Below are 57671 nucleotides of genomic sequence, written 5' to 3' on the forward strand. Positions count from 1 at the left end.
ATTTCACCTTTTTCGTTAAATAAAAAAACCGAAAAAGCACGGTGTAGCAAACCATTGATATGAGCCTGCTGTTTTTCCATTAAGCCTAAGACTTTATCTTCGGGATTTACTAATATTACGAATTCTTCCATTCCTACAAATTTAAGTTTTAATCGTGATTTTGTAAAATAATTGTTTGAAATTTTTAATATTTATGAAATATTGGCTTTTTTTTAAATAAAATTCGCCAACTAATTTTGTGAAAAATGCAATAAAATGATTTGTTTTGATTATTTAAAATGTTTTTACTGTTAAAATTTTAACATAAACTAAGTTTAACATCACTCCTTAACCAATAATGATTAACTTTGCACTTTAAAAATTTAAATGATGGAATTAGATTATATTGAGCATATAAGCCCGATTTTGAAAGACGGAATAAAAAATTATCTTATTGATATCGATGGAACTATTACCGAAGATGTTCCCAACGAAGAACCAGAAAGAATGGTTACATGCGAGCCTTTTCCAGATGCATTAGCAACTGTAAATAAATGGTATGATGAAGGACACCAAATTTGTTTTTTTACTTCAAGAACAGAGAATTTAAAACAAATTACTATCGATTGGCTAGATAAACACGGTTTCAAATACCATAGCGTTTTGTGTGGTAAACCAAGAGGTGGGAATTATCACTGGATTGATAATCACTTGGTAAGAGCTACAAGATATAAAGGAAAATTTACAGATATGGTTGAAAAACAAGTAACCATTGAAGTTTTTAAAGATTAAAATCTAATTAAAGATTTAAAAGTTGAATAAATGAAGCTAAAATGACTTGCATTTTTTAATTTTTAAATCTTTCAATTTTTAAATAATAAATCATATTTATGAAAGTTTTAGCAAACGACGGTTTAGATCAATCTGGAATTGATGCATTAACAGAAAAAGGCTTCGAAGTAATTACAACAAAAATTCCTCAGGAATTTCTTTTAGATTACATCAACGAGCACAAGATCCGTACAGTTTTAGTAAGAAGTGCAACACAGATAAGAAAAGATATTATAGACAATTGCCCTTCATTGGAAATCATTGGTAGAGGTGGAGTAGGTATGGATAATATTGATGTAGAATATGCAAGAGAAAAAGGTATCCATGTGATCAATACTCCTTCCGCATCTTCAGAATCGGTAGCAGAATTGGTTTTTGCTCATTTGTTTTCGGGTGCAAGATTTTTGCAGGATTCCAATAGGAAAATGCCTTTGGTAGGAGATACAGAATTTGCTTCGCTAAAAAAAGCATACGCTGCAGGTATAGAATTAAAGGGAAAAACCATTGGTATCGTAGGGATGGGACGTATCGGCCAAGAAGTTGCCAAAATAGCATTAGGTCTTGGTATGAGAGTAATTGCGGCTGATAATATGATTGGGAAAGCAAGTATTAAAGTAACTTTCTACAACAAGCAGTTTATTAATGTTGATATTGAAACCGAACCATTGCAGGAAGTTTTGAAGCATTCAGATTTTATCACGCTTCACGTTCCAGCTCAAAAAGAGGGGTATATGATTGGAAAATCTGAGTTTGAAATGATGAAAGACGGTGTAGCTGTTGTGAACTGCTCAAGAGGTGGAGTAATTGATGAAACTGCCTTACTAGAAGCTTTGAATTCGGGAAAAGTGAGGTTTGCAGGTTTGGATGTTTTCGTCAATGAGCCAACGCCATCAAAAGAGATTATCACACATTCTAAAATATCCGTAACTCCGCATACTGGTGCTTCAACGCTGGAAGCTCAGGATAGAATTGGCCTTTCTTTGGCAGAGCAAATTACAAGTATTTTGCAAATTCAGTAAAATAGTAGATTATTATCATAAAAAAATCCGCCAGAAGACAATATTCTGGCGGATTTGTATTTATAAAAATACACTTATTTATTCTTCAACTCATCACGAATCTCAGCAAGTAATTGCTCTGTAGCAGTTGGCGCCGCAGGTGCTGCAGGAGCTTCTACTTCAGCTTTTCTCATTCTGTTGATGGTTTTTACAAGCATGAAAACAATCAATGCAAGAAGTGCGAAATTAATTGCAACTGTAATGAAGTTTCCATAAGCAAAAATTGCAGCATCCGGAGCAAGTTCTTTTGCTTTTGCTAGCGTAGATCCTGCAGGAATATTTTCTGCCCCTTTACCCATTGCAAAATAAATACTGCTAAAGTCTGGTTTTCCAACAATAGCTGCAACGATTGGCATCACTAAGTCATCAATCACGCTCGTTACAATTTTACCGAATGCACCACCAATGATTACACCCACCGCTAGATCAAAAGCATTGCCTTTAATAGCGAATTCCTTAAATTCTTTAATAAATCCCATAGTTTTATTTTTTTTTAATTGTTTTCCACAAAAGTATCATTTATAAATAATAAATCTTGAATGTTTTGTATGTTTTTTTGATGTAAATTATTAATAATTTGAAATAATTATAGTTATATTTATTAAAAATCAATGTTAATGAAAATTTTCACAACAGATGCTATAAAAAAAGCAGATGCAGTTACAATTGAAAAAGAACCTATTTCATCTGTTAATTTAATAGAAAGAGCTGCGGAAAGTAGTGCCTACTGGATCTATTTAAACTGTAAAAACTATACCCGATTTACAATTTTCTGCGGTCCCGGAAAAAATGGGAGCGAGGGTTTTGCCATTGCAAGAATGTTGTACCTTAAAGGTTTTGATGTTGATGTATTTATTGATAAATCAAAGTCTAAGCTTTCTGATGATGCTTTGCTTAATTTTAAAAGATTACAAGATTTTTCTGGAATTACAATTTATGATTTTGTAGAAATTGACCAATATAATTTTGAAAAAACAGTTTTAGTTGATGCGCTTTTCGGAGTCGGTTTATCGCAAAATTTAGAAGTAATTTATAAAGATGTAATTCAAAAATTAAATTTAAAAAAGAATCCTAAAATCTCTATTGATATTCCTTCCGGTTTGTTTGCAAACCACCTGAATGAAGAAAATGATATTATTTTTAAAACGGATTATACATTGACGTTCCAGTTTTGGAAAAAGAGTTTTCTTCATCCAGAAACCGGGATTTATTCTGGGGAAGTTGTGGTTTTAGATATAAAATTAAATCAGGAATTTATTGATAAAACCGAAACTTTTGATTTTGTGATTGATGATGATTTAATTTTAAAAATATTTAAACCAAGAGAAAATTTTGCACACAAAGGAATATATGGCAAAGCAATTATTGTCGGCGGAAGTTACGGTAAAATGGGTGCAGCGGTTTTGGCTACAAAATCTGCTATGAGAACGGGTTCGGGTTTAACTTTTGTACTTGCTCCAAATTGCGGTTATACAGTTCTTCAAACGACCTGTCCCGAAGCTATTTTTATTGAAGGTTGCGAAAAAAAGATTATTCAAATTGAGGAACAAGAAAATGCAGTGTATGGAATTGGTCCTGGCTTAGGAACAGAGAAAGAAACGGAAAAAGGTTTGTTTAAATTCCTTAAAAACCATCAAAAACCATTGGTTTTAGATGCCGATGCTTTAAATATGATTTCTAAAGATGAAAGTTATTTAAAAATTATTCCAAAACACTCAATCATAACACCACATCCCAAAGAATTTGAAAGACTTTTCGGTAAAACGGAGAACTCATTTGAAAGGTTAGATTTAGCCAAAAGAAAAGCAAAGGAATTAGAAATTATCATTGTTTTAAAAGATCATTATACGCAAGTAGTGACTTCTGAAGGTTTGGCTTTTTACAATGTTACTGGAAATTCTGGTTTAGCAAAAGGCGGAAGTGGAGATATTCTCACAGGAATTTTAACTTCACTTTTAGCTCAACAATATCCTTCCTTGGAAGCTGCACTATTGGGAGTTTGGCTTCATGGAAAAGCTGCAGATTTCGCTTTCGAAAAGTATTCAAGAGAAGCAATGCAACCCACAGATGTAATCAACGAAATCGGAAATGTTTTTCTTAGTTTAAACAAAAAAGCCACAACTAAATTGTGACTTTCTTAAAATTTATTTTATAGTAAACCTTATAGATAAACGTTTACTCTGGTTTTGCGTTTTCAGCTTCTGTAATTCTGAAATTTTTAGAATACAGCATAATTACAACTCCTGCAATCATAAACGGGATGGATAGCACTTGCCCTGTATTTAAGCTTCCTATTGAAATATATTCTTTGCCTTGTGGCTCTTTTAAAAACTCTACAAAAAATCTAATTGCCCAAAGAATGATGAAGAATAATCCGAATAACCAGCCTTGCTGATATTTTTTGTCTGTTTTTCTATATAAAATCCAAAGCAAAATAAATAATAAAACATAGCCAGCAGCTTCAAAAAGTTGCCCAGGATATCTTGGAACAGTAATACCGTATTCATCACTCATCTGAGGGAAAAGAACTGCAAAAGGAGAATTTGGATCAACTTGTTTACCGATAATTTCAGAATTAAAAAAATTTCCTAATCTTACAAATGCACCACCCAAAGAAACAACAATTCCCAATCTGTCATACACCCAGAAAGGATTTTTTTTGATGATTTTAAATGAATAATAAAGTGTTGTGAAAATTAAAGCAATCGTTGCACCATGGCTTGCTAAACCTGAAAAACCGGTGAATTCTAATTCAGGTTTGGTTTTTATAGGAAGAAATACACTCAGAAAATCTTCTGTAAAAAGCTCTCTCTGATAAAAAATAACGTGACCTAATCTAGCGCCCAAAATAGTACCTAATAATGTCCATGTGAAAAGTGGATCGAGATATTTTTGGTTAACATGATCAATATCAAATATTTTCTTCATTAAAATAAACCCGAAACCGAATGCGAAAACAAACATTAAACTGTAATAGTGCAGTGTAAAAGATCCTATTTTGAGTCCCACAGAAGGATCCCAGATTTTATATTCAGTACTCAAAGAAGTTTGATCGGCATCTGTAATTGGTTTCGAAGATTTTAAGATGTATTTAAAGTCTTCTCTATTCTGAGTAGGTTTGAAATCTTTATTTAAAAATTGATAACCATTTTTTTGAAGAATGGTAAAAGAATTATCATAAAATTGTTCCCATCCGTTTTTTGATTCCAGGTTGGCTTTGTTAACGATAATTAAGCTGTTTGAGGTGTTTTTTCCTGCAAAATCAGCAAAAGTTTTTGCATCAGTTGTTGAAAAAACCTTTACCGGAACAGATTGGTTGTTCACCACCAGATTGGCATCAGAAATTCCTTCCGAATAACTTTGTGCAAAGATATTCTGAACAAAAAAGGCGAAAATAAGAAGATAAACTCTAAAGAATATAGTATTCATTATAAAAATGTTTTTAGCATTAGTGATTGCATTTCGGGGGAACAGGATCGTGGCCACTTCCGCCCCAAGGATGGCATTTTAAAATTCTTTTTACACCAAGCCAAAATCCTTTAAAAATACCGTGAACCTGAAGAGATTCTACCATATAGTGCGAACAAGTAGGCTCATATCGGCAGTTTTTGGGAAGTAATGGCGAAATAAACCATTGGTAAAATCTTATTAAAATTACCAAAGGCGATGTAATGACTTTATTGAATGTAAGTTTCAAAACAATGCAAAAGTAGGGTAAAAAAATGAAAATTAGTTTATATTTGTTAGAAGTTTCAGATTCATAAATAGGTGTTTTATCTGATAATTTGAGGTATTTTTGGAGTTTGAATTTTATAAAATGAAATAATAAGATTGTACAAATGAAATTATTTTCACCACTTTTTGATGATTCTCATACAAAACTTTATTGTTCTGCAGAATGATTACATTGTAAATGCAAGACAAGACTTTATTTAGATTATAGAAATTTTTTGAAACAACTTTGGGATTCAGAAGATGAAAAATATTTCTACTTATATATACAGAAAAAATAAAATTTAAACTATAAATTTTGAGCCAAAATACTCCATTAGCCGAAAGAATGAGACCGAAAAACCTGGATGAAGTTTTGGGACAAGAGCATCTTACAGGCGAAAAAGGTACTATAAGAAAAATGCTGGAGAATGACACTTTAAATTCTCTTATACTTTGGGGACCACCCGGAACAGGAAAAACCACTTTGGCAGAAATTATCTCTGAAAAATCAGGACGTAAGTTTTTTAAACTTTCGGCGGTTTCGTCGGGCGTGAAAGATGTGCGAGATGTAATAGAAGAAGCCAAAAAGCAGAATCTTTTTTCAGGAAAATCTCCGATTCTTTTTATTGATGAAATTCACCGATTTAATAAATCTCAACAAGATTCTTTACTTCACGCTGTAGAAAAAGGCTGGATTGTTTTAATTGGAGCAACTACTGAAAACCCGAGTTTTGAGGTAGTTTCGGCTTTGCTTTCCAGAAGTCAGGTGTATGTTTTAAAAGCTTTAACTCATGAAAAGCTAGAAGAATTGATTGATATTGCACTTGAAAGATTTAATAGAGACGAAAAAACCGATTTCAAAATTAAAGAAAAACAGGCTTTCATTCAATATTCAGGTGGAGATGGAAGAAAACTGATCAATTCAGTGGAGTTGGTTCTCAGTCAGTTTATCAATTCGGACACGAAAGAAATTTCTAATGACGAAGTGATGGAAGTTCTTCAGGAAACCATGGCGTTGTACGATAAAAATGGGGAGCAACATTATGATATTATTTCGGCTTTCATCAAATCGATGCGTGGAGGCGATCCGAATGGCGCAGTTTATTGGTTGGCAAGAATGATTGCAGGAGGAGAAGATATTAAATTTATTGCCCGAAGAATGTTGATTTTAGCTTCTGAAGATATTGGTTTGGCAAATCCGAATGCTTTGGTAATTGCTAATAATTGTTTTCAGGCAATTAGTGTGATTGGAAATCCGGAAGCGAGAATTTTATTGAGTGAAACTGCGATTTATTTGGCGGTTTCTCCTAAAAGTAATTCGGCATATATGGCAATTAATGATGCTTTAGCTTTTGTTAAAAAAACAGGAAATCTACCAGTTCCTCTACATTTAAGAAATGCTCCCACGAAGCTCATGAAAGATTTAGATTATGGCAAAGAATATAAATATGCTCATTCTTATGAAGGGAACTTTGTTAATCAAGATTTTTTGCCGGAAGAAATAAAAGACTTAAGATTTTACGAACCGGGAAACAATGCAACCGAAAAGAAGATTTACGACGAGCTCAAGAAAAAATGGAAAGATAAATATTAGAAAAAAAAGGATATTCAAACCGAATATCCTTTTTTTTAATTTATAAAATGTCAATTATTATTTTTTTATACTGGTAATGAAAAGTGTTTTTTTACCGTTGTAATCTTTTATTTCAGATTTCGCCATCAGATCTGCAAAAATATTGATCTTGGTGTCTGTGAACTCATAGCCATCAATAAAAACGGGAGTCTCAGGAGAAATACCGCTTTGTTTATTAAGACTGTTAAGACTTATAAAATCTAATGTGCCATAACTTTTTTTAAATTTTACTGTCGCCAAACCATTTTCGGCAAGAAAGCTGTATTTTTTTAAATCCTCAGTAAGAGCTGCAGGATTTTTGAGAACGTTTATACTCTGTACCCAAGCTTTTCTTGCTTCAAACATAGCAACTGTACCAACGTTACCATCAGCAATAGCAAATTTTGTAGAAAGATCTTTTTGAGCAAAAACGCTTACCGATGCGAACAAAAATAAAGAATATAGAATTTTTTTCATAATCAAAAATCATTTTGGTTAAAAGCGTGATAAATGTACAAAAAAAATACAGAATAGCAATAAAAAATGCATTGTTTGAAAATTCCCGTATTATTAATAGACACTTTCTAGCGTGATTTTTATGTTGAATTTTAAGCAAATTCAATAATCTATTTATTCTATTTCTTTTTTTTAATCTATCATCGTTTCGCAAACTGAAAATAGTAAAAAAGTTAGTTAATTGAAGAAAAGATCCATGAAAAACACATTTGTTTACCTTTTTTTAAATACAATTGATTTAGAGTCTGTTAAAATTTCATCAAAAATAGTACAATCCTAAAGGGTGTAATTTTGATGAAATTTAAAGGTATTTTACCATCCTTTAGAGATGAAAAACAAAAAAAGACCTGGAAATTTAATTATTAAATCATTTAAAACAGACTCTTAATTCTTATCAAAAAATATTCTTAGTCAATCAATTATTTATAGAGATTATAATTAAATTAGACTTAACTTTCGGAAAAGTTTTTTGTATAAAATATTTAATCTTGAGGTTCCCAATTTTTTAGAATCATTTCCATTAAAAAATCCGGACATTTAATTATTTTTCTCGTTTGGGCATCCAAAAAAAAGAGAGTAGTTTTAGAATCGGTAATTTTTATGTTTTCAGAATTAAATATTTCATATCTAAACTCTATTTTTACACCAGGGATTTTTTCAATGAATGTATGAATGACTAATTCCTCATCGTAAAATGCAGGTTTTAGATACTTAATACTGTATTCGGAAACAGGTAACCAAATTCCTCTGTTTTCGATTTCGTTATAAGAAATTCCGATGCTTCGGAAAAGCTCAACCCTTGCAACTTCCAGATACTCTGCATAGTTGCCGTAATAGACATATTTCATAGGGTCTGTTTCTCCGTAACGTACTCTTAATGAGTGTGTTGTGTGTATCATGATGAGCGTTTATTTATACATACAAATATATTTTTTAATAATCAATAGGTGCAACATTTTTTTTTAAAAAGAAAAAACTTGACCTTTGCTGTCCACCTTTTTTTAACGACTAACAACGCGATATCGGGGCATAAATATGAATGAAAATTTGATGATGACATGGCAGAAATGCCTTCAGTTTATGAGAGACAATCTCAATGCGGCTGAAGACAATTCTGATCTGAAGAAGCTAGAAAAATCCTTCGACTTACTTTTTGACAAAGTGCAGCCAGTATCACTGGTTGACAACAATCTTACGTTAATGGTACCGAGTGATTTTTACAAAGAGTATATAGAAGATAACTACCTTTCTCTACTTTCTGCTGCCCTAAAGAAAAATATAGGTAAAGGCGTTAAACTTTGGTATTCTGTGATGGAAAATAAACCATCCGGACAGGAAAAACCTGTGGTGATGAATATGAAAGGCAAAACGGTAGCTACACCAAAAGTACAGGAAACGATGCCACAAGGTTTCTCTGGAAATATTGTAAATCCTTTTGTAGTTCCGGGAATTAAGAAAGTAAATATCGATTCAAATTTGAAGTCAGATTTTTCTTTTGATAATTATGTGGAAGGTGAAAGCAATAAATTTGCATCTACAGTTGCTAAATCTATCGCCAAAAGACCAGGTGCCACTGCTTTTAATCCATTGTTTTTATACGGTGGTTATGGTGTGGGAAAAACGCATCTTGGCCAAGCAGTCGGTTTGGAAGTAAAAAGCCAATTTCCGGATAAAGTAGTACTCTATCTTTCTTCTGAAAAATTTATCCAGCAATTTATTTCAGCGGCAAAAGCACATAAACAAACAGAATTTGCCAACTTCTATCAAATGGTAGATGTGTTGATTATTGATGATATTCAATTCCTTTCTGGTAAATCTGCAACACAAGACAGTTTCTTCCATATTTTTGATTATTTACATCAAAACGGAAAGCAAATTATCTTGACTTCAGATAAAGCTCCTGTTGATATTATGGATATTCAAGAAAGAATTGTTTCTCGTTTCAAATGGGGACTTTCTGCAGAAATAAAATCTCCGGATCTGGATACACGTAAAAAAATTATCATTGATAAATTAAGCCGAGACGGAATTGTTTTAACAGATGATATGCTAGATTTTCTGGCTTCTGAAGTGAAAACCAACGTAAGAGAATTAATTGGTGTTATTAACTCTGTTATTGCGTATTCTACCATCTATAAATCTGATTTAAGCCTTGAATTATTAAAAGATACCATTAATAAAATTGCAGCTAATCAAAAGAAAATTATCAATATTCCTTACATTCAGGAGGTTGTATGTGATTATTTCGGTATCAAAAGAGAGCAGCTTTTATCTAAAACAAGAAAACGAGAAATTGCACTTCCTAGACAGTTGGCGATGTATTTTGCGAAAGAATACACCAACTCTACATTTACCAAAATAGGTGAAGAAATGGGAGGGAAGGATCACTCAACAGTAATGTACGCCTGCGAAACTATAAAAGATGTTTCTAAAATAGACAAAGAGGTAAAGAAATATGTGAAAGATCTTACTGAGAGAATTAAACATTAAGTAAGTTTTTTTAATTAATATAAAAATGAAGGATAGATTTATTCTTCATTTTTTATTTTTGTAATCTAAAATAAAATTCATTGATGAAAATTTTAATGGTTTGCCTAGGAAATATTTGCAGAAGCCCTCTTGCAGAAGGTATTTTAAAGTCAAAACTTTCAGCTCATTTTCAAGTAGATTCTGCAGGAACAATTAATATGCATGAAGGAAAATCGCCCGATAAAAGATCTGTAGAAGTAGCTTCAAAACATGGTTTAGATATTTCTAAACAACGTTCAAGGCATTTCCAATCTCATGATTTAGATTATTATGATAAAATATTCTGTATGGATAAAAATAATCTACGAAACGTTCTTTCGCTCGCAAAATCTGATGAACAAAGACAAAAAGTTTCGTTATTAATGCAGGATTTAGATTTAAAACATTTTCATGATGAAGTACCAGATCCTTATTGGAGCGGTTCTGAAGGTTTTAATCAAGTCTATCAACAAATTGATGCGGCCTGCGAAATTATCGCAAAAAATATTCAAAATTCTACAACTAATTTTTAATCTTTACCTCAACCTTAATATCAACCTTAGAAATATGCTATTCTTACTTCCAGCTTATCTTTCAGAAAATACTTCCCTTACTCATTTTGCACCAGTGATAAAGGATTACATTATGCAAACTGATTATTTTTTTGTTGAAAACGAAAAAACAGCCAGAAAAGTAGTGAAATTTTTTGCACCCGAAAAAAAACAGGCTGATCTGAAATTATTTTTACTAGACAAATACACAGAAAACCGAGATATCAAAGAAGCGCAGGATTTAATGTTGAAAAATCAAGATTTTGGTTTACTTTCAGAAGCGGGTCTTCCGTGTATTGCTGATCCTGGAAATTTAATGGTGAAATGGTGTCACGAAAAAAACATTCAGGTTGTGCCAATTTCAGGACCATCATCCATTATTTTGGCTTTAATTTCTAGCGGATTTAACGGGCAAGAATTTAGTTTTAATGGATATCTTCCAATTGATAAATCTGAAAAAAAGAAACAAATTCTTCATTTAGAAAATCTGGTTCAGAAAACCGGATATTCTCAAATTTTTATGGAAACTCCGTATCGCAATAATCAACTTTTAGAAGATTTAATTAAATTTCTTCCTTCCAATACAAAGCTTTGTATCGCTTCCAATATTAATGATCCTGAAACAGAATTTATTAAAACAAAAACAATAAAAGACTGGCAAAAGCAAATACCAGAACTTCACAAGATTCCTACTGTTTTTGTTATAGGAAAATGATTTTAGCTTTTTGCATAAGGCAATTGAGAAGATATTTAGATAATATTTACTGTTGAATAAATCACTTCAATTGAAATTTAACAGCCATTAATAAATCTTTAGCATCATTCTTGCGAGTAAGATATATATAACATTAAAACAAATAATATTATGTCTGACAAAAAATTAGCAGGGCTTTGGATTGATACTCAAAAAGCGGTAGTAGTAAAAAATCATGATGCGCAAAATGCATTCAAATTTTTCTTATGCAGCCCTGTAAAAGCAATTATCCAGCACGGAAACTCAAATGAAAATGCAGGTAACAACGCCGAGCAAACCAATAAAATTAAATTCTTTAAAGATGTTGAGCATCTTCTTACAAATTCTGAGGAAGTTTTGATTACTGGTCCCGGCACAATTCAGGAAGAATTAAAAAAGTATTTGCATGAAACTGCGCAATTTAAAAATTTAAAAATAACTTTAGAAACATCCCAACAGATGTCTGATGAGCAGGTTTTAGATACTGTAAAAACGTATTTTAATGCTTAAAATCATAATTTAGCTACAATAAATCCGATTATCATTGATAGTCGGATTTTTTTTTATAAAACATCAACAATAGCAGTAAGAATTTTTCATTATTTTTATAGTATGAAAAAAGGTCTAGTGTTATTTGTATTTTTTCCGTTCCTACTATTTGGTCAGGAAATTCCAAAATTAACAGATGAAATGGCGGTAAAATTATCAGAAAAGCCATTGCATTGCATCAACCAGGAGTATCCTAATAAAACGGCTCATATCATCAATACTGCAAGTGAAGTTGCATTAAGCCCGAAAGATTTGCACCCAAGTTTTTATGGCTGTTTCGATTGGCACTCTTCTGTACACGGACATTGGATGCTGGTTCGGTTGCTGAAAACCAAACCTAACTTACCAGTTGCTAAAGAGATTGAAAATATTCTTGAAAATTCTTTTAGAAAAGAAAATCTACAAACGGAAGCCGATTATTTCACCAAGTATCAGTTGACAACCACTTTCGAACGAACTTACGGTTGGGCTTGGTTGCTGAAATTGGACGAAGAACTTATGACCTGGAATCATCCAAAAGCAAAAATATGGCATGAAAATTTGAAACCTTTAACCGATAAAATTCTCGCATCTTGGAAAACATATTTGCCCAAACAAACGTATCCAAACCGAACCGGAGTTCATCCAAATACTGCATTTGCAATGGTTTTTGCGCTCGATTGGGCGAGAGCGAATGGCGATAAAGATTTTGAAAATCAATTGACCGAAAAGGCAAAATATTTTTATTTAAAAAACACAAAAACGCCTGCTTATCTCGAACCTGATGGTTCCGATTTTTTCTCGCCAAGTCTTGAAATTGCCGATTTGATGAGAAGAGTTCTTCCACAAAAAGAATTTGTAAAATGGTTGAATAATTTTTACGAAAAAAGAAGTCTTGAAAATATCGAAAAAATTCCTGTTGTAAGTGATTTGAATGATTATCAAACTGTTCATTTGGTAGGTTTATCTTTCACAAAAGCATGGTGCATGAAGGGAATTGCGAAATCTCTTCCTGAAAATCATCCTTTAAAAAAATCGTTTCAAAATACGGCCGACAAATTTTTGTTGAATGGTTTACCTTTGCTTTTCCAAGGGAATTATGGTGGTGATCATTGGTTGGCGAGTTTTGCGGTGTATGCTTTAGAAGATTAATTTTAAGATCATTTTATGTCTGCTTTACAACAATTTGGAGTTGAGATTTTTACCCAAAACAATATTTTTGAAAGAATCTCTACAGACAAGCCTTTTCGTCCGGATAATCCTGCTTTTATCTTTATTAAAAGTGGGTCTATAAAACTTCGTCAACACTTCAGAGATCTGGAGCTTTCTGCAAATACATTTATGGTTACAGATCCTCAGACGGTATATGAATTGATTTCTGTAAGCGATGATTTTCAATCGAGAATGGTCTCATACAAACGAGAATTTATTTCGGCTTTGTCTCTGAAATTCAATCGGTTAATTACTTACAGGTATTTTCGTCAGCAGATGAATGTGGCTGTTCCTCTCTTTCAAGATGATTTGGATGTGGTTTGGAAAAGTGTGAATTTTTTAAAATATATTCTGGATTCTGAAACTGAAATGATTTACAAAAAAGAAATTGTAGAACATCTTTTCTCTGTTTTTTGTTATCAAATGGCAGGAATTATATCCAAAGAAGACAATAATTCTATGAATCAAATGTCTAGACAGGAGGAAATTGTTTTTGTTTTTCTTAATGATTTGGCAAATCACCATCTTAATAATCGCCAAGTAGATTTCTACGCCGCACGTCAGTCTATTACAACGAGACATCTTTCTTCGGTTGTTAAAATGATTACAGGAAAGTCGGCAAGCCACGTGATTGCTTCAATCGTTATTAATGAAGCAAAAGTCTATTTAAATTCATCTAAAATGCCAATTTCAGAGATTTCTACAAAACTTGGCTTCAGCGATCAATATTCTTTTTCTCACTTTTTTAAAAAACATTTAGGCATCAGTCCTAGTCAATACAGACAACAGTACCAATAAGATAATCGTACATTTGAACATCTTTTTCCAAAATTCAAACATTTGTTTGAATGTGCTCTTGCCATAACTTTGCATCTGTAAAACAAGGTAAAATGGTTAAGAACATAAAAACAGCAATATCACTATGGATAGGTCTTTTTCCTGCGCTGTTCTTTTCACAAGAAATAAAACAGATGACAGCGAATGAGGTGGCTGAATTGGCACTGCAAAATCACTATCAGTTGAAGGTTTCTGCGCAAAATATTAATATTACTAAACAGCAAACCAATATCACGAAACTTCAGAAACTTCCTTCCGTAGTTGCTTCTACCACTCAATTTTATTTGGGAAATGTGGTGGCAATTGATAAAGATTTTTCTAATTCTACCACCATTCCAATGCCTCATTATGGAAGCACTTATGGTGTGCAGGCAACACAATTAATTTTTAAAGGAGGATTGGTAAATAAGTCTATTGAAATGGCGGGTCTTCGGGAACAGCTTTCTGAATTGGATTTAGAGAAAAATAAGCAAGACGTAAAATTTTTAGTGATTTCTAATTATCTCGACGTTTATAAAATTATTAATCAACAGGCGGTTTTTAATAACAATAAAAAACTTGCTCTACAAAGATTAAAAAACATCAATGATTTTTATAAACAAGGAATGGTGACGAGAAATGAAGTTATTCGTGGAGAATTAGCTCTAAAAAATCTTGACCAAGGAATCTTGACTTTAGCGAACAATAAAAAAATTCTTAATTATAATTTGAATATCGCTTTGGGTTTGCCTGAGGATACGGAAATTATTCCTGTGGAAAATTTAGGAAATAAAGAGTCGGGAATTGGGATGGATTATTATCTAAATCTCGCTCACGACTCCAATCCGCAATTGAAATCTGCGCAAACCAACATTGGTGTTGCGGATAAAAATATAGAAATCATTAAAACCGATAGAATGCCTACACTTTCAGGTTTTGGTGGCTACAGTTTGCAAAGACCTATTACGACTAGAAATCCTGTTTTAGATATGTATTCAAGCGGTTGGCAAGGTGGAATTTCTTTGAGCTACAACATCGATAATCTCTATAAAACCAAAGAAAAAGTAAAACTTGGTGAGATGCAGAAAAATCAAGCGAATGATGCTTTAACATTAACCCAGCAGAATATTGATATGAATGTAAATGCTTCTTACATTAAATATCAGGAAGCGATTCAACAAGCGGATATTTTAAACGATGCCAAAAGATTAGCCGATGAAAACTATAAAATTACCGAAGCGAAATACCTTAATCAGTTGGCAGTACAAGCAGAAATGATTGATGCACAAAACCAGAAACTTCAATCTGAATTGGATTTTGCAAACGCAGAAATTAATGTTTTATATCAATATTATAATCTGTTGAAATCTACTGGGACACTTTAATTTCAGGTGTAAATTTTAGAGAATTTTTCTTCGCCCCAACCCTAAAAGGAGGAAAAACTCTCTTAAAATTGATTGAAATTACTCCCTTTAGGGTCGGGGGAAAGAATTTTAATCAATTTTAAATGGTCCAAGTAGTTACTAGGGAAAGATAATAAACAAAACTCAACAAGTTGATTTTATTAAGCTTATGCATAAACTTTGCGAAGCAAATTCATTTGCCTTTGCACTCTAAAAATAAACACTCGCAAATAACATCTTTGCGTTTAAAAATAAAATAAAAAGTCTTTAAGTGAAACTCTAAAAAGACATTAATAATAAATACTCCGAGAACTTCGTGTTCAAAAAGATATAAAACAAAAACAATGGAAAACAAGGAACAAAATACTCAAGATACACAACCACAAGCACCGGTAAAACCTGCAGTTTCAAACGCTGAAACCAAGAAAAAACAAAATAAAAAAAATAAAATTAGAGTCATTATTTCAAATATTGTCGTTTTTGCTTTAATCGGTTTCGGATTATTCTGGTTGATTCGTGAGTATTTTCACATTGGTGACAAAACTTATACGGAAGCGGCTCAGGTTGAGGAATTTATCAACCCGATCAACACCAGAGTTTCGGCTTATATTAAAGAAATAAAATTCATTGAACATCAACAAGTGAAAAAAGGAGATACGCTGGCAATTTTAGATGACCGTGAAATCATCACGCAAGTGGGACAGGCAGAAGCGGCGTATCAAAATGCTTTGGCGCAACGTTTTGCAACTGGTTCTTCAATCAACACCGTTTCCAACAGCGTGAACGTAATGGAATCTAATATCGCAGGTGCAAAAGCAAGATTGTGGAATGCCGAACAGAATTTAAACCGTTACAAAAATCTTTTGGCGGCAGAAGCTGTGACAAGACAGCAATTTGACCAAGCAAAAACAGAATATGATGCTCAGAAAGCAGCGTACGAAACATTGAAGAATCAAAAACAATCTGCAAATCTTTCTACAACCGAAGTGAAAAGCAGGTTGGGAATAAATGACGCGGAAATTAAACGTACCAAAGCAGCTTTAGATATGGCGAAAATCAATCTTTCATACACCGTAATCACTGCTCCGTACGACGGAACAATGGGAAGAAGAACGATTTCTGAAGGACAATTAATACAACCCGGACAACAGGTTGCTACCATCGTTTTGAATAATCAAAAATGGGTAACCGCCAATTTCTTGGAAAGCCAAATGCCGAATATTAAAATCGGTCAAAAATTAAGAATGACTGCCGATGCTTTGGGTGGAAAACAGTTTGAAGGCGTAGTAACCGCAGTTTCCGCAGCAACAGGTTCAAGATATTCTAATGTTCCGACGGATAATTCAACGGGAAATTTCATTAAAGTTCAACAAAGAATTCCGGTAAGAATAGAGTTTACTGCATCAAACAAAAAAGAAGATGTGGCAAAACTGAGCGCGGGAATGAATATGAATGTTTCTTTATAAAAGACGAAGAGAATATAGACGGATAGATAATAGACGAATAGAAAAAAGATGCATAGACAATAGATTTTTCATTAAATTCTAAAAGTCTTGTGAATCTATAATTGTCTATCATTTATCAATTATCGTTTATCATCTATTAATCTATCATCTTTTAGTCTCTCATCTTTTAGTCTAAAAAAAAATGTACAACAAAGGTCTTTTCAGCGATTGGGTTCCGAAACCCATACAACTTCTGATGATTGTTTTGCTGCTTATCGTGGTAATGCCGATTGGGGGAGTTTACACCGGGAATATCAGTTTTATGGTAAGCGGAACCGGCGCGATGCAGGAGTATTTTCTGTGGGCAAATTATGCTACTACCATTGGGATGGGAGCGAGTATGCCTGTGGTTTTGAGATTGAAGTTACGATTCAAAGTTCGGGATAAAGTGGTGATTTTACTGGTGCTTTTGGGCTTGCTGAGTTATGTGAATGCAACCACGCAAAACCCAATGGTCATCGTGATTGTTTCATTAATAATCGGGTTTTTGAAAATGATTATTACCATAGAACTATTTCTTCCGTTAATGGTAATGCTTGGTAATCGTGGCGTTTTTTATGGGGTTTTCTATACTTTTGTTTTGCTGCTCAATCAAATTACAGCGTATTATGCGGTAGAAATTTCGATACTTTATAATTATCAACAATTTTTCATCTTTGCAGCGATTTTGTGTTTTGTTCTTGCGCTTTTGTGTTGGGTTTTGATGCACGATCAATATTTTGCCCTAAAAGTTCCTTTGCACTACATCGATTGGCTGAGTATTCTGTTATTTGTGACCACTTTTATGTTTTCGGCGTACGTTTTTTCTTTCGGGAAACAGCAAGATTGGTTCAATTCAAAAAATATTATCAGCACCAGTATCGCAGCGTTTGTAAGCTTTGCATTAATGGCAATTCGTCAGTTAACTTTAAAAAGACCCTATATTTCTTTTGGTATTTTCACAAAAAACAACGTTATCCACGGCTTGTTTATGTTGCTTTGGTTGGGAATGTTTTTGGGAACCACCTCTATTCAAAACATCTATTCGGTCGGAGTTTTAGGCTATGATCAATTAACGAATGCCAAGCTCAATTTAATGATGATTCCCGGGTTGCTATTGGCAGGGATTGTTGCTGTTTTCTGGTTCAAAAAAGAGAAACCTCTCAAGATGCTGGTCTTTTCTGGTTTCGCTTCTATGACGGCTTATGCAGTGATAATGTATTTCTCAATGGTCTTAGAATTCAACTATGAAAACTGGTATTTGCCAATGTTTCTGAAAGGTTTTGGTATGGGTTCTCTTTTTATTTCCATTTGGTTTTATGCTCTAGATCAATTGGAATTAAATGAAATGCTTGCTGCAATCGGTTTGGTTTTAGTATGGCGAACATTCCTTGCTGTGGGTATTTTCTCAGCATTGTTTTCGTGGTTTCAATATCAGTTTCAGATCACCAGTTTAGGCGATTCTGCAGTTTATATGGATGGAATGACGATCTCTCCACAAACCGTTGTTGCTAATATGAGAACCATTCAGCTGAATGCGATTATCGCCGCCAACAAAAAAATATTTGGATACGTTATTATCGCTGGTTTTGGAGTGATGCTTTACGTAATCACTCATCATTTTGGCGAGAAACCTAAAGAATATTTAAGAATTGTAAGAATCCTCAAAGGAAAATCCGTCATCGCCCGAAGACGGGTTCGCGAGAGAAAAAAATTAGCAGAAGATCTGAAAGGAGCAGCAGGTCCTGCGATATAAAGAAACCTTGTTTTTTTCAATAATCTTACTGTCTAAATTGATTTTATAAAATATTTCAAAGGCTTATCTTTGCGGAATAATTACTTTTATGAAAGACTTAATGGGAAATGCGATCTGGGACTATTTTCACAACGGAAATACAGAAGATCTGCAGACTGAAACTTCAATTTCTGAGCTTGATGAACTTCCGGTAGATTATCTTTTCAGAGATTTTCAAGGGATGAATAAAATTGAACAAAAAGCATTGAAACTGGCTCAAGGAAAAATTCTCGATATTGGAGCAGGAGCTGGTTCGCATTCACTTTATCTTCAGAACGAAAGAAAGTTAGATGTCACAGCTTTAGATATTTCGCCAAAGTCTATTGAGGTTTGCCAATTGAGAGGAATTCAGAAAACAGTTGCGCAAAATATGCTTGAATTTTCGGGAGAAACTTTTGATACCATTCTTTTGTTAATGAACGGAACAGGAATTTTTCAAAGTCTCAATGTGATTGATGTTTACCTGCAAAAACTCTTTTCTCTATTAAATAAATACGGACAAATCCTCATCGATAGCACAGATATTTTGTATATGTTTGATACAGATGAAGATGGCGGAGTTTTGATTCCGGCAAATGGATATTATGGGGAATTGGATTATATAGTTCATTATAAAAACGAGTCTGAAGATCCTATAAAATGGCTGTATCTTGATTTTAATACTCTGCAAAATGCTGCTGAGAATAATGGTTTTAAAATAGAAAAGGTTTTGCAGGAGGAAGATTCTTACTTAGCTAAACTGATTAAAATCTAACTTTTATTTTTAACAGATAAAATTCAATTTTCTCAAGTGCAAGATATATTGTTGTAAAAATACTACTTAATGGGTATTTTTTTTGATGCAATGAAAGTTTAGATTTGTGTTATTAATTTAAATGATCACACCATGAAAAAAACTTTTTTGTTATCACTTTTTACCTTCCTCATATCTGCAAGCAAATTATTTGCACAAGAAAATTTCCAGGATACCAATCTGGCATTAATGGAAGATGTTGCGAGAAATTCTGACCAAAAAAATATTGTAGAATTTCTTGCTAAGGCAAAATATGAAAAATTGTCTGAATCTGAGAATGACGGCGTAAAATCTTATATTTTTTTCGGACCCAATTCAGAAACAATGAAAGTTGATTATACAAAATCAAAAAAAACTTATGAATGTCATTATGATCGTTTCAGCAGACTTTGGAAAATTAAGTTTTATGCAGGCAGATTTAATGCGACATGGTTTTAAAAATTACAAATATGACCGGTTTAAATGGGAAAAAGACTCTTATCCTTTTAAGTATTTAACAACTGATGATGAGGAAACCAAATCTAAAGCATTCGTCTATTTAATTACTAAAAACAGTGATCTTTACAAAAAATAAATCTCATTTTTATAGTTGTAATTAATGCTAAATATTTTCCAAAAGTAAAAACAAAAGACACATCAATGGGATGTGTCTTTTGTTTTTTTGTATTTATAATTTTAAAATTACCCAATCTCAATTCCGTTCTCTACAGTTTCGTCTGGCGTCACAAAAGATAATTTCCCGTCAGCTTTTGTCGTTAACAACAACATTCCCTGAGATTCAATTCCTCTTATTTTTCTTGGAGCAAGATTCAATAAAATCATCACCTGTTTCCCGATCACTTCTTCTGCCGTAAAGCTTTCCGCAATTCCAGAAACTACGGTTCTTACGTCAACACCTGTATCCACAGTTAGTTTCAATAATTTATCTGCTTTTTCAACCTTTTCGGCAGTTAAAATAGTTGCTGTTCTCAAGTCGATTTTCGTAAAATCATCGAATTGTATTTCGTCTTTCATTGGGTTGGCGTTAGGGTTTGTTTTTTTATTGCTTTGTTTGGTGTTTTCTAATTTCTGGATCTGAAAATCAATCACATCATCTTCAATTTTTGAGAAAAGAAGAGACGATTCGTTGATCTGATGCCCGGTTTCAATTAAAACAGTTTTTGTTTCAACATCGCTCCAGTTCATTTTTTGAACATTAAACATATTCAATAATTTCTGAGAACTGAAAGGCATAAATGGCTCACATAATTGAGCTAGTGCAACAGCAATCTGAGCGGCTACAAATAATGAATGAGCTGCTTTTTCAGGATTGTCTTTAATCGTTTTCCAAGGTTCTTCGGCCTGAAGATATTGATTTCCGAAACGTGCTAAATTCATTAACGCTGTTAAAGAATTTCTAAATTCATAATTTTCTAAGAATCCTGAAATTTCTTTTGCAGATTTATTGATTTCATGTAATTCAGAAGCATTTAAGTCGCCTTGAGGAACAATTCCGGCATAATATTTATGAATTAAAACAGCAACTCTATTGATGAAGTTTCCAAAAATACCAACCAATTCAGAATTGTTTTTCGTCTGAAAATCCTTCCATGTAAAGTTGTTATCCTTTGTTTCTGGAGCAGAAGAGAGTAATGCGTAACGCAAAACATCCTGCTGTCCTGGGAATTCTTCTACATATTCATGGGCCCAAACTGCCCAGTTTCTTGAGGTTGAAATTTTATCGTTTTCAAGATTCAAAAACTCAAAAGCAGGCACATTTTTTGGCATAATGAAATCTCCGTGAGCCTTCATCATTGCAGGGAAAATAATACAGTGGAATACTATATTATCTTTTCCGATAAAATGAACCAAGTCTGATTTTTCACTTTGCCAGTAATCTTTCCAGTCTTTTCCGTTTTTTTCAGCCCATTCTTTGGTGAAAGAAATATAACCAATCGGTGCATCAAACCACACATAAAGTACTTTTCCTTCAGCATTTGGAAGGGGAACAGGAACGCCCCAATTCAAGTCTCTGGTCATTGCACGAGGTTTCAATCCATCGGTTAACCAAGATTTCACCTGTCCGTAAACATTGGGTTTCCAATCATCTTTGTGCCCTTCAATAATCCATTCGTTCAGAAAATCTTCGTATTCATTTAAAGGTAAATACCAGTTTTTTGTATCTTTTTTAATAGGAACATTACCGCTCAACATCGATTTTGGGTTGATTAATTCAGACGGAGAAAGGGTAGAGCCACATTTCTCGCACTGATCGCCGTAAGCATTCTCGTTTCCACAGTTTGGGCAAGTTCCTACAATATATCTATCCGCTAAAAATTCGTTAGCTTGTTCATCAAAATATTGTTCAGAAACTTCTTCCGTAAATTTCTCTTTTTCGTAAAGTACTTTAAAGAAATCTTGACTTGTTTCTCGATGGTTTTGTGACGTTGTTCTGGAGTATTCATCAAAAGAAATCCCTAAGTCTGAGAAAGATTTTTTGATAATTTCGTGGTATTTATCCACGATGTCTTGCGGTGTTACTCCTTCTTTTTTAGCTCTTATGGTGATAGGAATTCCGTGCTCATCGCTTCCGCAGATAAAAGCAACATCTTTTCCTGATCTTCTCTGGAATCTGGCATAAACATCTGCAGGAATGTAAACACCCGCCAAATGCCCTATATGAACCGGTCCGTTTGCATAAGGCAAAGCTGCCGTAATCAACTTTTTATTTGACATTATTATTAGTAAAATTTAGAATTGCAAAGATAATTATAATTTCTATAAAGTTTAAATAAATCATTTTGGAAGAGGCTTATCATAAAAAAAGCAATAAAAATAGAGTAATTTGTTAAACAATTGTTTAATTTTTTAGCGCTGTAAAATAGATATTATGCAATGTATAATTTATTTAAAGTATTGATTTGTAATATTTTGTTAATATTTAGTCCTTTAATATAGTGAAATTTAACAAATAATAAATATTTTTTAATATCATTTAATTTTTTGTTTAAATTGCGAGGCTGATATACGGCATAAACAAAAGAAACTATAAAAAAAATATTTTGAAAAATTTTACAACGGTATTGAAGATTGCACCTGCATTTCTACTGGCAAGCTCAGTAATGTATGGGCAAACGCAGGATTCTACTGCGAAAGAAAAGAAAATTGAGGAAGTTGTGCTTATTGGTTACGGTAAACAGAAGAAAACTGATCTTACCGGATCCATCACTTCTTTATCTGCATCTGATTTTAATAAAGGTGCTGTGACTACTGCTGAAGGGCTTATTAATGGTCGTGCTGCTGGTGTGGTTATTACACAATCTGGAACACCTGGGAGTGAACCGGTTATTAGAGTGAGAGGCGGTTCTTCTTTGAATGCAAGTAACGAGCCTCTTTTGGTTGTAGACGGATTGCCTCTGGATGGTGTTTCTCTTTCAACTATTAATCCTAATGATATTGAATCTTTCTCGATATTAAAAGATGCTGCTTCTACTGCAATTTATGGATCTAGAGGGTCTAATGGAGTTTTATTAATCACTACCAAAAAAGGAGGAAAAAGATTAAGAGTATCGTTAAATGCTTTTACCACGGTTAATACTTTAGCAAAAAAAATTAAAGTGTACAGCGGTGATGAGTTCAGAACTTTAATTAATCAGTTCGTTCCAAATAAAGTAGCTCAACTAGGCACTGCAAATACAGATTGGCAAGATGAAATTTTTAAAACATCTGTGACGAATGATATTAATGCATCTGTTTCAGGAAGTTTATTTGGTGTGGTACCTACTCGTTTTTCTATAGATCATTTAGAAAATAGTGGATTATTGATAACATCTGGTTTTCAAAGAACAACAGGAAATATCGCTATTAGCCCAAGTTTTTTTGATAATCATTTAAAATTTAATCTTACAGGTACCTATTCTTATACTTTTAAAAATAATGCTGATGAAGGAGCTATTGGGAATGCACTTTCTATGAACCCTACACAATCTGTTTTTGAAGAAAACTCCATCTACGGAGATGGTTATTATGAAAACAGATTGGGTAATTTCAATTCTACAACGGGTACATATAATCCAAATGGAGTTTCTAATCCTGTGGCACAGCTAAGAAACAAGCATGATATTCAAAATTTCAAAAGATTTTTTGGAAATGTAAACATGGAATATAAATTTCATTTTTTACCGGAATTAAGATTAATTGCCAATGCAGGTTTGGATAGCAAAGAATTGGATGGCCATGTAACGACAAATAAATTTTCCAGAAATGGATATTATTCTGTTAAAAATGTTTTTGCTTATTATGGTTCTGAATCATTTTCGGGAGAAAGCTTATTGAATAAAAATGCCAATGTACAGTTGAATTATGGTAAAACCTTCGGCAAATTCAATTTTGATGTGATGGGAGGTTATGAATACCAAAATTATCACAAAACAAGTTTTGGAAGTGGAAACACATTATTATACACCGTAAACCCACAAGTTGAATTTTATAATCCGAATTCTAAACCAGACGTAAATTTACAGGCATTTTTTGGTAGGTTAAATTTAGGATATGCCAATAAATATTTGCTTACCATAAATTATAGAAGAGATGGTTCTTCACGTTTTGGTAAAAACAACAGATGGGGTGATTTTGGAGGAGTAGCTGCTGCCTGGAAAATTTCTGAAGAACATTTCTTAAAAGGAAATTCTACACTATCTGATCTTAAATTAAGAGCCAGTGTTGGTAAGATTGGGAATCAGGATATAGGTGATGGGCCAAGAGTTGATTATCTAAAGACTTACGATGTTTCTTCAACATTATTTTATCAATTGGGAAATACATTTTATCAGATTGCTAAAGCTAACGGATACAATGAAAACCTAAAATGGGAAGAAAGTTTAAAATACAATCTAGGATTAGATTTTGGATTCGCTAAAAACAGAGTAACCGGAACATTGGATTTTTATTTAGCCGATACTAAAGACTTACTTTCTGTTGTACCAGAAGGTCCGCTGGAAAATCTAAGAATTATTGGTCCTAAAAATATAGGTAGATTACAATCTAAAGGAATAGAATTAGGTTTGGATATAAAAGCCGTGAAAAAAGAAAATTTCACTCTAAATTTCAATTATAATGCAACCTACAATAATATCAATATTAAAGAGCTAGAACTGGATAATATTGATAAAGGTGGTGTTGGTTTAGGTGCTTTCATACAAACATTTACAACAGGATATTCACCTTATGCTTTTAATGTCTTCCAACAAGTTTATGACAGCAATGGTAAACCAATAGAAGGAGCTTTTGTAGACAGAAATAATGATGGTGAGATAACTTTTGCAGATAAGTACATCTATAAAAAACCACAAGCAGATGTAACAATGGGCTTTATGACCAACGCAACTTTTGGGAAACATATTGACTTCTCAATGGCTTGGAGAGCAAGTATAGGAAATTATGTATATGATCAAATTTCTGCAGATAGAGCACAATTAGATAATATTGACAATACTGTAGATCTTACCATTAATAATGCTCCTGTAGATTTTACCAATACCACTTTTTCACAAACATACAAAGATTCTGATTATTACGTTAAGAACGGAAGTTTTGTAAAATTAGATAATGTAACCTTAGGATATACATTTAATAATCTATTAAAAAATAAGGGTTCTATAAGATTTTATACAGGAATAAATAATGTACTCATTATTACAAAATATAAAAACCTCGATCCAGAAGTATTTAATGAAGGAAGAGACGGTTCTATTTACCCAAGAGCAAGAATGTTTACTTTAGGGATTAATGCAAACTTTTAAACTTTAGAAAAAATGAAATTAAATATAGTAAAACTAAGAAATCTGGCTATTGCAAGTGTATTTCTTTTTTCGGCAACTTCTTGTCTTAATGATTTGGATGTTAAAGTAAATGATGATGAACTATACACATCAGAGCAATTTTATGCCAACCCAGAATCTTACAAACAGTTTTTAGCTAAGATTTATGCTGGTTTAGCAGTGACAGGACAAACTTCTCCGAACGGAAATTCAGATTTAGGTCTAGAATCTGATGGAGGCCCCAACGAAGGTTTTTCACAATATATTAGAGGATATTGGCAATTACAAGAACTAACTACTGATGAAGCTATTATTGCATGGGGAGAATCTGATAACCCAGGAATCAAAGATTTAAATTTCAATACTTGGAATGCAGATAATAAATTCAATGAGGCTTTTTTTGCAAGAATATTTTTCCAAATTGGCTTAGCAAATGAGTTTTTAAGAGAAACTACAGATGAAAAATTATCATCAAGAGGAGTTTCAGGAGATTTAAAAAATCAGATAAAAACTTTCCGTGCAGAAGCTAGATTTTTAAGAGCTTTATCTTACTATCACGCAATAGATCTTTATGGTAGAATTCCTTTTGCAACAGAGAGTGATGTAATTGGTTCTGGTGTAAAACCATCAGTACAATCAAGAGAATATGTTTTCAATTATCTATTAGGAGAGCTGAATGAAATAGATGGAGACTTGGCAGCTCCAAAAACCAATGAATACGGAAGAGCAGATAAAGCAGCTGCTTGGATGCTGAAAGCCAAACTATACCAAAATGCAAAAGTATATACGGGTGCAGATAAAAGTACAGAAGCTTTAGCAGAAATCACAAAAGTAATAGGTACGCCATATAAAGTGGCAACAATACCTTATGCAAATTTATTTAAGGCAGATAACAATACCAATGGTGCACAGGATGAAGCTATTTTCCCGATAACTTTTGATGGTATTAAAACAAAAACTTACGGGGGAACTACTTTTTTAATCCATGCAAGTTGTACCAATGCAGTAGCAGCTACGTTAGGGGTTGATGCTGGTTGGGCAGGCTTTAGAACGCGTCAAGAATTTATTCAGTCTACAGGAAATGATGCCAGAGTAATGAAAGTAGTGGGAACAGCAGATCCTGTAACAATTTCAGATTATGCTAAATTTGAAGAAGGTGCTAAATTGATTAAGTTTTCTAATAAAACTGCCGCTGGAGCAAGCGGAAGTGACGGTACTTTTACAGATGCAGATTTTGCTTTATTCAGAATGGGAGATGCTTATTTAATGTATGCAGAATTAGCAATTGTAAATGGAAAAGGGAGTACTGCTACAGCTTTAGGATATATCAATACTCTAAGAACAAGAGGTGGTGTTACCAACCTTACAATGTCTGATATTAATGCGCTTACTACAACAGACGCTAAAGAAATGTTTATTTTGAACGAAAGAGCTAAAGAATTGTATTGGGAAGGTACAAGAAGACAAGATTTAATCAGATTAAATCATTATGTATCTGGCTACACTTGGCAATGGAAAGGAGGAATTCAAAATGGGTCTTCTATAGCATCAACAAGAGTTTTATTTCCTATTCCTAATAAATACTTGAATATTAATTCAAATTTAACTCAAAACCCAGGTTATTAATTTTTAAAACTTAAAATAATGAAAAATATAATAAAGTTTTTTTTCGCAGCTGTAGCCATTATGATGGTTTGGTCTTGTGAGAAAGATGAAGATCAGGCAATTTTATCTTTAAAATCTGAGCCTACACTTAAAGCAAGTACAGCAGCTCTTACTTTAACGAGTGCAACAGCAAGTAACAATGCAGTTACTTTTACCATTACGCCTGCAGAATATACACCTGAAGTAGAAATTACGAATGTATTGCAGTTTGCAGTAGCAGGAAATAATTTTGCTACAGTAAAAGAAGCTGGATTAAGTCTTGGAGTTTTAACCAAAACTTATACAGTTTTAGAATTTAATGCTTTGATGTTGAGTTTGGGATTACCTACTGGTGTTGCAACTAATGTAGATGTGCGATTAAAAACGACAGTAGGAAAAGGAGCTCCTGTTTACTCCGCAGTACAAAAAATTTCGGTAAATCCTTATGCCTTGGTTTCTTACATGTACGCTCCAGGTAAATATCAAGGATGGGATCCTAGTACTGCCAATACTCTTGTATCTCCCACTACAAATGGTATCTATGTAGGGTATATTAAATTTTTGGCAACTGCAGACAACGGACTTGCATACAAAATTACTCCACAGAAAAACTGGGATAATTCTTACGGAACCAATAGCCAATTTTCATCAGCAGCCACTACAATTCCTATCTTGTATAATGCAGGTGGAGACATTGTAGCACCAGGTCTTGGTTATTATCAAACTACATTAGATACGAATGCTAATACCTTGAAGATGATTCCGTATCAAATGAGTTTAATAGGTTCTGCAACACCAGGAGGCAATTGGAGTACAGATATAGACATGGTTTGGGATAATACCCAATTGAGATGGACTGCTACAGCTACTTTTTTAGCAGGTGAATTTAAATTCAGACTCAATCATGATTGGAGCCAGCCAAACTGGGGAGGCTCTGCCGGAACTGCCTCTACGACGGGAGGTAATTTAGCTATTTCAGCAGGCCAGCATACCGTTACTTTCGATCCTTATACACTTGCTTATACAATAAATTAGTAACTATAAATTCTTTAAAACTGTTGCTTTCCAGCAGCAGTTTTTTTATTTTTAAAGTTTTATATAATAATCATTATGAAGAAAATGACAATCGGAGCTTTTTTGCTCTCAATGATGTTTGGAGTAGCCAATGCCCAGTCTTTAAAATCACCCGACGGAAAATTCGAAATGGATTTCCAATTGAAGCAGGGCGTGCCTTATTATAACCTGAAATACAATGGCAAATTAGTCGTCGAAGATTCAAAATTAGGACTGAGAATTTTTAAAAATTCTTCTATAAAGTTTGCTTCAGAAATTGCTAAACCTGAAGACGCTCAATTTGATTTAAATAGTGGTTTCTCAAAAATTGCAGAAAAAAGAGATTCAAAAAATGAAACCTGGCAACCTATTTTAGGTGAAAAGAAAAATTACATCAATCATTATAACGAACTAGCAATAACAATTAATCAGGCAAGTACTGACAGAAGCATTATTGTAAAATTTAGATTGTTTAATGATGGGCTTGGGTTCAGATACGAATTTCCTCAACAGAAAAATCTAAACTACTTCGTAATTCGTGAAGAAGATTCTGAAATCGATTTTCCTACAGACATGAAAGCATGGTGGATAGTTGCAGACTACGATTCTCAGGAATACAAATACCAAGAATCTAAAGTCTCAGAAATTCCATCAAAATGGTCGCAGGCAGCAGATGCCAATGCATCACAAACTTTAATTAAAGATGCTGTGCAATCTCCTCTGATGTTGAAAAAAGAAGGAAAAGAACCTTTGTACATCAACGTTGCTGAAGCCGCAGTTTTAGATTATCCAGCTTCGCATTTGGAAGTAGACGCTCAAAATTTTAAGTTCAAAACACACCTTACCGCAGACAGACAAGGTGCTAAAGGATACATGCAAACTCCTATGCAAACTCCTTGGAGAACCATTATCGTTGCTCCGAAAGCAGAAGATGTGATGGATTCTAAAATGATTTTTAATCTTAACGAGCCAACAAAATATACCGACACTTCATACATTAAACCTACAAAATACATGGGTGTTTGGTGGGAAATGATCATCGGGAAATCTCAGTGGGCATACAGTCAGCCAGAATCAAATGTACGATTAGGTCAGACTGATTTTACAAAACTAACTCCTAATGGAAATCACGGTGCCAACAACACCAAAGTAAAAGATTATATTGATTTTGCTTCTGAAAATGGCTTCCAAGGGCTTCTAATTGAAGGCTGGAACGTAGGTTGGGAAGATTGGTTCGGGCGTTCGAAAGAATATGTTTTCGATTTTATCACCCCGTATCCAGATTTTGATATAAAAATGTTGAATGATTATGCTCATTCAAAAGGAATTGATCTCATTATGCACCACGAAACCTCTGGTTCTGCAGCCAACTATGAAAGATGGGCAGATAAGGCATTTCAGTTGATGAATAAATACGGTTATAAATCTGTAAAAACAGGGTATGTAGGAGATATTATTCCTAGAGGAGAACACCATTATTCTCAGTGGATGATAAATCACTATTACAGAATTGCGGAAAAAGCAAATGAGTATAAAGTGATGGTAAATTCACATGAATCAGTTCGTCCTACTGGGGAAAGCCGTACGTATCCAAATTACATTTCTGCAGAAGCAGCTAGGGGTACAGAGTACGAAGCTTTCGGAGGAAACAATCCCGATCACCAGACGGTTCTACCTTTTACAAGATGGATGGGAGGTTCTATGGATTATACGCCAGGAATTTTCCAGACAAAGTTAGACTACTATTTCCCCGGTGACAATCGTTTCGTGAAAACTACTTTGGCAAAACAGCTGGCGCTGTATGTGACGATGTATATGCCTCTTCAGATGGCAGCAGATCTTCCTGAAAACTACAAAAAGCACATGGATGCCTTCCAGTTTATAAAAGAAGTTGCAGCAGATTGGGATGATACCAAGATATTATCCGCTGAGCCGGGAGATTATGTTATCACAGCAAGAAAAGCGAAAGGTACAGAAAACTGGTTCGTAGGAGGAATTACAGATGAAAATAAACGAGAATACACGGTAGATTTTTCTTTCTTAGATAAAGGAAAAAAATATGAAGCTGTAATTTATGAAGACGGTAAAGATGCAGATTATATCAATAATCCGCAGAGTTACAATATCTACAAAAAAGAGATTACAAGTAAGTCTAAAATTCCTTTCAAAATGGTAAGAAGCGGAGGTTTTGCAATCACTATAAAACCTGTAAAATAAAACTTGAAATTAGTAAAACAAAACCTTATGGGATTTCCCGTAAGGTTTTTTAATCTGATATTTATATGAAAAAAATATTCACCATTTTTGCTATATCGGCAGCTTCTGTAACCTTCGCTCAGATTCAGAAAGTAGAACCTGCATTTTGGTGGAAAGGAATGAAAAATCCTGAAATCCAAATTCTAGTCTACGGAAAAGATATCGCCAATAAAGAAATAGAATTTTCAAACGGAATAAAAGCAAAAGATATTCAGAAAGTTGAAAACCCTAATTATGTTTTTGTAACTTTAAATACGAACGAAATCAATGTTTCAAAGTTTAAAATAAATATTAAAAATGGTAAAAAAAATCTAGATTCATACACGTATGAACTGAAAGAAAGAAAGCCAAACTCTGCCAACAGAGAATCTTTTACCTCCAAAGATTTAATGTATCTCATTATGCCCGATCGTTTTGCGAATGGAGATGAAAAAAACGATTCTCAGCCCAATCTTACTGAGAAAGCTAATCGTAATTTGCCGAACGGCCGTCACGGCGGAGATCTACGAGGAATTATCAATAATCTTAATTACCTTCAAAACTTAGGAGCTACCGCCATCTGGCTTACTCCGGTGAACGAGGACAACGAAAAAGTATATTCCTACCATGGCTACGCCCAAACTGATTTATACAAAATAGACCCACGCTACGGAACCAACGAAGATTATAAGGAACTCTCCCAAAAACTCAACCAAAGAAAGATGATGCTGGTGATGGATTACGTTACCAATCATTGGGGAATTTCGCATTGGCTCATTAAAGATTTGCCAACAAAAGACTGGGTTCATTGGTTTAATGGTGGCGAAAATGGATTTAAACGTTCCAACTATAAAATTACTTCACAATTTGACACAAATGCTTCCCAAATAGACAAAACAATAGCTCTAGACGGATGGTTTGATACTTCGATGCCAGATATTAATCAAAGCAATCCTTTGGTTTTAAAATATTTAACCCAAAATGCCATCTGGTGGATAGAATATGCTGAATTGGGTGGCTTCCGTGTAGATACGTATCCCTATAACGATAAAGAAGCAATGGCGAAATGGGCAAAAGCAATCACTGATGAATATCCGAAATTTAATATTGTAGGTGAAACATGGTTAAATAACGCAGGACATATTTCTGCATGGCAAAAGAATTCTAAAACGGGAGAAGCTGCAAATTACAATTCAAATCTGCCATCTGTAATGGATTTTCCGCTGTATGATGAACTCCCGAAAGCCATTAAAGAAAAGGAAGGCTGGAATAATGGGATGAACAGAATTTATAACAGTTTTACCAATGATTTTCTCTATCCAGACATTAATAATCTTCTCGTTTTCTTTGAAAATCACGATACCGAAAGATGGAATGAAATTTTTAATAATGATCCAAAAGCGTACAAACTGGCAATGACGATCATCTCAACCGTCCGCGGAATTCCTCAAATCTATTACGGAACCGAAATCGGAATGCGTGGTGATAAAAACAAAGGAGGCGATGCAGATATCAGAAGAGATTTTCCGGGTGGCTGGAAATCAGATAAGCAAAATGCTTTCGATATATCATCTCAAACCACGGAGCAGAAAGAGTTTCATGATTTCACACAAAAATTATTAACGTGGAGAAAAGGCAAGGAAGTAATTCATACCGGAAAAACTAAAAATTTCGTTCCTCAGAATGATGTTTTTGTTTATTTTAGATACAACGAAAAAGAAACGGTAATGGTTGTGGTAAATAACAGCGAAAAAGAGCAAAATTTAGAATTAAATCGTTTTGCGGAATCCATGAAAGGATTTTATGGAGGAATTGATGTTATTTCTGAAGAAGAAATAGTTTTTGATAAAAGCTTAAAAATTCCTTCAAAATCTTCAATTGTTTTAGAATTAAAAGAAGAATTGGGAGAAGTCAATATTTTACCGAGTGAGAAAGCAAATTATAATCTAACCAGATAAATATTATAGAATTTTTAATTGTTTCTACAAATCCCTATCATTTTAAATTAAACAAATCTAAACCTAACAGGTTTACAAAACTTGTTAGGTTTTAAATTAAAATTATGAAGAAAACGACAATATTTTTTACAATTTTCATGTTTGTCCTAAGTTTCACAACCATTTCGGCACAGACAAAATTTGAAAAAGACAAAATCGAAATCGCTACAATGCTTGATGCATTCAATGTTGCTGCAGCCAAAGCAGATTACAAAACGTACTTCGATTTTTACGCAGAAGAATCTACATTTATCGGTACAGATGCTACCGAAGTTTGGGATAAAAAAGAATTCATGATTTGGGCAAAACCTTATTTTGATAAAAAGAAAACTTGGAATTTTACTTCATTGAAAAGAAATATCCATTTCACAAAAGATGGCCAATTGGCATGGTTTGACGAATTATTAAATACCCAAATGAAAATCTGCCGTGGTTCAGGAGTTGTAGAAAAGATCAACGGGCATTGGAAAGTGAAGCAATATGTACTTTCTATGACAGTTCCAAATGAGGTGTCGGATAATGTAGTGGGATTGAAGGCGCCTATTGAAGATCAAATGATTTCAGAATTGAAAACAAAATAAAATCATGACAAAAAAAATAAAACCAAGTCTTTCCATGCCTCAAATCATCAACATGAGCATGGGTTTTTTGGGAATTCAGATGGCTTTCGGGCTTCAAAACGGTAATGCGAGTAGAATTTTACAAAATTTAGGAGCAGAAGTAGATAAATTACCGTTGTTTTGGTTAGTAGCACCATTGATGGGGTTGATAGTTCAGCCTATAGTCGGACATATGGGAGATAATACTTGGAGTCCGCTTGGTCGTAGAAAACCCTATTTTTTAATAGGGGCTGTTTTATGTGCAATTGGCTTAGTTTTCTTGCCAAATGCTGCATCTGTTACTCAGTTTATGGGAGCAAATGTTTTGCTTTTAGCAGTTGTTTTTTTAGCCTTAATGGATGCTTCTATTAATGTTGCTATGGAACCCTTCAGGGCTTTAGTAGGAGATATGTTGCCAAAGCATCAAGGTACTTTAGGGTTTTCTATCCAGACAATTTTAATAGGAATTGGTGCAGTTATTGGCTCAGAAATGCCAAATTGGCTTACAAAATTAGGTGTACCTAATGTTGCACAAGAAGGATACGTTGCAGATAATGTAATTTATGCATTTTATATTGGTGCAGCAGTTTTAATTCTTTCCATTATGTATACTATTTTTACCACTAAAGAATATTCTCCCAAAGAATTTGCAGAATTTGAGGGTGGTAAAGAGATGGTAGAAGAACATTCGAAATTTTCAGATATTTATAAAGATTTTGGAAATATTCCTTTACAAATGAAGAAACTAGGAGTAGTTCAATTTTTTTCTTGGTTTGCTTTATTTACAATGTGGGTTTTTACAACAAGTGCTTTAGCAACACATCATTTTGGATTACCTCCAGAAGATGGAAGTTCTGTTAAATTTAATCAAGCAGGGGATTTACAAAATCACTTATTTGGATTGTATAATTTATTTGCTATTCCATTTGCTTTTTTCTTATCCCCAATAGCAAAAATATTGGGTAAAAAACAAACGCATGCATTGGCATTATTAAGTGGTGGTTTAGGTTTGATTTCTATGTTTTTTATTAAAGATACTTCATTGCTTTGGATTTCGATGGTAGGATTGGGGTTTGCTTGGGCAAGTATCCTCGCAATGCCTTATGCAATGTTGATTGATTCAATTCCTCAAAGAAAAATGGGCATTTATATGGGTATATTCAATTTTTTTATTGTAATTCCTCAAATTGTTAATGTAATTTTCGGCGGAATTATTGTAAAACAAATTTTCGGAAATATGGCTATGGATTATGTAGTTGTAGGAGGGGTTTTTATGATAGTTGCGGCTGCAGTAACTATGTTTTTAATTAAAAATCAAGCAAACGAAACTCCAAAAGAAATTGAAGATGAAATTCAACAGGTACATTTTTAGTTTAATTAGAAATTAGAAATTATTTTTACTGAATATCCGCAATTTATCACAATTAAAAAATCTTTGTTTTTCATTATTAAGTTTACGTCTTTGTTTATCTTGAAATGATGATTAGTAAAAAAAGCTTTGTGTGCCGTTTGCGTTAAAATTTAGCATGATGAATAAAAACGCACAATCATTTATTTTTTGATAACATTAAAGATGATTGCAATAATTTTTTCAATAGGAGCGGACTTTAGTCCGCTTTTCTTAATTATTAAAAGACGCGGATGGCTTAGCCAAAACTAAACATTCTTAAAACGTTAATTGAAACCATGATGCATTTTGTAGATGCCGTCAAGCGATTGAAAATTAGAGTCTTTGTATTACTTTGCTAAATGAAATGCCAATTTTTATCTTAAAAATTACATTTATTATAAGATCTTTATTTTTCCCTAGCGATAAAAACAAAGTTATGCAAGGAATTGTAAAAATCCCTTTAAATAAACGTAAACAAAGCCGTTTGACTAAGTCGAATCTTCGATTTTATTATTTACGAAAGACAATAATTCAAAATGCACAATGGGTTTAATTGAATTTTAATCTTAACAAATTCACTTCAAAGAAAATTGACCATTACATTGACCAATCCTTTCTTATCTTACATCAACATCCACCAATCAAATTTTGACGAATTTTGTTCTTGTAAATTTAAATATCAGATATCAATAGTAAATCATCAATTATGAAAACAATATATCACAAAGCAGATTCTAGAGGTCACGCAAATCACGGTTGGTTAAATTCTTATCATACCTTTAGTTTTGCAGGGTATCAAAACAGAGAAAGATCAAACTTTGGAGTGTTGAGGGTTTTAAATGACGACACCGTTTCTCAGGGAATGGGTTTCGGAACGCACCCTCACAAAAACATGGAGATCATCTCGATTCCGTTGGAAGGAAACCTAGAACATAAAGATTCTATGGGAACCACTGCCGTTATCAGAAAAGGAGAAATACAGGTAATGAGCGCTGGAACCGGTGTAATGCATAGCGAATACAATCAAAATAAAGATGAAGCCGTAAAATTCTTACAAATATGGGTTTTTCCCAGAGAAGAAAATGTAGAGCCAAGATACGACCAGAAAAGTATCAAAGATGGAGAGAAAATCAACGGTTTCCAACAAATTTTATCTCCGGATAAAAACGATGACGGAGTTTGGATTCATCAAGATGCTTGGTTTAATTTAGCTAATTTTACCAAAGGAAACAGTGAAAATTACACCTTCCACAAAAAAGGAAACGGAGTTTACGCATTTGTATTAAAAGGCAGCGCAAAAGTAGGCGACAGAATCTTAAACGAAAAAGATGGATTAGGAATTTGGGACACCCAAAGTTTCAACATCGAAGCCGTAGAAAATACCGAAATTCTTTTGATGGAAGTTCCAATGGATTTACCGGCATATTTAAAATAACACTAATTTTGCACCATCAAAATTTAAAGGCTTTTGATAATAAATATTCTAATGTAATTTTCAAAGCAATCAAACCACGAAGTGGTTAAATGTGAATAGCCATGGGTGAAACCCATGGAAAAAAGACAACCGGCAACAACGAACCACAAAGTGGTTCAACAAATAACCCGCAAAAAATCAATAAAATAATTCAATAAATGAAAATCTTAGCCATCGCAGGAAGTAATTCCGATACATCAATTAATAAACAATTGGTTACCTACACCACAACATTATTTACTAATGCAGAAGTGGAAATTGTAGACATGAACGATTTTGAAATGCCAATCTACAAACACCAAAGAGAAGTAGAAAGTGGTGTTCCTCAACAAGCAATTGATTTCGCTTCAAAAATCGATAATGCAGATCTACTTTTAGTTTCGCTTTCTGAGCACAACGGAACGTATTCTACAGCTTTTAAAAATGTTTTCGACTGGACTTCAAGAATTAAACAAAGAGCAGTTTGGAACGAAAAACCAATGTTGTTGATGGCTACAGCTCCTGGTGCAAGAGGCGGTTTAGGTGTTTTGGAAGCTGCTGAAAAGCGTTTTCCTTTACATGGAGGAAATATTATAGACACTTTTACACTACCTTTCTTTAATGACAATTTTGATAAAGAAACTCAAAAAATTTCTAATCAAGAAAAAGACAGTGAGTTACGCGAAAAAGTAAACAAGATTTCTGCACTTGAAACAATCTTAGAAAAATAGCATTTGAATATTAACTTAAAATTAATATCTTTGCAAAAAGAAAAAAGATGAAGATTCAATCCACTTTCAAAGAATGTTTTTCAATTAATGGAAAAACTGTGGACTCTGAAACTCTCATGTAAAATATCAGCCGATAATCTAACAAGATTGTCGGCTTTTTTATTTTTTTTAAATCAAACTATAAGTAAAAATAAAAAGATAAAAGAGGTCAGTCTGTAATCTGAAATCTAGCATCTAAAAATCTAAATTATAATGAGCAATACTTACAAATCTGCAGGTGTAGACAAAGAAGAAGGTTACAAAACCGTTGATAAAATCAAAAAAGCGGTGGGCGAAACGCACAATTCCAATGTATTGAATCATTTGGGAAGCTTCGGTGCTTTTTACGAAATTGGCGGGTACAAAAACCCTGTTTTGGTTTCTGGAACTGACGGAGTAGGAACGAAGCTGAAAGTCGCTTTAGATTCAAAAAGATATGATTCTATCGGTGTAGACTGCTTCGCAATGTGTGCCAACGACATCCTTTGCCATGGTGCAAAGCCATTATTTTTCCTTGATTATTTAGCTTGTGGGAAATTAGATTCTGAAATTGCTGCAGAAATAGTTTTAGGAATGGTAAAAGCCTGTAAAGATAACAACTGCGCATTGATTGGTGGTGAAACTGCCGAAATGCCAGGAATGTATCAACCAGGGGATTATGATGTTGCAGGTTTTTGTGTAGGAATAGTTGAAAAAGACCAGATTATTGATGGGTCAAAAATCAAAGCAGGAGATAAAATCATTGCATTGCCAAGTTCAGGATTTCACTCAAACGGATTTTCTTTGGTAAGAAAAATATTCCCGAATTTTGAAGAAGAATTTGAAGGAAAGCCTTTGTTCGAAACACTTTTGGTTCCTACAAGATTATATTACAAAGACATTCACAAAGTAATTGAAGAAATAGAAGTTGCAGGAATTGCCCATATTACAGGTGGCGGTTTGTACGAAAATATCCCAAGAATTATAGCTGATGGATTATGTGCTTCAATTGATGCCTCAAAAATTCAAATTCCTAGCATAATGTTGGAGTTGGAGAAAAGAGGAAACATCGCCCGTGAAGAAATGTTCGGAACCTTCAACATGGGCGTAGGAATGATTGTTGTTGTAGATCAGGAACACGCTGAAAAAGTACTTCATCTTTTAGATGACGCTTACCAAATCGGAGAAATCACGGAAGGAACTGAAAAAATTAGTTTGAAAATTTGAAAATGTGCTAATTAGATAATGTATTTATTTAATTTTCAAATTAACTTATTTTCAAATTGATTCATTATGAATAACTTAGTTATACTCGTTTCAGGCTCAGGAACCAATCTTCAGAGAATTATCGATACTATTGACAACGAAGAAATCCAGAATGCAAAAATATCTTTAGTGGTTGCCGACAGAGAATGTTACGGATTAGAAAGAGCAAAAAATCACAACATAGAAACTGTGTTAATCCCGAGAGGGAAAAACTTCAGCAGCGATTTAAGTAAAATAATTCCGGAAAATACAGATTTAATAGTATTGGCAGGGTTTTTATCAATCCTCAAACCAGAATTCGTAGAAAGTTGGGAAAATAAAATTATCAATATCCATCCGGCCTTACTACCAAAATACGGCGGAAAAGGAATGTGGGGACATCATGTTCACAATGCTGTCATCGAAGCTAAAGAAAAAGAAAGCGGGGCAACCGTACATTTTGTAACCGTAGGAATTGATGAAGGCGAAGCAATTCTTCAGAAATCATTCGAAGTCACAGAAAATGACACTCCCGAAACATTAGCAGAAAAAGTTCACAAAATTGAATATGAAATTTTTCCAATAGCCATCAATAAATTACTCAATGTACCAATCTAGTACTTTGCTACATTGTTTAACTGGTACATTGTTACATTAAAAAGATAAAGACACACTTAGGTGAAAAAAATATTTCGAAAAGTAAAAAATCTAAGTAAAAATAAGATCGGAGGTGAAAGAACCGATCTACAGTTTGAAATAACTGTAAAAAGTAAAAGTTGAAAAAGTCCGAAGGGACAAAGTGAAAAATGAGTGAAAATCGCAATCCTGCGATTTTCGCTTCAAAAAATTAAAAATCTATGAGCAAGAGAGTTTTGATCAGTGTTTCTGACAAAAGTGGATTAACAGAATTCGCACAGTTTTTAGAATCTCAAAATTATGAATTGATCTCTACAGGAGGAACATTCAAACATTTGAAAGACGCTGGTCTAAATCCAATTCAAATCGATGAGGTAACCGATTTTCCTGAAATGTTGGACGGAAGAGTGAAAACTTTACACCCGAAAGTTCACGGTGGTTTATTGGCAGTTCGTTCAAATGAAGAGCACATGAAAACCGTTCAGGAGCACAATATTGGTTTGATCGACATGGTGATTGTGAATTTATATCCGTTTTTTGAGAATGTAAACAAAGACATCTCATTACACGAAAAAGTAGAATTCATCGACATCGGAGGTCCTTCAATGCTTCGTTCGGCTGCTAAAAATTTCGATTCTGTAACGGTAATTACTGACGTTGAAGATTACGAAAAAGTAAAAATCGAAATGCAGCAAAACGGTGATACGTTTATAGATACTCGTAAAAGATTAGCCGGTAAAGTATTTAACCTTACTTCGGCATACGATGCTGCCATCTCAAGAATGCTTTTAGAAGAAGATTATCCAACGTATTTGAGCGCTTCTTACAAAAAAGTTTCAGACCTTAGATACGGAGAAAATCCACATCAAACTGCAGCATACTACGTTTCAACGTTTGAAAACGGTGCCATGAAAGATTTCGAACAGTTGGGAGGTAAAGAATTATCGTTCAACAACCTTCGCGATATGGATCTTTGCTGGAAAGTGGTAACCGAATTTAAAGACGAAATGGCGTGTTGTGCTGTAAAACATTCTACACCTTGCGGAGTAGCAATTGGAACTTCAGCTTTAGAAACTTACAAAAAAACTTTCGAATGTGATCCTGTTTCTATTTTCGGTGGAATTGTTGCTGCCAATTTTAAAATTGATACTGCAACAGCTGAAGAATTAAACAAAACATTCCTTGAAATCGTAATGGCTCCAGAATTTGACGAGGATGCTTTAGAGGTTTTAAGAAAAAAGAAAAATTTAAGAATTATAAAAATCGTTAATCCGGTTTCAGACAAACAGACTTGGGTAAAGGTTGACGGTGGAATCTTAGTTCAGGATAACGACAGTATTTTCTCAGACGATATTAAAGTCGTTACTGAAACTCAACCAACAGAAGAGCAGAAGAAAGCCTTATTGTTCTCGCAGAGAGTAGTAAAATACGTAAAATCAAACGCCATCGTTGTTTCAAACGGAATTCAAGCTTTCGGAATTGGCGGCGGACAGGTAAATAGAATTTGGGCAACACAACAGGCTATAGAAAGAGCAAAAGAAAAATTTACAGGAGATTTAGTTTTAGCTTCTGATGCATTTTTCCCTTTCCGTGATGTAGTAGATTTCTGCGCTCAGGAAGGTATTACTGCGATTATTCAGCCCGGAGGAAGCGTAAAAGATCAAGAAAGTATTGACGCAGCCAATGAACACAAAATCCCGATGATGTTTACAGGGGTAAGACATTTCTTTCATTAAATTTCAATGCTAAAAGCCATTAGCCATTAGTTAATAGCCAAAAATTACATTTTGAAATTGTATTTATAGCATTCAAAATTATATATTTGTAAAATAGACTAGATAATAATTAAAGTATGAGAATATTAATCATAGGTGAAGGAGGAAGAGAATCTGCCTTGGCAACAAAACTTCAGAAAGATGCAAGAGTGAGTCAGATGTTTTTTGCCAACGGAAACGCAACTACCGACAAAATAGGGAAAAATATCCATCTATCAGAAATCAACGAACTCAGAGATTTTGCAATCAAAGAAAAAGTAGATCTTACTATAGTAGGTCCAGAAGCACCACTAGTTGCAGGGTTGAAAGACGAATTCAAAAAACATGATCTTAAAGTTTTTGGTCCTACCCAGAAAGTAGCAAGTCTTGAGGGAAGTAAAGCTTTCTCTAAGAAATTCATGAAAACGTATAATATCAAAACAGCAAAAGCTGAAGTTTTTGATGCCTATAACGATGCTAAAGAATACCTTCAAACTCAGCAATTTCCTTTGGTTATAAAAGCCAGCGGATTGGCGGGTGGTAAAGGCGTTGTCATTTGCGAAACTCTAGAAGAAGCAGAAGCTACGATTCATGATTTTATGATCAGAAGAATTTTTGGTGATGCAGGAATCCGAGTAGTAATTGAAGAATATTTACAAGGTTTTGAAGCTTCAATTATTGCATTTTCAAACGGAGAAAAATTATTTCCTTGTGTTGCAGCAAAAGATTACAAAAAAGCTGGAAATGGCGATACCGGTCCAAACACAGGAGGTATGGGAGCTGTTGCACCAAGCCCAGAATTTACTGCAGAACATTTTGCTGATTTCGAGAAAAACATACTTGAACCTACGGTAACAGGTCTCAAAGGCGAAGGTTTCGGTTTCAAAGGGATTATTTTCTTCGGATTGATGATTACTAAAAATGGAACTTACCTTTTAGAATACAATATGAGATTCGGAGATCCAGAAACTCAGGTTTTAATGGCTTTGATGGAGAATAATCTTCTTGATGTAATCAATGATTGTCTAGACGGAAAAGATATACAGCTTAAATTCAAAGACGAAAAAGCAGTTTGCCTTGTGATGTGCTCTGGAGGTTACCCTAGAAACATAGAAACAGGATTCGAAATCGTTGGCGAAAATAAAGTAAAACATAGCACAATTTTATATGCAGGAGCAGTAAAAAGAGGTGATAAAGTGGTTTCAAACGGCGGTAGAGTTTTAAATATCGTTGCTACAGGAGCTACTTACGACGATGCACGCAAAAAAGTCTACGAAGATGCGAGCCATGTCCATTTCGATTACAGTTTCTACAGAGAAGATATAGGTAAATTTTAATATAATGCCCTGATTTTTCGGGGCTTTTTTTATTAGAAGCCGGGAACCTGCTGTCCACTGTATCTTTTTTGTAATTGCGATAGAACCGAAATTATATGTACAACTTTTTCGCCATCGCAATCACAAAAAAGGATGCCGTTTCCATCAGGGCTAGGGTTTTAGTCCTTTTAAAAAAAAAATTAGGTAAATCAACATCATTTGGTTTATCATTTATAAATTATCAATCATCAATTATACAATGCACAACGGTATTATCATATTAGATTTCGGATCTCAGTACAACCAGCTTATCGGAAGAAGAATTCGTGAGATGGGTGTGTATTCTGAAATCTTACCATTCAATACACCATTAGAAGCAATTCTAGAAAAACAACCAAAAGGAATTATCCTTTCAGGTGGCCCCAGTTCTGTAAATGCAGAAAACGCACATTTGGTTGAAAAAGAATTGTACGAACAAGGAATTCCCGTACTAGGAATCTGCTACGGAATGCAACTTACCGCACATCTTTTGGGCGGAAAAGTGAATAAAGGCGAAAAAGGCGAGTACGGAAAAGCGCATTTAGAAATTGTAAAAGAATCTTCTTTATTAAAAGGGGTTACCAACAATTCCGTAGTTTGGATGAGCCACTTCGACGAAGTAGGAGAACTACCTGCCGGATTTGATTTAAATGCAAAATCTGGTGTTATTGCTTCAATTTCAAATGAAGACAAGAAAATCTATTGCGTACAGTTTCACCCCGAAGTTTCTCACACAGAAGAAGGTGGAAAAATGCTAGAAAATTTTGTGTTCGCAATCTGCCAAGCAGAAAAAAATTGGAAACTCACCAATTATATCGATAAAACAGTAGAAGAAATCAAAGAGAAAGTAGGAAGCAATAAAGTAATTCTTGGGCTTTCTGGTGGAGTAGATTCCTCTGTTGCTGCGGTTTTAATTCACAAAGCAATTGGAGATCAGCTTCATTGTATCTTTGTAGACACCGGACTTCTGCGTAAAGACGAAGACGTAAAAGTGATGCAAAATTACGGCGAGAGCTTTAATATGAACATCAAATTGGTGGATGCTAAAGAAAGATTTCTTTCAAAATTAGCAGGTGTGGATGACCCCGAAACCAAAAGAAAAATTATTGGAAACGAATTTATTCATGTTTTTGATGAAGAATCTCATAAAATAGAAGGCGCAAAATTCTTAGCACAAGGAACAATTTATCCAGATGTTATTGAAAGCCAGTCTGTAAACGGACCTTCAGCAGTAATCAAATCACATCATAATGTGGGCGGGCTTCCAGAAGAAATGGAGTTTGAATTACTTGAACCTTTAAGAGAACTCTTTAAAGATGAAGTAAGAAAAGTAGGAGAAGAATTGGGTATTCCTCATCATTTGGTACACAGACATCCTTTCCCTGGTCCAGGTTTGGGAATTAGAATTTTGGGCGCCGTAGATGCTGAAAAAGTAAAAATCCTTCAGGAAGCTGATGATATTTTTATTGAAGAATTATACAAAAATGACTTGTACGACAAAGTTTCTCAGGCATTCGTAGTTCTTCTTCCCGTAAAATCTGTAGGAGTAATGGGCGACGAAAGAACCTATGAATACACGGCGGTAGTGCGCTCTGCCAACACTATTGATTTTATGACAGCAACTTGGAGCAGACTTCCTTATGAGTTTTTAGATACCGTGTCTAGCAGAATCATCAACGAAGTAAGAGGAATCAACAGAGTTGCTTACGATATTTCTAGCAAACCACCTGCAACCATAGAGTGGGAGTAATACTATAAAACCGATATAAGAGTTATACAAACTTTTATAATGTTAATACATAAAAAAACCAGTTTTTAAGCTGGTTTTTTTATGTAAATTAAATTGTAAATATTTTTATAAATTCAAAAATTGAATAAAATAAAATTAAGAAAGAAATTTTTCTTTAAGTTTATCAAAAACTATTTTATCAACAGGCAATGTAAAAGGATTATCTACAGAATCAATATCAATCCACTCCGTTTTTTCGATGCAAGGATCCATGATTAGAAAATCTTCTTCATTGATGATTTTTACTAAATAATACACCGTTAAAAGCTGTTCATTCTCACGAAATCTAGAGGTCAAAAAATTTTCTTGAGTATAAAAATGATCTAAAATTTCAATTTTAAGATTTAATTCTTCTTCAAATTCTCTGTGAAGACAGTCTGTGAGACCTTCGCCGAGCTCCAATCCGCCTCCCGGAAGCTTCATTAATGGTTCGCCGGCATATTCTTCAAATAAGGCAAGAACTTTTTTATTCTTTACAGCACAAGCATATACCCGAACATTTATTTTGTCTATCATGTATCATATTTTGTAAAGCTAAAATAGTGAATTTGTCGCTTTTATAAGTGAAAGAGTTAATCAAAAAAAATTTAACTAAATATTAAAACAAAGTTTTGTAAAATTTTCAACTTAGCTCTTCCGTCTTCCATGCGTTAATCATCTCACGTTTTCCTGGAGGCCCGGGAACCTTTTCGACTCTAAAATTAAGTTCTTGTAAAATCCTTCTCACACTGCCTTTTGATGAATAGGTTGTTAATAAACCATTCCTATTCATCTTATCAGAAACCATTTCGAATAGAGGTTTTTCCCAAAGATCGGGCTGTACTCTTGCACCAAAACAGTCGAAATAAACGAGGTTTACTTGGGGTAAGTTGATCTCTTTCAAGTCAAAAAAATCGCATTGAATCTTTTTTAAATTAAATCCTGGAATAATTTCATTTAAATTTTCCCAATCTGTTTGATGAATTTTTTGATAAATATTTTTTAATTCTACGTCACTAAAAAGTTCAAAATAAGCCAAATCTTTAATTTCGGATTCACTTATCGGATATTTCTCTAAGCTAAAATAATTAATCTTATGATTTTTATCAGTTTTTAAATATTCATTAATTGTTACTAAAACATTCAGACCTGTTCCAAAACCGAGTTCTAAAATGTTAATTTCGTAATCATTTATTAATTTTAATCCATTTTTAATAAACACGTGTTCGGCTTCCTGCAACGCACCATGATGAGAATGGTAGTTTTCATTTAATTCACTGATAAACAATGTTTTACTACCGTCGTTAGTTGTTTTTATTTCTCTTTTCACGCTTTTTTTGTCAAATTTAATGTAAAATTTTTATATTTGAAAAATTATGTTAAATTTGTAGAACATCATAAAAAATTTAAGAAATGATAATTCAAAAGACAGAAAACTCTAGAATATCTATGTTCGATCCTCAAAACTTTTCGTTTGGAAATATATTTGCAGACCACATGGTGATTTGTGAATATGAAAACGGAAAATGGGGAGATGTGAAGGTAGTTCCTTATGGCCCCATTCCTTTTACTCCAGCGATGATGGGAGTAAATTATGGGCAAGCTTGTTTTGAAGGCATGAAAGCTTATAAAGACAAAGATGGACAAGTTTTCCTTTTCAGGCCCGAAAAGAATTTTGAGCGTATCAATAAATCTGCAAAGCGTCTTGCAATGCCAGAAGTTACAGAAGAAATGTTCTTGGATGGTCTTAAAGCTTTGGTTAATATCGATAGAGATTGGATTCCGCAGGGAGAAGGTAATTCATTATATATTAGACCGCTAATTTTCGCTACTGAAGAAGCATTAAAAGCAAGAGTTGCTAATAAATATATGTTTGCCATCGTGGCAACACCTGCAAAAATGTATTATACAGAACCGGTATCAGTGAAAATCTCAGATCATTACTCTAGAGCGGCAAGCGGAGGTGTAGGTTCTGCAAAAGCGGCAGGAAATTATGCAGCTTCTTTTTACCCAACTCAGTTGGCTATTGAAGAAGGATATGACCAAATTATTTGGACAGATGATGCTACCCACGAATATTTTGAAGAAAGTGGAACAATGAATGTTTTTGTTAGAATAAACGATACAATTTATACACCACCTACTTCAGAGAAAATCTTAGATGGTGTTACAAGAGACAGCTTTATTCAATTAGCAAAAAAACGAGGATTTACCGTAAAAGTAGAACCTATTAAGGTAAAAGACGTTGTTGAAGCACAAAAAGACGGAACTTTGAAAGAAGTTTGGGGAGTAGGAACTGCTGTTGTTACAACTGTGTTTCAAGCTTTAGGGTATAAAGGTAATAAACTTGAATTGCCTAGACTTTCAGACGAAGAAAGTTTTGCAGTTACATTAAAGAATGATTTAGTGAGTTTACAGACAAATCTCACGGAAGATCCTTTCGGATGGAGAGTTTTGGTAGAGAAAAATATTCTTGAAACAGTTTAATCTACTCAATAATAAATGTAAAGCCAAGATTTTTCTTGGCTTTTTTTGTTTTTATATGTTCATATAATTGCGTATTTTCGCATCAGTTTTTGAAATCACAAGTAATAAAATTTGCATTGTAAATTAAATAAAATAATGTTTGCAAATAGTTATAAAACAATAAACCAACTGCACTTGAATAAAATACTTCTTTTCTCTATTCTGGCTTTCGCTGGTTGCAAAAGAAATACAACAATATATCCTCCGGTAGGAGGTGTTTTGAGCCAGTCTGATCTTAAAACTTCCAAAGAAAGAACCAAGAATCTCAATAGTATGGAAAGACAGCAGATACAAGATTGGATCTCAGGTCAAAAAACAAAATATTATCCTACAAAAATGAATTATTGGGTTGATGTTGTAGGTTTTGATGAAAGAGAGAAACAAGCTGACGGCACTACCGTTTCTTATTCATACGAATTATATGATTTTGATATGACTAAAATTTATGAAAAATCTTTTGCTAGAGAAAATGCTAGATTTGGTCATTTTGATGAATTGAAAGCTGTAGAAAACGCATTAAGATACATGAAGCAGGGAGAGGAAATTACTATTTTAGTGCCCTCACCACTGGCTTATGGTACTTTTGGTGACCAGAATAAAATTGATAATGATGTTCCCTTAATTATAAAACTGAAATTGATATAAATGAAAATTTTTAACAAAAATATAATTCTTGCAGCGGCAAGCGTATCGCTGATGAGCTGCACTCCAATCTATAAAAAAATGAACGTAGACAAAGAAACTTACGAAGGTCTTAATGACGGAATTTATGCTAATCTTCAGACAACGAAAGGAAACATGATCGTGAAGTTGGAAGATAAAAAAGCACCCGTAACTGTTGCCAATTTTGTTGGCCTTGCAGAAGGGAAAATTGATAACAAAGCGAAAGCGAAAGGTGTACCTTACTATGATGGGACTATTTTCCACAGAGTAATAAAGGATTTTATGATCCAAGGTGGTGACCCTCAGGGTACTGGTGCAGGAGATCCTGGTTACAAGTTTGAAGACGAGAAAAATGACCTTAAACATACCGGAAAAGGTGTGCTTTCTATGGCAAACTCAGGGCCTAATACAAACGGATCTCAGTTTTTTATTACCGAAGTGGCAACACCTTGGTTAGACGGAAGACACACTATTTTTGGGAAGGTTGTAAAAGGTCTAGAGACTGTAGATGCCATCGCTAATGTAGAAAAAGGAGCTCAAGACAAACCCAAAACTGATATTGTACTTGAAAAAGTAGGAATTTTCAGTAAAGGTGATGAGTACAAAAACTATGATGCTGCAAAAACCTTCAATGAAGGTAAAGCTAAGATTGCTGCTAATAATAAAGCTATGGCTGATAAAGCTGAAGCAGAAGCCAACAAAAAGATGGAAGATCTGAAAGCAGGTATGCAAAAAACAGAATCTGGTCTTTATTACAAAATTACAAAAACCACTTCTGGAGCAACTCCAAAAGTAGGAGATAATGTTTCTGTACACTACGCAGGTAAATTGGTTGACGGTACAGAATTCGATTCTTCATTCAAAAGAAATGAGCCTATTGAAATTCCTATTGGTATGGGTAGAGTAATTAAAGGTTGGGATGAAGGTATTCTTTTGTTAAAAGAAGGCGAAACCGCTACGTTACTTATTCCTCCAGCAATGGGCTATGGAGCAAACGGAGCAGGAGGAGTAATTCCACCAAATGCTTGGTTGGTTTTCGATGTAGAATTAGTGAAGATTAAATAATAGACACAAATAATCATAAAGCCATTCGCGAGAATGGCTTTTTTTATATTTTTACTTTAAAATAATATGAAGACAAAACTTTTTTTAAGTGTTTTTTTAGTACTGAGTGTATTTTTTTCTGCTCAGAATTACAATCAGCAAGTAATTGCAACATCATTTACTAATTTCTTGAATCAGCTGAAAAACAAACAAATAGATCAGGTGGTAGAAAGTATTTATCCGAAATTTTTCACAGCTACACCCGAATTAAAAAAAGATCAGATGAAAATGATTCTGAATATGACGTACAATAATCCTGTAATGAAGGTTGAAATTAAAAATTTTAAAGTTGTAGGTGCGGGCAAACCAGATTTAATACAAGGAGAATATTTTTCTACAATCAATTATGCTGTAAGAATTCATTTTAATGCTGAAGGAATGAACGAAAAAATGCGCAATACCATAAAAAATATGTTGGTGCAAAAATACGGAACCGGTAATGTAATTTATTATCCCAACGAAATGTCTTATTATATCAATGCGAAAATGAAAGCTTGTGCTGTATCAAAAGATCAAAAAATATGGAAATTTGTACTGATAGAAAACGAATTCAAACCAAGGGTTACAAAAGTATTACCGAAGAAGATTTTAGATAAATTGTGATGATTGTCTGCAAACTGTAATCATTGAAAATACTTTGTTTTTCGTTGCTAAGTTTACTATTTTTTATAAACTAAAAACAATGAGTATTTAAAATTCTTTATTGGCGCTTGCGTTAAATTTAGCATTATGATGAATAACGGATATTCAATATAAATTTTAAAACGTAAAGATTAAAACAGATATTATTTTAATGAATTTAAAAAACAAATTTTTAGTAGAGACGAAAATACTGAGCTTGCTCGCTCTCGGAATTATTATTTTGGTAATTCTTTGCGTTTGGGTTTCTGGTTTTCAATCACATAGAACTTTGTTTGAGAATTCAATTATTTCAACTACCATTTTAGGCGGAACATTTTTTCTGTTTATAAGTTTAGGATTGTATTTTGGTTTAAAATTAAAAGAAAATGTAGGAGAGTTAATTAGTGAAGAAAAATTAAAAGAAATAGCTCATAAAACTCCATTAATAGACACTTCGAGCGTAGAAATTCCTGCAATTGGAGATGGAATTGGAGGATGGGTTCTTGGTGTAATTTTGTGGTTTGTTCTGGCTATTCTTGCTGCATTTTTGCTTTATTTTTTAGGTGTTTTTTTGTGGTCAGCCACTTTCATTTTTGCAGCAATGCTTTACTGGGTTTTCTTCCGAGCCATACGTTTGGTTTTCAAAAATTCCAGACAATGTAAAGGAGATTTATTTAAAAGTATCACTTTTGGGTTATTTTACTCCTTTCTTTATAGTGCATGGATTTACGGAATCATCCTCATTCTGCATTTTTTACAAGATTCTGAAAAAGTAATTTTTTAAATTAATCATTCGGTTTGCAGACAATATCTTTGGTTTGCAACATCCATCTCAAAAACTTTTGCGACTTTTGTGTTTTAATTTTAAATAAGATCAATGAAAATTATCGCTGTTATACCCGCTCGTTACGAAGCAAGTCGCTTTCCAGGAAAACTGATGCAGATTTTGGGTGACAAAACCGTAATTACTACAACCTATAAAAATGTGGTGGAAACGGGTTTATTTGATGAAGTTTTTGTAGCAACAGATTCTGAAATTATCTTTAATGAAATAAAAAAAAATGGAGGCAAAGCAGTAATGACGGGAAAGCACGAAACAGGAAGCGACAGAATTGCCGAAGCTGTACAAAATATTGATTGCGATATCGTTATTAACGTTCAGGGAGATGAACCTTTTTTAAAACTTGAACCTTTAAAACAATTAATTGAAATTTTTACAGAAGACGAAAATCAGGAAATTTCTTTGGCATCATTAAAAATTAAACTTGATGAAAGAGAAGAAATAGAAAACCCCAATAATGTAAAAGTAATTACAGACAACAATGGTTTTGCCCTGTATTTCAGCCGTTCTGCTATTCCTTTTCATCGGGAAATTTCTTATAATGTAGATTATTACAAACACATTGGGGTTTATGCTTTCCGAAAACATGCTTTAATACAATTTTCAAAACTGGAAATGAAACCATTGGAAATCTCCGAAAAAATAGAATGCATCCGCTATCTGGAATATGGGATGAAAATTAAATTAATTGAAACCAATTTCATAGGAGTAGGAATCGATACGCCCGAAGATCTTGAAAAAGCAAGAAAATTAATTTGAAAATATATCAATTAGATAATTTGAAAATGCTGTTGATAGTTTTGCATTTTCAAATTAAATCATTTTCAAATTTTCAAATTAAAAAAACTTATATTTGGCTTTATAAAATAGATTTAATGAAGAAACTTCTTTTAATATTCGTCCTTATATTTTCACAAAACATTTTTGCACAGACAGCTAAAGAAATCATAGACAAAAACATAGAGCTATCAGGAGGTTTGATGCAGTGGAAACTCTTAAATTCTGTACTATTGCAAGGAAAAGTGATTTTAGGAATTAAAGATGAATACTCTATTAAAATCTATCAGCAAAGACCAAATTTAACCAAAACCATAATTACAATTGGAGGAAAAGAAACCGCTATTGAAGGATATGACGGTACCAAAGGTTATGCTATGAATTATGCTGCAAACAAGCTTCAGGAATATAAAGAATACGTGGCGGAAAGCTTCGACAACGACTTTATCGATTGGGAAAACAAAGGTTTTAATGCACAATATCTGGGCAAAGAAAAAATAGGAAATATCTACTGTCACAAAGTAGAACTCACCAAAAATGTCAACAAAAACATCTATTATTTCGATACCAAAACTTTTATGATTTTGAAAGAAATAAAAAAAGATGACACTTTATTGTACTCAGATTACAAAAGGGTAGGGAATTTGATGATGCCTTTCAGGATTGAATCGTCTAGCTCCAAAAAAGACGGAGATTATGTGATGATTCTTAATAAAGTGGAAATCAACAAAGTTTTTCCTGCCAATATTTTTAAATTTTAAAAATCTTCTTAATATGAAAAAAATGTTTATCATGCTGCTTTCTTTCGTAGCATTTTTCAACAGTTGTGCTCAGAAAAAATCTGAAGCTTCAAAAACCAAAACCAAAGAATTAATGGGAAAAACAATTTACGATTACAAAGTAGACGCTCTTGAAGAAGGCAAAACTATCAATTTTGCAGACTTTAAAGGTAAGAAGATCCTTATTGTGAACACTGCTTCAGAGTGTGGTTTCACCCCTCAGTACAAAGATTTAGAGCAAATCTCAAAAGAATATGGCGATAAATTGGTTGTAGTGGGATTTCCTGCCAACAATTTTGGCGGACAAGAACCCGGTTCAAACGTTGAAATCGGTGCTTTCTGCGAGAAAAACTATGGTGTAACTTTTCCCTTGGCAGCAAAAGTTTCTGTGAAAGGCGACGACATGGCTCCCATTTTTAAATTCCTTACAGAAAAAGATTTAAACGGAGTAAAAGACAGCAAAATCCTTTGGAACTTTACCAAGTTTCTGGTAGACGAAAACGGAAAACTGATTGATTCATTCAAAAGTGATGTGAAGCCAACGGATGAAGCTCTTACGAAATATTTAAACTAAGTTTTTATCTTAAATAATATAGAAAAGCAACTCGGTATGAGTTGCTTTTTTTATAGATAAATTTTATCTGAAAAAATTAACTAAAAAAATCCTTAAACAATTCACACTTATATGTGATAATATTATTATCATTGCACTGTAGATTTAAAAAATATAACCATGAAAAAAATTACGCTGCTTATTCTAAGCTCATTGCTGTTGATGGCATATTCCTGTAGAACAGAGAGTCTTAATGATGATCAGACATCAGAAACACAAAAAAATCCGTTGTTCTTTTCTAAGGTTATCCCACTCGACGAAAGTATTCACAAAAGTAAACTACAGAAAGAATTACAGGTCGCTAAATTACAATTGAACAAAACTCATTTTGATTCAAAAGGCGTAGTTGTCAATTTTAACAACAGTACTATTAGTACAAGTAATGTTAAATATTTTGAAAGTGGAGCTGGCTTTCATACTTATACTTTTAAAATTGATCATCCGGATGCAAAAGATAACGATCCGTTAGAAAATTTGGTATTAACTTCTATGCCAGATGGAACATATAGGGAGTTCCTAATTTCTTACAATTTAACTTCACAAGAAAAGAAAACCTTAATGCTTGGAGGTAATGTAAGTACTAAAGACAAATATAGTATTACAGAATTGACATCAGGAGCTTCCGGAACATCAAAAAACCAAAATTGCAACTATATTCAAGAACAAGCATATACATGGTGTAGTGATAGCGTGCATCATCATGGTGAGCCAAAAGGAAATGGTCCAGGACAATGTAAAGCGGAGACACAATCACAATTAATTAATGTTTATTTATACGTATGTGAAAGTGTAGAAGATGATACAGATAATCCTCCTTACAACGGATATTATCCGGCAGGAGAAAATGGAGTATTTACAAGCCCATTTATTTCAATAGGCTATCAATATTACTTAACAGAAGATCTTGATGACCCCAATTATATTCACTATACTAATGTTGCAAACTTTTTTACTTCTTTGGGGACAGAAATTAATCAGTTAAGGGTTACCAATCCAGACCTTTTTTACCATACCTTTTTTTATTTTCAACAAAATGGTATAAATACCACTACGAAAACATTTATCACAGAAAGATTAACAACTTTAAATAGTTGGTATATTAATGCGAACGCAGATGCTACTGCGTCACAGACCGCCAACCAATATTTTTTGAATTGGGCTTTTAATTACCTTTTAAATATAAATCCTGATGCAACGATAGAGCAGTTTCAGGATTGGTTTATAGATACACCATTAACAAATCAAACTCTTCAAAATGAATTAATGGAAGATTGGATAGATCCAAACAGAGTAAAACCCACTACAAGATTTAAAAGTAGTGCTAAATTAAACAGTATCTACAATAAAATAAAAACAGCATCTAATTTTAAACAATATTTACAAAATTTTGAACCAACATTTTCTGTAGCACATCTGATGTTTGATGTTGGTGCTGTAACAAAGCCTGATGCTATTGCACAAACAAAAGAACCAATTAATTACTGGATAAAAATAACTTTCAACCAAAATTGGGATTACGCTTCAACTCCTAAAATAATTTTAGCGAATGCATTTATGCATGAAATGGTACATGCAGAAATGTTTAGAAAGCTTCTTACACTTGCTCCAAATAATGGTAACTTTGATTTGAATTTGGTTCTCGGTTATTTAAATAATAATAATTACGTTGGAATGTTTGATTATTATATTAGATTTTCTTCTAATAATACAGATGTCGATCACGAAATTATGGGAGCTCATTACATAAATATTATGGTAAACTTTTTAAAGCAAGTCTATAGCAGTCATTATACAGATCTAGAATATAGAGCCGTTGCATGGTTAGGGGGAGGATTAAAGGGTACAAGAGCATGGAATCTACTACCACAATCTGAAAAAACACTTTTAGAGAATACATACCAAAATAATTATTATTTATGGGAACTTTAAATAAAAACATTCTAGTAATAATTTTATTTTCTCTCAGCTGCTCTGTTACAGCACAAATGAAATATAGGCTGAGTAAAAATGATATTGAAAGATTTGAACTCAAAGGATATGTAAAAAGCATTTTTTACAGAGAATTTCAGCCCTCTTTCAAAAACAGAAAAAAGACAAAATATATACTTCATCCATATACTTTTCTTTCCGAAGATAATTACAGGTTAAACTTTAAAAAAAATGGATATTTAAAAGAAAAAAATAGCTTTACGATAGAAAATAACCAATTGAAAAAGTTTGCAGATTGGAGTTATGACTATGACAATGAAAATAGAGTTTTTAAAGAAATCTGCACTTTTTTCGATTCAAATAAGGAATTGAAATGGGAATACAATTATAAGAAAGATACAGTAGAAATAGTGAAATTCAGCAATTCTGAACCAAATCTCTTTTATAGATATGTACAGGAAAATAATACTGAAATATATACTATTAGAAATTCAGATAATTCTTATAAAGAAAAAACTATTTTTGAATACGATAATACAAATCGCTTAATTTCTATAAAGAAAAACTACGATAGAGATGCTATTCAAGAAGTGATCTACACTAAGTATATTGATGATCATAATGCCAGGAAAGAATCCGAAATAGTTGAAGATATTCAACAAGAAAAAAAACATATTTCCAAATTTATATATAATGAAAAAGGAGATGCTTCAAATACATTTGTGATAATTAATGGCAAAAAGAATCTGTTTTTGACATTTGAATACATTTATGATACAAATGGAAACTGGATTGAGAGAAGAACATATAATAAAGATAAAAAACTTGTTTCAGTGACAAAACGAGGGATAGAATATTATTAATCTCTGTACTATTCTTTAACGAAATTATGCCTGTCATTTCAAAAATTGCTATAGTAACGTATATAGATGTTTGGAATTACTGAATATGCAAATAAAAACTCCTCTAAAGGATTAAAACAACAGCTCCCGTGGTTTTACACAAATCCACGGGAGCTTTTAGAAAAAGCAGGCGTGCAATTTTAAAAAGCACGCCTGCTTTTTAAAATTGCTTACTTAGCTTTTTCAAACTTGACGATAGCGAGCATTTCTTTAAGATCAATTCCCGGGCGGAATGCTATTTTTGCGGCTTTGATCATTGAAGAATTAAACTTTTCAGCAGTCTCAGCGCCTTCGCTGCTCAACGTTAAACTGAAAGATCCAAAATCTCCAAACCTTACGATTCTTCCTTCTGAAAGATGTTTAGAGAGTGCTTTAGTCAAATCATTCAATACGGCTAAGACATCAGTGTCGCTCACTGTGGTAGAGCTTGCAGCAATTTCCTTACTCAGGCTGCGGAAAGTAACTTCACCTGTAGCTTTTGCGTTGGCATAGAATTTTTTTGGAGCGGTCTGATCAGACGGATTTCCCTTTTCACTTAGTGAATACTGTACTGGCATAATAATGTGTTTTTTTGGATAATTTCAAATATAATAATTTAATCGGAAAAATATAAATCAAATATTACTATTTGGTGATTTTTTTTCCTAATTAAAGCTTAAATTCTTCTTATTAAAAAGAGATCTCCGCTGCATTTTCTACACTTGAAAATAAAAAAGTTAAGATTCCTACAGAATGACAAACGAACCGTTAAATATCAAATTGTTATTAATTGCGGAAATACATATCTAAAATTAAAACAAAAAAAGCGATCCGAAGACCGCTTTCCTTTTATAATTTATTCTGTTCAATTCTCTTTGCAGACAAATTGAGAAAACGTTTGACGAGCATCGCGGCAGAAACCGTTAATCCCAATCCGAGCGCAATCCACATTCCGAGCGCACCCATTTTCATCGTTACACAGAGGAAATATCCCAATGGTATTGTAATGAGCCAATAGGCAATGAATGTAAGGATAGAAGGTATTTTTACATCCTGTAATCCTCTTAGCATTCCTAATGCGGTTACCTGTATTCCGTCTGAGAGCTGGAAAAGAGCTGCAATAATCAGTAATTTTGAAGCCAGCATAATTACTTCTACCTCTTCAGGTTTTGTGAAAAAGGTAGGCAAAATATTCCTTCCAATAATAAAGAACAATCCGCAAATACACATGAATAAAAAAGAAATTTTAAGATTGTTGATTCCTATTTTTCTTAGTTCTATAAAATTCTGTTCGCCCATTTTTCTGCCAATCATTACTGTTGATGCCACGCTGAAACCTATACAGAGATTAAATGTAAATGAAGCCATACTCAATGCAATTTGATGTGAAGCAATTTGATGTGCTGCAAATTGTTGTGAAACTACGTCATCCGCAAAGGTAATGCCGCAGATAAATGCTGCTGCTGCGAAAGCGGTCACTTCAAAGAACATTTGTAACGCCGTAGGAAAGCCTAATCTCACCATTTTTTCAAACATATTTTTCGAGAAAACTTTCATCTTTAATGAAAACTCTTTAATAAATTGCTTTGTTTTTGGCTCTTTAAGCAGAACAAAATATAGAAAAACGACCATGAAAATTCTGGCAATTAAGCTTGCTAATGCCGAGCCTTTAACGCCCATTTCTGGAAAAATCCAAAGTCCTTTGATAAAAACGTAGTTCAGTACAATATTAATGATGTTAGCAAAAATAGTGGCTTTTGTAACTCCAATAGTGTAAGATAAACCTTCAGAAACCTCTCTCAAGGTTTGAAACGCCATAAAAGGAACAATACTTATCGCCATAATCCATAGAAAGTCTACGGTGTCTGGAATAATCTTCGTTGGCTGTCCCGAATGATAGAGTAGAGGTAGGCCTGCAAACAAAACCAGCATGAGAATAATCCCAACTGTCATATTAATAACAAAACCATGGCTGAATACTGAATTAATAGTTTTGTTATCATGCTGAGAATGTGCCTCCGATACCAGCGGTGGAATGGCAAAGGAAAATCCTAATGCTAAAACAAACATAGAAAAGAACACTGCATTTCCGAGGGAAACAGAGGCTAGAGCATCGGCGCCTAAAAGCTTTCCAACGATAATATTGTCAAATAAGTTTACAGAAACCTGACCTACTTGCGTAAGTATTACCGGAAGAGCCAATGTAAGTGCTTCTTTCGTGTAATTTTTATTTAAAAAATTCATAATGGTTCAAAAAAAAATCTGCAGCATAAATACTGCAAATTTTTATAATTTAAGAGAATTAAGTATTAATTTATTTTCTCACAAAACTTGCAACGTCTTCCTGTGAAACAGTTGGGCCACCCAAAATGATCAATCTTTCAACCACATTTCTCAATTCACGGATGTTTCCTGTCCACGAGAGTGCTTCCAGAGCTTTAATGGCAGAATCATCGAATTTTTTCAATGCAGTACCGTGCTCATCAGAAATTAAACCTGAGAAATGATCTACCAGCAATTTGATATCTGCTTTTCTCTCGTCCAAAGGCGGTACATAGATTTCTATTACAGAAAGTCTGTGGTATAGATCTTCTCTGAATCTTCCTGCTTCGATTTCCTTGGCCATATTCTTATTGGTTGCAGCAAGTACTCTCACATCCACCTTTATTTCTTTGTCGCTTCCTACAGGAGAGACTTTGCTTTCCTGCAATGCTCTCAATACTTTAGCTTGAGCGATAAGGCTCATGTCTCCAATTTCATCTAAGAAAATAGTTCCATTATTGGCTTGTTCAAACTTTCCTTGTTTGTCTTTAATAGCCCCTGTAAATGATCCTTTTACGTGACCGAAAAGTTCAGATTCTATAAGTTCAGAAGGAATGGCGGCGCAGTTTACTTCCACCATTGGCCCTCTTGATCTTTCGCTTAAATTGTGGATGGCGTGGGCAACCAATTCTTTTCCAGCTCCGTTGGGTCCTGTTATTAAAACTCTTGCATCAGAAACTGCCACCTTTTCAATCATTTCCTGAATCTTTTTTAAAGGTTCAGACTCACCAATCATTTGGTATTTTTTATTGACTTTCTTTTTAAGGGTTTTATTTTCGTTTTGTAGATTTTTGTTTTCTTTTTTAAGTGTTTCTTTAATTAAAGCATTTTTCACGCTCGTAATCAACCTATTGATGTCAATGGGTTTTGAGATAAAATCGTAAGCACCATCTTTAAGACAAGAAACAGCAGAATCAATATCAGCGTGACCAGAAATCATGATGAATGTACTATCTGGCTTTAGTGCCATGCTTTGTTTCAAAAGCTCTGTGCCTGGTAGTTTCGGCATTTTAATATCGGAAATTACCAGTGCAAAATCTTCTTTTTCAATATGTTTAAAGCCTTCGAGACCGTCTTCGGCAATCACAAATTCATATTCAGTCAATTCATCAGATAGAATACTATGAAGTACTCCGGAAATAGCTTTTTCGTCTTCTACGATAAGGATTTTTTGCATAGTCGCAATTTAATTAATTTTGCCGGATTATAAGCAAATATTATTCCTAAGTTTAATTGGTGTAGTCTCTTCTTCCAAAAATAGCAGAACCAACTCTTACGGAATTTGCACCACATTCTATTGCAATAGGAAAATCATCACTCATCCCCATGGACAGGGTTTTCAACGAATGCTTTTCATTAAGTTTGGTAAAAACATTCTTTAACACTGAAAATTCTTTTTTTATTTG

At 33.5% G+C, this 57671-nt stretch carries 52 protein-coding genes (2 of these 52 only partly in view); 39 read left to right on the top strand and 13 right to left on the bottom strand.

The features are described 5' to 3' along the window. On the bottom strand, window positions 1-131 hold the 5' portion of the coding sequence (gene idi, locus BW939_RS05315; RefSeq protein ID WP_076450565.1) for an isopentenyl-diphosphate Delta-isomerase. The gene continues 379 nt to the left of window position 1, outside the view; 131 of the gene's 510 nt are visible here — the first part of the coding sequence; the start codon lies at window positions 129-131; the stop codon falls past the left edge of the window. 235 nt (window positions 132-366) lie between these two features. On the opposite strand from idi, the gene BW939_RS05320 reads away from it, so the two are divergent. Continuing rightward, window positions 367-771, top strand: a complete 405-nt coding sequence (locus BW939_RS05320) for an LNS2 domain-containing protein (protein ID WP_394333831.1) — start codon at window positions 367-369, stop codon at window positions 769-771. 98 nt (window positions 772-869) lie between these two features. Further along, window positions 870-1829, top strand: coding sequence for a D-2-hydroxyacid dehydrogenase (locus tag BW939_RS05325; RefSeq protein WP_076450569.1), 960 nt, complete (start codon window positions 870-872; stop codon window positions 1827-1829). Window positions 1830-1903: 74 nt separating this feature from the next. On the opposite strand, the gene mscL is transcribed toward BW939_RS05325, so the two are convergent. Beyond that, entirely contained in the window at window positions 1904-2347 is a 444-nt protein-coding gene (mscL, locus tag BW939_RS05330; RefSeq protein ID WP_076450570.1) for a large conductance mechanosensitive channel protein MscL, read from the bottom strand. Window positions 2348-2485: 138 nt separating this feature from the next. Here mscL and BW939_RS05335 point away from each other — a divergent pair, with 138 nt between their 5' ends. Further along, the gene (locus tag BW939_RS05335; protein ID WP_076450838.1) at window positions 2486-4000 is read left to right on the top strand and encodes a bifunctional ADP-dependent NAD(P)H-hydrate dehydratase/NAD(P)H-hydrate epimerase; all 1515 of its coding nucleotides are present in this window, start codon (window positions 2486-2488) and stop codon (window positions 3998-4000) included. Between the two features lie 43 nt (window positions 4001-4043). Here BW939_RS05335 and lgt read toward each other — a convergent pair whose 3' ends face one another. Both lgt and yidD read right to left on the bottom strand, forming a co-directional pair. Then, the gene (gene lgt / locus BW939_RS05340; RefSeq protein ID WP_076450839.1) at window positions 4044-4910 is read right to left on the bottom strand and encodes a prolipoprotein diacylglyceryl transferase; all 867 of its coding nucleotides are present in this window, start codon (window positions 4908-4910) and stop codon (window positions 4044-4046) included. A 406-nt stretch (window positions 4911-5316) separates the two neighbouring features. Next, the gene (gene yidD, locus BW939_RS05345; RefSeq protein ID WP_076450572.1) at window positions 5317-5565 is read right to left on the bottom strand and encodes a membrane protein insertion efficiency factor YidD; all 249 of its coding nucleotides are present in this window, start codon (window positions 5563-5565) and stop codon (window positions 5317-5319) included. Window positions 5566-5898: 333 nt separating this feature from the next. On the opposite strand from yidD, the gene BW939_RS05350 reads away from it, so the two are divergent. Then, the gene (locus BW939_RS05350; protein ID WP_076450574.1) at window positions 5899-7176 is read left to right on the top strand and encodes a replication-associated recombination protein A; all 1278 of its coding nucleotides are present in this window, start codon (window positions 5899-5901) and stop codon (window positions 7174-7176) included. 57 nt (window positions 7177-7233) lie between these two features. Here BW939_RS05350 and BW939_RS05355 read toward each other — a convergent pair whose 3' ends face one another. Together BW939_RS05355 and BW939_RS05360 are read right to left on the bottom strand one after the other, a co-directional pair. Then, a complete protein-coding gene (locus BW939_RS05355; protein WP_076450576.1) occupies window positions 7234-7671 on the bottom strand; it encodes a hypothetical protein in 438 nt (145 codons plus the stop codon). 521 nt (window positions 7672-8192) lie between these two features. Continuing rightward, the gene (locus BW939_RS05360; RefSeq protein ID WP_076450578.1) at window positions 8193-8609 is read right to left on the bottom strand and encodes an acyl-CoA thioesterase; all 417 of its coding nucleotides are present in this window, start codon (window positions 8607-8609) and stop codon (window positions 8193-8195) included. 136 nt (window positions 8610-8745) lie between these two features. Here BW939_RS05360 and dnaA point away from each other — a divergent pair, with 136 nt between their 5' ends. The 11 genes from dnaA (at window position 8746) to BW939_RS05415 (ending at window position 19971) form a co-directional block, all read left to right on the top strand. After that, window positions 8746-10200, top strand: a complete 1455-nt coding sequence (dnaA, locus tag BW939_RS05365; RefSeq protein WP_076450580.1) for a chromosomal replication initiator protein DnaA — start codon at window positions 8746-8748, stop codon at window positions 10198-10200. An 83-nt stretch (window positions 10201-10283) separates the two neighbouring features. Further along, window positions 10284-10751, top strand: coding sequence for a low molecular weight protein-tyrosine-phosphatase (locus BW939_RS05370; RefSeq protein ID WP_076450582.1), 468 nt, complete (start codon window positions 10284-10286; stop codon window positions 10749-10751). Window positions 10752-10785: 34 nt separating this feature from the next. After that, entirely contained in the window at window positions 10786-11484 is a 699-nt protein-coding gene (locus tag BW939_RS05375; protein WP_076450584.1) for an SAM-dependent methyltransferase, read from the top strand. Between the two features lie 150 nt (window positions 11485-11634). Beyond that, a complete protein-coding gene (locus tag BW939_RS05380; RefSeq protein ID WP_076450586.1) occupies window positions 11635-12012 on the top strand; it encodes a hypothetical protein in 378 nt (125 codons plus the stop codon). Window positions 12013-12114: 102 nt separating this feature from the next. After that, the gene (locus BW939_RS05385) at window positions 12115-13182 is read left to right on the top strand and encodes a DUF2891 domain-containing protein (protein ID WP_076450588.1); all 1068 of its coding nucleotides are present in this window, start codon (window positions 12115-12117) and stop codon (window positions 13180-13182) included. A gap of 15 nt (window positions 13183-13197) precedes the next feature. Beyond that, on the top strand, window positions 13198-14040 hold the full coding sequence (locus BW939_RS05390) for a helix-turn-helix domain-containing protein (protein ID WP_028122776.1): 843 nt from the start codon (window positions 13198-13200) through the stop codon (window positions 14038-14040). A gap of 92 nt (window positions 14041-14132) precedes the next feature. Further along, window positions 14133-15443 carry a TolC family protein gene (locus BW939_RS05395; protein ID WP_076450590.1) on the top strand — a complete coding sequence of 437 codons (1311 nt, stop codon included), beginning with the start codon at window positions 14133-14135 and terminating at the stop codon, window positions 15441-15443. Window positions 15444-15805: 362 nt separating this feature from the next. Further along, complete coding sequence (locus BW939_RS05400; protein ID WP_076450592.1) at window positions 15806-16927, top strand: HlyD family secretion protein; 1122 nt, start codon at window positions 15806-15808, stop codon at window positions 16925-16927. 181 nt (window positions 16928-17108) lie between these two features. Then, the gene (locus tag BW939_RS05405) at window positions 17109-18701 is read left to right on the top strand and encodes an MFS transporter (protein ID WP_076450594.1); all 1593 of its coding nucleotides are present in this window, start codon (window positions 17109-17111) and stop codon (window positions 18699-18701) included. Window positions 18702-18789: 88 nt separating this feature from the next. Next, window positions 18790-19494 (top strand): class I SAM-dependent methyltransferase, encoded by a 705-nt coding sequence (locus BW939_RS05410; protein ID WP_076450596.1) that lies wholly within the window; start codon window positions 18790-18792, stop codon window positions 19492-19494. Between the two features lie 132 nt (window positions 19495-19626). Continuing rightward, a complete protein-coding gene (locus tag BW939_RS05415; RefSeq protein WP_076450598.1) occupies window positions 19627-19971 on the top strand; it encodes a hypothetical protein in 345 nt (114 codons plus the stop codon). Window positions 19972-20214: 243 nt separating this feature from the next. On the opposite strand, the gene metG is transcribed toward BW939_RS05415, so the two are convergent. Continuing rightward, window positions 20215-22248, bottom strand: coding sequence for a methionine--tRNA ligase (gene metG, locus BW939_RS05420; RefSeq protein WP_076450600.1), 2034 nt, complete (start codon window positions 22246-22248; stop codon window positions 20215-20217). Between the two features lie 326 nt (window positions 22249-22574). Here metG and BW939_RS05425 point away from each other — a divergent pair, with 326 nt between their 5' ends. From BW939_RS05425 to guaA, 14 genes are all read left to right on the top strand, one after another. Further along, window positions 22575-25313, top strand: coding sequence for a SusC/RagA family TonB-linked outer membrane protein (locus BW939_RS05425; protein ID WP_076450602.1), 2739 nt, complete (start codon window positions 22575-22577; stop codon window positions 25311-25313). Between the two features lie 12 nt (window positions 25314-25325). After that, entirely contained in the window at window positions 25326-26957 is a 1632-nt protein-coding gene (locus tag BW939_RS05430) for a RagB/SusD family nutrient uptake outer membrane protein (RefSeq protein ID WP_076450605.1), read from the top strand. A gap of 18 nt (window positions 26958-26975) precedes the next feature. Continuing rightward, a complete protein-coding gene (locus BW939_RS05435) occupies window positions 26976-28010 on the top strand; it encodes a SusE domain-containing protein (RefSeq protein WP_076450607.1) in 1035 nt (344 codons plus the stop codon). A 75-nt stretch (window positions 28011-28085) separates the two neighbouring features. Further along, entirely contained in the window at window positions 28086-30245 is a 2160-nt protein-coding gene (locus tag BW939_RS05440) for a glycoside hydrolase family 97 protein (RefSeq protein ID WP_076450609.1), read from the top strand. Between the two features lie 65 nt (window positions 30246-30310). Further along, window positions 30311-32221: a glycoside hydrolase family 13 protein gene (locus tag BW939_RS05445; protein ID WP_076450611.1), complete on the top strand. Its 1911-nt coding sequence runs from the start codon at window positions 30311-30313 to the stop codon at window positions 32219-32221. A gap of 104 nt (window positions 32222-32325) precedes the next feature. Then, window positions 32326-32841 carry a nuclear transport factor 2 family protein gene (locus BW939_RS05450; RefSeq protein WP_076450613.1) on the top strand — a complete coding sequence of 172 codons (516 nt, stop codon included), beginning with the start codon at window positions 32326-32328 and terminating at the stop codon, window positions 32839-32841. A 4-nt stretch (window positions 32842-32845) separates the two neighbouring features. After that, a complete protein-coding gene (locus BW939_RS05455; RefSeq protein ID WP_185115855.1) occupies window positions 32846-34231 on the top strand; it encodes an MFS transporter in 1386 nt (461 codons plus the stop codon). A 724-nt stretch (window positions 34232-34955) separates the two neighbouring features. Further along, entirely contained in the window at window positions 34956-35684 is a 729-nt protein-coding gene (locus BW939_RS05465; RefSeq protein WP_076450618.1) for a pirin family protein, read from the top strand. Between the two features lie 197 nt (window positions 35685-35881). Next, a complete protein-coding gene (locus tag BW939_RS05470; RefSeq protein WP_076450620.1) occupies window positions 35882-36433 on the top strand; it encodes an NADPH-dependent FMN reductase in 552 nt (183 codons plus the stop codon). A 252-nt stretch (window positions 36434-36685) separates the two neighbouring features. Further along, window positions 36686-37678 carry a phosphoribosylformylglycinamidine cyclo-ligase gene (gene purM, locus BW939_RS05475; protein WP_076450621.1) on the top strand — a complete coding sequence of 331 codons (993 nt, stop codon included), beginning with the start codon at window positions 36686-36688 and terminating at the stop codon, window positions 37676-37678. Between the two features lie 66 nt (window positions 37679-37744). Continuing rightward, window positions 37745-38314 carry a phosphoribosylglycinamide formyltransferase gene (gene purN / locus BW939_RS05480; RefSeq protein WP_076450623.1) on the top strand — a complete coding sequence of 190 codons (570 nt, stop codon included), beginning with the start codon at window positions 37745-37747 and terminating at the stop codon, window positions 38312-38314. A 239-nt stretch (window positions 38315-38553) separates the two neighbouring features. Further along, on the top strand, window positions 38554-40068 hold the full coding sequence (purH, locus tag BW939_RS05485) for a bifunctional phosphoribosylaminoimidazolecarboxamide formyltransferase/IMP cyclohydrolase (protein WP_076450625.1): 1515 nt from the start codon (window positions 38554-38556) through the stop codon (window positions 40066-40068). Window positions 40069-40184: 116 nt separating this feature from the next. Further along, window positions 40185-41423, top strand: coding sequence for a phosphoribosylamine--glycine ligase (gene purD / locus BW939_RS05490; RefSeq protein ID WP_076450626.1), 1239 nt, complete (start codon window positions 40185-40187; stop codon window positions 41421-41423). A gap of 238 nt (window positions 41424-41661) precedes the next feature. After that, window positions 41662-43191 (top strand): glutamine-hydrolyzing GMP synthase, encoded by a 1530-nt coding sequence (gene guaA / locus BW939_RS05495; protein ID WP_076450628.1) that lies wholly within the window; start codon window positions 41662-41664, stop codon window positions 43189-43191. Window positions 43192-43326: 135 nt separating this feature from the next. Here guaA and BW939_RS05500 read toward each other — a convergent pair whose 3' ends face one another. Both BW939_RS05500 and mnmD read right to left on the bottom strand, forming a co-directional pair. After that, window positions 43327-43746 carry an NUDIX hydrolase gene (locus tag BW939_RS05500; RefSeq protein ID WP_076450629.1) on the bottom strand — a complete coding sequence of 140 codons (420 nt, stop codon included), beginning with the start codon at window positions 43744-43746 and terminating at the stop codon, window positions 43327-43329. Window positions 43747-43852: 106 nt separating this feature from the next. Then, complete coding sequence (gene mnmD, locus BW939_RS05505; protein ID WP_076450631.1) at window positions 43853-44539, bottom strand: tRNA (5-methylaminomethyl-2-thiouridine)(34)-methyltransferase MnmC2; 687 nt, start codon at window positions 44537-44539, stop codon at window positions 43853-43855. A gap of 83 nt (window positions 44540-44622) precedes the next feature. Between mnmD and BW939_RS05510 the strand changes: the two genes are divergently transcribed. The 10 genes from BW939_RS05510 to BW939_RS05555 all read left to right on the top strand — a co-directional run bounded on the left by BW939_RS05510 (window position 44623) and on the right by BW939_RS05555 (window position 53925). Further along, window positions 44623-45696, top strand: coding sequence for a branched-chain amino acid aminotransferase (locus BW939_RS05510; RefSeq protein WP_076450632.1), 1074 nt, complete (start codon window positions 44623-44625; stop codon window positions 45694-45696). A gap of 174 nt (window positions 45697-45870) precedes the next feature. After that, a complete protein-coding gene (locus BW939_RS05515) occupies window positions 45871-46380 on the top strand; it encodes an FKBP-type peptidyl-prolyl cis-trans isomerase (protein ID WP_076450841.1) in 510 nt (169 codons plus the stop codon). A gap of 78 nt (window positions 46381-46458) precedes the next feature. Continuing rightward, complete coding sequence (locus tag BW939_RS05520; RefSeq protein ID WP_185115857.1) at window positions 46459-47463, top strand: peptidylprolyl isomerase; 1005 nt, start codon at window positions 46459-46461, stop codon at window positions 47461-47463. A 66-nt stretch (window positions 47464-47529) separates the two neighbouring features. Then, window positions 47530-48105, top strand: coding sequence for a hypothetical protein (locus BW939_RS05525; RefSeq protein ID WP_076450634.1), 576 nt, complete (start codon window positions 47530-47532; stop codon window positions 48103-48105). Window positions 48106-48295: 190 nt separating this feature from the next. Continuing rightward, window positions 48296-48907: a hypothetical protein gene (locus BW939_RS05530; protein ID WP_076450635.1), complete on the top strand. Its 612-nt coding sequence runs from the start codon at window positions 48296-48298 to the stop codon at window positions 48905-48907. A 93-nt stretch (window positions 48908-49000) separates the two neighbouring features. Then, window positions 49001-49723, top strand: a complete 723-nt coding sequence (gene kdsB / locus BW939_RS05535; protein ID WP_076450637.1) for a 3-deoxy-manno-octulosonate cytidylyltransferase — start codon at window positions 49001-49003, stop codon at window positions 49721-49723. 116 nt (window positions 49724-49839) lie between these two features. Beyond that, window positions 49840-50502 carry a histidine kinase gene (locus BW939_RS05540; protein ID WP_076450844.1) on the top strand — a complete coding sequence of 221 codons (663 nt, stop codon included), beginning with the start codon at window positions 49840-49842 and terminating at the stop codon, window positions 50500-50502. Between the two features lie 13 nt (window positions 50503-50515). After that, complete coding sequence (locus tag BW939_RS05545) at window positions 50516-51094, top strand: glutathione peroxidase (protein WP_076450638.1); 579 nt, start codon at window positions 50516-50518, stop codon at window positions 51092-51094. 201 nt (window positions 51095-51295) lie between these two features. After that, window positions 51296-53062 carry a hypothetical protein gene (locus tag BW939_RS05550; protein WP_123891536.1) on the top strand — a complete coding sequence of 589 codons (1767 nt, stop codon included), beginning with the start codon at window positions 51296-51298 and terminating at the stop codon, window positions 53060-53062. After that, window positions 53050-53925: a hypothetical protein gene (locus BW939_RS05555; RefSeq protein WP_076450642.1), complete on the top strand. Its 876-nt coding sequence runs from the start codon at window positions 53050-53052 to the stop codon at window positions 53923-53925. Before BW939_RS05550 ends, BW939_RS05555 begins: the two co-directional genes overlap by 13 nt. A 209-nt stretch (window positions 53926-54134) precedes the next feature. Here the strand turns inward: BW939_RS05555 and BW939_RS05560 are convergent, their stop codons facing one another. The 4 genes from BW939_RS05560 to BW939_RS05575 all read right to left on the bottom strand — a co-directional run. After that, window positions 54135-54521: an HU family DNA-binding protein gene (locus tag BW939_RS05560; RefSeq protein WP_076450650.1), complete on the bottom strand. Its 387-nt coding sequence runs from the start codon at window positions 54519-54521 to the stop codon at window positions 54135-54137. A gap of 271 nt (window positions 54522-54792) precedes the next feature. Continuing rightward, complete coding sequence (locus BW939_RS05565) at window positions 54793-56187, bottom strand: MATE family efflux transporter (protein WP_076450652.1); 1395 nt, start codon at window positions 56185-56187, stop codon at window positions 54793-54795. 70 nt (window positions 56188-56257) lie between these two features. Further along, window positions 56258-57442 carry a sigma-54-dependent transcriptional regulator gene (locus BW939_RS05570; protein ID WP_076450655.1) on the bottom strand — a complete coding sequence of 395 codons (1185 nt, stop codon included), beginning with the start codon at window positions 57440-57442 and terminating at the stop codon, window positions 56258-56260. Window positions 57443-57494: 52 nt separating this feature from the next. Beyond that, window positions 57495-57671, bottom strand: partial view of a YggS family pyridoxal phosphate-dependent enzyme gene (locus tag BW939_RS05575; RefSeq protein WP_076450657.1) — the 3' portion only. Its footprint extends 483 nt past the window's final position; the window shows 177 of its 660 coding nt (coding positions 484-660); its start codon lies beyond the right edge, outside the window — the gene reads right to left on this strand; its stop codon occupies window positions 57495-57497.

It is taken from the genome of Chryseobacterium piscicola (assembly GCF_900156685.1).
Taxonomy (GTDB): domain Bacteria; phylum Bacteroidota; class Bacteroidia; order Flavobacteriales; family Weeksellaceae; genus Chryseobacterium; species Chryseobacterium piscicola.

Excerpts from the sequence above, each read along its gene's own strand:
- BW939_RS05320 (WP_394333831.1), top strand. The coding sequence starts at position 367 with ATGATGGAATTAGATTATATTGAGCATATAAGCCCGATTTTGAAAGAC.
- BW939_RS05325 (WP_076450569.1), top strand. The coding sequence starts at position 870 with ATGAAAGTTTTAGCAAACGACGGTTTAGATCAATCTGGAATTGATGCA.
- mscL (WP_076450570.1), bottom strand. The coding sequence starts at position 2,347 with ATGGGATTTATTAAAGAATTTAAGGAATTCGCTATTAAAGGCAATGCT.
- BW939_RS05335 (WP_076450838.1), top strand. The coding sequence starts at position 2,486 with ATGAAAATTTTCACAACAGATGCTATAAAAAAAGCAGATGCAGTTACA.
- BW939_RS05355 (WP_076450576.1), bottom strand. The coding sequence starts at position 7,671 with ATGAAAAAAATTCTATATTCTTTATTTTTGTTCGCATCGGTAAGCGTT.
- BW939_RS05360 (WP_076450578.1), bottom strand. The coding sequence starts at position 8,609 with ATGATACACACAACACACTCATTAAGAGTACGTTACGGAGAAACAGAC.
- dnaA (WP_076450580.1), top strand. The coding sequence starts at position 8,746 with ATGAATGAAAATTTGATGATGACATGGCAGAAATGCCTTCAGTTTATG.
- BW939_RS05370 (WP_076450582.1), top strand. The coding sequence starts at position 10,284 with ATGAAAATTTTAATGGTTTGCCTAGGAAATATTTGCAGAAGCCCTCTT.
- BW939_RS05375 (WP_076450584.1), top strand. The coding sequence starts at position 10,786 with ATGCTATTCTTACTTCCAGCTTATCTTTCAGAAAATACTTCCCTTACT.
- BW939_RS05380 (WP_076450586.1), top strand. The coding sequence starts at position 11,635 with ATGTCTGACAAAAAATTAGCAGGGCTTTGGATTGATACTCAAAAAGCG.
- BW939_RS05385 (WP_076450588.1), top strand. The coding sequence starts at position 12,115 with ATGAAAAAAGGTCTAGTGTTATTTGTATTTTTTCCGTTCCTACTATTT.
- BW939_RS05390 (WP_028122776.1), top strand. The coding sequence starts at position 13,198 with ATGTCTGCTTTACAACAATTTGGAGTTGAGATTTTTACCCAAAACAAT.
- BW939_RS05395 (WP_076450590.1), top strand. The coding sequence starts at position 14,133 with ATGGTTAAGAACATAAAAACAGCAATATCACTATGGATAGGTCTTTTT.
- BW939_RS05400 (WP_076450592.1), top strand. The coding sequence starts at position 15,806 with ATGGAAAACAAGGAACAAAATACTCAAGATACACAACCACAAGCACCG.
- BW939_RS05405 (WP_076450594.1), top strand. The coding sequence starts at position 17,109 with ATGTACAACAAAGGTCTTTTCAGCGATTGGGTTCCGAAACCCATACAA.
- BW939_RS05410 (WP_076450596.1), top strand. The coding sequence starts at position 18,790 with ATGAAAGACTTAATGGGAAATGCGATCTGGGACTATTTTCACAACGGA.
- BW939_RS05415 (WP_076450598.1), top strand. The coding sequence starts at position 19,627 with ATGAAAAAAACTTTTTTGTTATCACTTTTTACCTTCCTCATATCTGCA.
- metG (WP_076450600.1), bottom strand. The coding sequence starts at position 22,248 with ATGTCAAATAAAAAGTTGATTACGGCAGCTTTGCCTTATGCAAACGGA.
- BW939_RS05430 (WP_076450605.1), top strand. The coding sequence starts at position 25,326 with ATGAAATTAAATATAGTAAAACTAAGAAATCTGGCTATTGCAAGTGTA.
- BW939_RS05435 (WP_076450607.1), top strand. The coding sequence starts at position 26,976 with ATGAAAAATATAATAAAGTTTTTTTTCGCAGCTGTAGCCATTATGATG.
- BW939_RS05440 (WP_076450609.1), top strand. The coding sequence starts at position 28,086 with ATGAAGAAAATGACAATCGGAGCTTTTTTGCTCTCAATGATGTTTGGA.
- BW939_RS05445 (WP_076450611.1), top strand. The coding sequence starts at position 30,311 with ATGAAAAAAATATTCACCATTTTTGCTATATCGGCAGCTTCTGTAACC.
- BW939_RS05450 (WP_076450613.1), top strand. The coding sequence starts at position 32,326 with ATGAAGAAAACGACAATATTTTTTACAATTTTCATGTTTGTCCTAAGT.
- BW939_RS05455 (WP_185115855.1), top strand. The coding sequence starts at position 32,846 with ATGACAAAAAAAATAAAACCAAGTCTTTCCATGCCTCAAATCATCAAC.
- BW939_RS05465 (WP_076450618.1), top strand. The coding sequence starts at position 34,956 with ATGAAAACAATATATCACAAAGCAGATTCTAGAGGTCACGCAAATCAC.
- BW939_RS05470 (WP_076450620.1), top strand. The coding sequence starts at position 35,882 with ATGAAAATCTTAGCCATCGCAGGAAGTAATTCCGATACATCAATTAAT.
- purM (WP_076450621.1), top strand. The coding sequence starts at position 36,686 with ATGAGCAATACTTACAAATCTGCAGGTGTAGACAAAGAAGAAGGTTAC.
- purN (WP_076450623.1), top strand. The coding sequence starts at position 37,745 with ATGAATAACTTAGTTATACTCGTTTCAGGCTCAGGAACCAATCTTCAG.
- purH (WP_076450625.1), top strand. The coding sequence starts at position 38,554 with ATGAGCAAGAGAGTTTTGATCAGTGTTTCTGACAAAAGTGGATTAACA.
- purD (WP_076450626.1), top strand. The coding sequence starts at position 40,185 with ATGAGAATATTAATCATAGGTGAAGGAGGAAGAGAATCTGCCTTGGCA.
- guaA (WP_076450628.1), top strand. The coding sequence starts at position 41,662 with ATGCACAACGGTATTATCATATTAGATTTCGGATCTCAGTACAACCAG.
- BW939_RS05500 (WP_076450629.1), bottom strand. The coding sequence starts at position 43,746 with ATGATAGACAAAATAAATGTTCGGGTATATGCTTGTGCTGTAAAGAAT.
- BW939_RS05510 (WP_076450632.1), top strand. The coding sequence starts at position 44,623 with ATGATAATTCAAAAGACAGAAAACTCTAGAATATCTATGTTCGATCCT.
- BW939_RS05520 (WP_185115857.1), top strand. The coding sequence starts at position 46,459 with ATGAACGTAGACAAAGAAACTTACGAAGGTCTTAATGACGGAATTTAT.
- BW939_RS05525 (WP_076450634.1), top strand. The coding sequence starts at position 47,530 with ATGAAGACAAAACTTTTTTTAAGTGTTTTTTTAGTACTGAGTGTATTT.
- BW939_RS05530 (WP_076450635.1), top strand. The coding sequence starts at position 48,296 with ATGAATTTAAAAAACAAATTTTTAGTAGAGACGAAAATACTGAGCTTG.
- kdsB (WP_076450637.1), top strand. The coding sequence starts at position 49,001 with ATGAAAATTATCGCTGTTATACCCGCTCGTTACGAAGCAAGTCGCTTT.
- BW939_RS05540 (WP_076450844.1), top strand. The coding sequence starts at position 49,840 with ATGAAGAAACTTCTTTTAATATTCGTCCTTATATTTTCACAAAACATT.
- BW939_RS05545 (WP_076450638.1), top strand. The coding sequence starts at position 50,516 with ATGAAAAAAATGTTTATCATGCTGCTTTCTTTCGTAGCATTTTTCAAC.
- BW939_RS05550 (WP_123891536.1), top strand. The coding sequence starts at position 51,296 with ATGGCATATTCCTGTAGAACAGAGAGTCTTAATGATGATCAGACATCA.
- BW939_RS05555 (WP_076450642.1), top strand. The coding sequence starts at position 53,050 with ATGGGAACTTTAAATAAAAACATTCTAGTAATAATTTTATTTTCTCTC.
- BW939_RS05560 (WP_076450650.1), bottom strand. The coding sequence starts at position 54,521 with ATGCCAGTACAGTATTCACTAAGTGAAAAGGGAAATCCGTCTGATCAG.
- BW939_RS05565 (WP_076450652.1), bottom strand. The coding sequence starts at position 56,187 with ATGAATTTTTTAAATAAAAATTACACGAAAGAAGCACTTACATTGGCT.
- BW939_RS05570 (WP_076450655.1), bottom strand. The coding sequence starts at position 57,442 with ATGCAAAAAATCCTTATCGTAGAAGACGAAAAAGCTATTTCCGGAGTA.